Origin of the sequence: Chitinophaga filiformis (genome assembly GCF_900102545.1) — a bacterium.
In the GTDB taxonomy this organism is placed as follows: Bacteria; Bacteroidota; Bacteroidia; order Chitinophagales; family Chitinophagaceae; genus Chitinophaga; species Chitinophaga filiformis.
In genome coordinates, this window is the sequence record NZ_FNBN01000004.1 from 230,686 (window position 1) to 288,356 (window position 57,671).

General features: G+C 46.8%; 52 protein-coding genes (2 of these 52 only partly in view). 23 read left to right on the forward strand and 29 right to left on the reverse strand.

Features of this window, described 5'->3' with window-relative positions; translation table 11 throughout:
- A protein-coding gene (locus BLR32_RS18735; RefSeq protein WP_089834379.1) for an NADP-dependent malic enzyme crosses the window boundary here: on the reverse strand, positions 1 to 1,269 show its 5' portion. Its footprint begins 1,014 nt before the window's first position; the window shows 1,269 of its 2,283 coding nt (coding positions 1-1,269); the start codon lies at positions 1,267 to 1,269; the stop codon falls past the left edge of the window.
- A gap of 121 nt (positions 1,270 to 1,390) precedes the next feature.
- On the opposite strand from BLR32_RS18735, the gene BLR32_RS18740 reads away from it, so the two are divergent.
- Positions 1,391 to 1,831 carry a DUF4293 domain-containing protein gene (locus BLR32_RS18740; protein ID WP_089834380.1) on the forward strand — a complete coding sequence of 147 codons (441 nt, stop codon included), beginning with the start codon at positions 1,391 to 1,393 and terminating at the stop codon, positions 1,829 to 1,831.
- 220 nt (positions 1,832 to 2,051) lie between these two features.
- Here BLR32_RS18740 and uvrA read toward each other — a convergent pair whose 3' ends face one another.
- A complete protein-coding gene (uvrA, locus tag BLR32_RS18745; protein WP_245705462.1) occupies positions 2,052 to 4,868 on the reverse strand; it encodes an excinuclease ABC subunit UvrA in 2,817 nt (938 codons plus the stop codon).
- Between the two features lie 330 nt (positions 4,869 to 5,198).
- Here uvrA and BLR32_RS18750 point away from each other — a divergent pair, with 330 nt between their 5' ends.
- Positions 5,199 to 5,771 carry a sigma-70 family RNA polymerase sigma factor gene (locus BLR32_RS18750; RefSeq protein WP_089834381.1) on the forward strand — a complete coding sequence of 191 codons (573 nt, stop codon included), beginning with the start codon at positions 5,199 to 5,201 and terminating at the stop codon, positions 5,769 to 5,771.
- Between the two features lie 311 nt (positions 5,772 to 6,082).
- On the opposite strand, the gene BLR32_RS18755 is transcribed toward BLR32_RS18750, so the two are convergent.
- Positions 6,083 to 7,285 (reverse strand): thiolase family protein, encoded by a 1,203-nt coding sequence (locus BLR32_RS18755; RefSeq protein WP_089834382.1) that lies wholly within the window; start codon positions 7,283 to 7,285, stop codon positions 6,083 to 6,085.
- 726 nt (positions 7,286 to 8,011) lie between these two features.
- Here BLR32_RS18755 and rlmN point away from each other — a divergent pair.
- From rlmN to BLR32_RS18770, 3 genes are read left to right on the forward strand one after another with little or no spacing between them, the layout of a single operon-like run.
- On the forward strand, positions 8,012 to 9,055 hold the full coding sequence (rlmN, locus tag BLR32_RS18760; protein ID WP_089834383.1) for a dual-specificity RNA methyltransferase RlmN: 1,044 nt from the start codon (positions 8,012 to 8,014) through the stop codon (positions 9,053 to 9,055).
- A 34-nt stretch (positions 9,056 to 9,089) separates the two neighbouring features.
- Positions 9,090 to 10,637 carry a pseudouridine synthase gene (locus tag BLR32_RS34380; protein ID WP_245705463.1) on the forward strand — a complete coding sequence of 516 codons (1,548 nt, stop codon included), beginning with the start codon at positions 9,090 to 9,092 and terminating at the stop codon, positions 10,635 to 10,637.
- 3 nt (positions 10,638 to 10,640) lie between these two features.
- On the forward strand, positions 10,641 to 11,384 hold the full coding sequence (locus tag BLR32_RS18770; protein ID WP_089834384.1) for an RluA family pseudouridine synthase: 744 nt from the start codon (positions 10,641 to 10,643) through the stop codon (positions 11,382 to 11,384).
- A 419-nt stretch (positions 11,385 to 11,803) separates the two neighbouring features.
- Here the strand turns inward: BLR32_RS18770 and BLR32_RS18775 are convergent, their stop codons facing one another.
- Together BLR32_RS18775 and BLR32_RS18780 are read right to left on the reverse strand one after the other, a co-directional pair.
- A complete protein-coding gene (locus BLR32_RS18775) occupies positions 11,804 to 12,439 on the reverse strand; it encodes a peroxiredoxin (RefSeq protein ID WP_089834385.1) in 636 nt (211 codons plus the stop codon).
- A 254-nt stretch (positions 12,440 to 12,693) separates the two neighbouring features.
- A complete protein-coding gene (locus BLR32_RS18780; protein ID WP_089834386.1) occupies positions 12,694 to 13,278 on the reverse strand; it encodes a hypothetical protein in 585 nt (194 codons plus the stop codon).
- A 101-nt stretch (positions 13,279 to 13,379) separates the two neighbouring features.
- Here BLR32_RS18780 and BLR32_RS18785 point away from each other — a divergent pair, with 101 nt between their 5' ends.
- The gene (locus tag BLR32_RS18785) at positions 13,380 to 14,387 is read left to right on the forward strand and encodes a helix-turn-helix transcriptional regulator (RefSeq protein WP_089834387.1); all 1,008 of its coding nucleotides are present in this window, start codon (positions 13,380 to 13,382) and stop codon (positions 14,385 to 14,387) included.
- Positions 14,388 to 14,399: 12 nt separating this feature from the next.
- Positions 14,400 to 16,037, forward strand: a complete 1,638-nt coding sequence (gene ade, locus BLR32_RS18790) for an adenine deaminase (protein ID WP_089834388.1) — start codon at positions 14,400 to 14,402, stop codon at positions 16,035 to 16,037.
- Between the two features lie 188 nt (positions 16,038 to 16,225).
- On the opposite strand, the gene BLR32_RS18795 is transcribed toward ade, so the two are convergent.
- On the reverse strand, positions 16,226 to 17,305 hold the full coding sequence (locus BLR32_RS18795) for an anhydro-N-acetylmuramic acid kinase (RefSeq protein WP_089834389.1): 1,080 nt from the start codon (positions 17,303 to 17,305) through the stop codon (positions 16,226 to 16,228).
- A gap of 112 nt (positions 17,306 to 17,417) precedes the next feature.
- Here BLR32_RS18795 and BLR32_RS18800 point away from each other — a divergent pair, with 112 nt between their 5' ends.
- From BLR32_RS18800 to BLR32_RS18820, 5 genes are all read left to right on the forward strand, one after another.
- Complete coding sequence (locus tag BLR32_RS18800) at positions 17,418 to 19,385, forward strand: YfbK domain-containing protein (RefSeq protein ID WP_089834661.1); 1,968 nt, start codon at positions 17,418 to 17,420, stop codon at positions 19,383 to 19,385.
- 129 nt (positions 19,386 to 19,514) lie between these two features.
- Positions 19,515 to 20,168: a uracil phosphoribosyltransferase gene (gene upp, locus BLR32_RS18805; protein ID WP_089834390.1), complete on the forward strand. Its 654-nt coding sequence runs from the start codon at positions 19,515 to 19,517 to the stop codon at positions 20,166 to 20,168.
- A gap of 204 nt (positions 20,169 to 20,372) precedes the next feature.
- A complete protein-coding gene (locus BLR32_RS18810; RefSeq protein ID WP_089834391.1) occupies positions 20,373 to 21,389 on the forward strand; it encodes a PorP/SprF family type IX secretion system membrane protein in 1,017 nt (338 codons plus the stop codon).
- A gap of 154 nt (positions 21,390 to 21,543) precedes the next feature.
- Positions 21,544 to 22,323: an EI24 domain-containing protein gene (locus BLR32_RS18815; protein ID WP_089834392.1), complete on the forward strand. Its 780-nt coding sequence runs from the start codon at positions 21,544 to 21,546 to the stop codon at positions 22,321 to 22,323.
- Positions 22,307 to 23,014 carry an SAM-dependent methyltransferase gene (locus BLR32_RS18820; RefSeq protein WP_089834393.1) on the forward strand — a complete coding sequence of 236 codons (708 nt, stop codon included), beginning with the start codon at positions 22,307 to 22,309 and terminating at the stop codon, positions 23,012 to 23,014. Before BLR32_RS18815 ends, BLR32_RS18820 begins: the two co-directional genes overlap by 17 nt.
- 40 nt (positions 23,015 to 23,054) lie before the next feature.
- On the opposite strand, the gene BLR32_RS18825 is transcribed toward BLR32_RS18820, so the two are convergent.
- Both BLR32_RS18825 and BLR32_RS18830 read right to left on the reverse strand, forming a co-directional pair.
- The gene (locus tag BLR32_RS18825; RefSeq protein WP_089834394.1) at positions 23,055 to 23,432 is read right to left on the reverse strand and encodes a hypothetical protein; all 378 of its coding nucleotides are present in this window, start codon (positions 23,430 to 23,432) and stop codon (positions 23,055 to 23,057) included.
- Between the two features lie 25 nt (positions 23,433 to 23,457).
- Positions 23,458 to 24,834: a M20/M25/M40 family metallo-hydrolase gene (locus tag BLR32_RS18830; protein WP_089834395.1), complete on the reverse strand. Its 1,377-nt coding sequence runs from the start codon at positions 24,832 to 24,834 to the stop codon at positions 23,458 to 23,460.
- A gap of 248 nt (positions 24,835 to 25,082) precedes the next feature.
- On the opposite strand from BLR32_RS18830, the gene bshA reads away from it, so the two are divergent.
- On the forward strand, positions 25,083 to 26,234 hold the full coding sequence (bshA, locus tag BLR32_RS18835) for an N-acetyl-alpha-D-glucosaminyl L-malate synthase BshA (RefSeq protein WP_089834396.1): 1,152 nt from the start codon (positions 25,083 to 25,085) through the stop codon (positions 26,232 to 26,234).
- Positions 26,235 to 26,314: 80 nt separating this feature from the next.
- Here bshA and BLR32_RS18840 read toward each other — a convergent pair whose 3' ends face one another.
- From BLR32_RS18840 to porU, 7 genes are all read right to left on the reverse strand, one after another.
- Positions 26,315 to 27,751 carry a murein hydrolase activator EnvC family protein gene (locus BLR32_RS18840; RefSeq protein ID WP_143011521.1) on the reverse strand — a complete coding sequence of 479 codons (1,437 nt, stop codon included), beginning with the start codon at positions 27,749 to 27,751 and terminating at the stop codon, positions 26,315 to 26,317.
- A 62-nt stretch (positions 27,752 to 27,813) separates the two neighbouring features.
- Positions 27,814 to 28,650, reverse strand: a complete 837-nt coding sequence (locus BLR32_RS18845) for a lipoprotein insertase outer membrane protein LolB1 (RefSeq protein WP_089834398.1) — start codon at positions 28,648 to 28,650, stop codon at positions 27,814 to 27,816.
- Between the two features lie 43 nt (positions 28,651 to 28,693).
- A complete protein-coding gene (locus BLR32_RS18850; RefSeq protein WP_089834399.1) occupies positions 28,694 to 30,538 on the reverse strand; it encodes a tetratricopeptide repeat protein in 1,845 nt (614 codons plus the stop codon).
- A 3-nt stretch (positions 30,539 to 30,541) separates the two neighbouring features.
- Positions 30,542 to 30,985, reverse strand: a complete 444-nt coding sequence (gene dut / locus BLR32_RS18855) for a dUTP diphosphatase (RefSeq protein WP_089834400.1) — start codon at positions 30,983 to 30,985, stop codon at positions 30,542 to 30,544.
- A gap of 108 nt (positions 30,986 to 31,093) precedes the next feature.
- Positions 31,094 to 31,585, reverse strand: coding sequence for a 2-C-methyl-D-erythritol 2,4-cyclodiphosphate synthase (gene ispF, locus BLR32_RS18860; protein ID WP_089834401.1), 492 nt, complete (start codon positions 31,583 to 31,585; stop codon positions 31,094 to 31,096).
- Between the two features lie 126 nt (positions 31,586 to 31,711).
- Complete coding sequence (porV, locus tag BLR32_RS18865) at positions 31,712 to 32,896, reverse strand: type IX secretion system outer membrane channel protein PorV (protein WP_089834402.1); 1,185 nt, start codon at positions 32,894 to 32,896, stop codon at positions 31,712 to 31,714.
- A gap of 108 nt (positions 32,897 to 33,004) precedes the next feature.
- Positions 33,005 to 36,358, reverse strand: coding sequence for a type IX secretion system sortase PorU (gene porU / locus BLR32_RS18870; RefSeq protein ID WP_176842340.1), 3,354 nt, complete (start codon positions 36,356 to 36,358; stop codon positions 33,005 to 33,007).
- Positions 36,359 to 36,918: 560 nt separating this feature from the next.
- On the opposite strand from porU, the gene BLR32_RS18875 reads away from it, so the two are divergent.
- Positions 36,919 to 38,463, forward strand: a complete 1,545-nt coding sequence (locus BLR32_RS18875) for an SUMF1/EgtB/PvdO family nonheme iron enzyme (protein ID WP_089834404.1) — start codon at positions 36,919 to 36,921, stop codon at positions 38,461 to 38,463.
- A gap of 76 nt (positions 38,464 to 38,539) precedes the next feature.
- Here the strand turns inward: BLR32_RS18875 and bcp are convergent, their stop codons facing one another.
- Together bcp and BLR32_RS18885 are read right to left on the reverse strand one after the other, a co-directional pair.
- Positions 38,540 to 39,001, reverse strand: coding sequence for a thioredoxin-dependent thiol peroxidase (gene bcp / locus BLR32_RS18880; RefSeq protein WP_089834405.1), 462 nt, complete (start codon positions 38,999 to 39,001; stop codon positions 38,540 to 38,542).
- 12 nt (positions 39,002 to 39,013) lie between these two features.
- Positions 39,014 to 40,708, reverse strand: a complete 1,695-nt coding sequence (locus BLR32_RS18885; RefSeq protein ID WP_089834406.1) for a peptidoglycan DD-metalloendopeptidase family protein — start codon at positions 40,706 to 40,708, stop codon at positions 39,014 to 39,016.
- Positions 40,709 to 40,772: 64 nt separating this feature from the next.
- On the opposite strand from BLR32_RS18885, the gene BLR32_RS18890 reads away from it, so the two are divergent.
- The 3 genes from BLR32_RS18890 (at position 40,773) to BLR32_RS18900 (ending at position 43,501) form a co-directional block, all read left to right on the forward strand.
- The gene (locus BLR32_RS18890) at positions 40,773 to 41,960 is read left to right on the forward strand and encodes a sensor histidine kinase (protein WP_089834407.1); all 1,188 of its coding nucleotides are present in this window, start codon (positions 40,773 to 40,775) and stop codon (positions 41,958 to 41,960) included.
- Complete coding sequence (locus tag BLR32_RS18895) at positions 41,957 to 42,652, forward strand: LytR/AlgR family response regulator transcription factor (RefSeq protein ID WP_089834408.1); 696 nt, start codon at positions 41,957 to 41,959, stop codon at positions 42,650 to 42,652. Before BLR32_RS18890 ends, BLR32_RS18895 begins: the two co-directional genes overlap by 4 nt.
- Positions 42,653 to 42,763: 111 nt before the next feature.
- The gene (locus BLR32_RS18900) at positions 42,764 to 43,501 is read left to right on the forward strand and encodes a peptidase associated/transthyretin-like domain-containing protein (protein ID WP_089834409.1); all 738 of its coding nucleotides are present in this window, start codon (positions 42,764 to 42,766) and stop codon (positions 43,499 to 43,501) included.
- Between the two features lie 89 nt (positions 43,502 to 43,590).
- On the opposite strand, the gene BLR32_RS18905 is transcribed toward BLR32_RS18900, so the two are convergent.
- The 12 genes from BLR32_RS18905 to BLR32_RS18960 are packed head-to-tail and all read right to left on the reverse strand — an operon-like array spanning position 43,591 to position 53,409.
- A complete protein-coding gene (locus BLR32_RS18905; protein ID WP_089834410.1) occupies positions 43,591 to 44,424 on the reverse strand; it encodes a DUF475 domain-containing protein in 834 nt (277 codons plus the stop codon).
- A 36-nt stretch (positions 44,425 to 44,460) separates the two neighbouring features.
- The gene (locus BLR32_RS18910; protein WP_089834411.1) at positions 44,461 to 45,978 is read right to left on the reverse strand and encodes a helix-hairpin-helix domain-containing protein; all 1,518 of its coding nucleotides are present in this window, start codon (positions 45,976 to 45,978) and stop codon (positions 44,461 to 44,463) included.
- Positions 45,979 to 45,988: 10 nt separating this feature from the next.
- A complete protein-coding gene (locus BLR32_RS18915; protein ID WP_089834412.1) occupies positions 45,989 to 47,395 on the reverse strand; it encodes a protein phosphatase 2C domain-containing protein in 1,407 nt (468 codons plus the stop codon).
- Positions 47,395 to 48,453, reverse strand: coding sequence for a TerY-C metal binding domain-containing protein (locus tag BLR32_RS18920; protein ID WP_089834413.1), 1,059 nt, complete (start codon positions 48,451 to 48,453; stop codon positions 47,395 to 47,397). Before BLR32_RS18920 ends, BLR32_RS18915 begins: the two co-directional genes overlap by 1 nt.
- A complete protein-coding gene (locus BLR32_RS18925; protein ID WP_089834414.1) occupies positions 48,453 to 48,704 on the reverse strand; it encodes a hypothetical protein in 252 nt (83 codons plus the stop codon). Before BLR32_RS18925 ends, BLR32_RS18920 begins: the two co-directional genes overlap by 1 nt.
- A 40-nt stretch (positions 48,705 to 48,744) precedes the next feature.
- Positions 48,745 to 49,380: a vWA domain-containing protein gene (locus BLR32_RS18930; protein ID WP_089834415.1), complete on the reverse strand. Its 636-nt coding sequence runs from the start codon at positions 49,378 to 49,380 to the stop codon at positions 48,745 to 48,747.
- Between the two features lie 22 nt (positions 49,381 to 49,402).
- Entirely contained in the window at positions 49,403 to 49,957 is a 555-nt protein-coding gene (locus BLR32_RS18935) for a TerD family protein (RefSeq protein WP_089834416.1), read from the reverse strand.
- Complete coding sequence (locus tag BLR32_RS18940) at positions 49,891 to 50,781, reverse strand: phosphoribosyltransferase family protein (RefSeq protein WP_089834417.1); 891 nt, start codon at positions 50,779 to 50,781, stop codon at positions 49,891 to 49,893. Before BLR32_RS18940 ends, BLR32_RS18935 begins: the two co-directional genes overlap by 67 nt.
- Positions 50,756 to 51,466: an HAD family hydrolase gene (locus tag BLR32_RS18945; RefSeq protein ID WP_089834418.1), complete on the reverse strand. Its 711-nt coding sequence runs from the start codon at positions 51,464 to 51,466 to the stop codon at positions 50,756 to 50,758. Before BLR32_RS18945 ends, BLR32_RS18940 begins: the two co-directional genes overlap by 26 nt.
- Before the next feature lies 1 nt (position 51,467).
- Positions 51,468 to 52,106 (reverse strand): vWA domain-containing protein, encoded by a 639-nt coding sequence (locus BLR32_RS18950; protein WP_089834419.1) that lies wholly within the window; start codon positions 52,104 to 52,106, stop codon positions 51,468 to 51,470.
- A gap of 25 nt (positions 52,107 to 52,131) precedes the next feature.
- Complete coding sequence (locus BLR32_RS18955; protein WP_089834420.1) at positions 52,132 to 52,800, reverse strand: TerD family protein; 669 nt, start codon at positions 52,798 to 52,800, stop codon at positions 52,132 to 52,134.
- Positions 52,801 to 52,833: 33 nt separating this feature from the next.
- Positions 52,834 to 53,409 carry a TerD family protein gene (locus tag BLR32_RS18960; RefSeq protein ID WP_089834421.1) on the reverse strand — a complete coding sequence of 192 codons (576 nt, stop codon included), beginning with the start codon at positions 53,407 to 53,409 and terminating at the stop codon, positions 52,834 to 52,836.
- A gap of 319 nt (positions 53,410 to 53,728) precedes the next feature.
- Between BLR32_RS18960 and gldA the strand changes: the two genes are divergently transcribed.
- The 6 genes from gldA to BLR32_RS18990 all read left to right on the forward strand — a co-directional run.
- On the forward strand, positions 53,729 to 54,640 hold the full coding sequence (gene gldA / locus BLR32_RS18965) for a gliding motility-associated ABC transporter ATP-binding subunit GldA (protein ID WP_089834422.1): 912 nt from the start codon (positions 53,729 to 53,731) through the stop codon (positions 54,638 to 54,640).
- Between the two features lie 74 nt (positions 54,641 to 54,714).
- Positions 54,715 to 56,007, forward strand: a complete 1,293-nt coding sequence (eno, locus tag BLR32_RS18970; protein ID WP_089834423.1) for a phosphopyruvate hydratase — start codon at positions 54,715 to 54,717, stop codon at positions 56,005 to 56,007.
- Positions 56,008 to 56,167: 160 nt separating this feature from the next.
- Positions 56,168 to 56,473, forward strand: coding sequence for an FtsB family cell division protein (locus BLR32_RS18975; RefSeq protein ID WP_089834424.1), 306 nt, complete (start codon positions 56,168 to 56,170; stop codon positions 56,471 to 56,473).
- Between the two features lie 235 nt (positions 56,474 to 56,708).
- A complete protein-coding gene (locus BLR32_RS34095; protein ID WP_170117374.1) occupies positions 56,709 to 56,858 on the forward strand; it encodes a hypothetical protein in 150 nt (49 codons plus the stop codon).
- Between the two features lie 119 nt (positions 56,859 to 56,977).
- Complete coding sequence (gene nth / locus BLR32_RS18985) at positions 56,978 to 57,622, forward strand: endonuclease III (protein ID WP_089834426.1); 645 nt, start codon at positions 56,978 to 56,980, stop codon at positions 57,620 to 57,622.
- Positions 57,623 to 57,651: 29 nt separating this feature from the next.
- Positions 57,652 to 57,671, forward strand: partial view of a YqjF family protein gene (locus tag BLR32_RS18990; RefSeq protein ID WP_089834427.1) — the 5' portion only. Its footprint extends 697 nt past the window's final position; the window shows 20 of its 717 coding nt (coding positions 1-20); its start codon is at positions 57,652 to 57,654; its stop codon lies off the right edge, out of view.

Below are 57,671 nucleotides of genomic sequence, written 5' to 3' on the forward strand. Positions count from 1 at the left end.
GAGGCGTTTATTCAGTACTTCTATATATGCCTCCCAGTCGGTAATAGGCAGCTGAGCCACTCCGCTGTCCATAGCAGCACGGGCTACCGCCGGCGCCACATGACTGAGCAGGCGTGGATCCAATGGTTTTGGAATGATATATCTTGGTCCGAAGAAGAGGTTCTTTTCATTATAGGCCAGGTTCACAATATCCGGTACGGATTCCTTGGCCAGTTCCGCCAGGGCATGTACAGCCGCCAGCTTCATCTCTTCATTGATCTGGGTAGCACGTACGTCGAGCGCTCCACGGAAGATGTAAGGGAAACCCAATACATTGTTTACCTGGTTAGGATGATCGGAGCGGCCGGTAGCCATAATCACATCCGGACGGGAAGCAATGGCCAGATCATAGGCAATCTCCGGATCAGGGTTCGCCATCGCGAATACGATCGGGTTCTTTGCCATGCTCTTGATCATGTTGGGCGTTACAACGTTCCCTACTGATAATCCCACAAACACATCCGCATCTTTCAGTGCCTCTGCCAGCTCTGTCACCTTTGAAGTGGTGGCAAACTGCTTGTGCATCTCTGACAGGTTGGGACGGGTAGTATTGATCACGCCATCCTTGTCAAACATGATGATATTCTCCCGTTTTACTCCCAGGGCCACATACAGCTTTACACAGGCCATAGCTGCTGCGCCGGCGCCGTTCACGACGATATTAACCTTGTCAATCTTCTTTTTTACCAGTTCCAGGGCATTCAGCAGGGCTGCACTGGAGATGATCGCCGTACCATGCTGGTCATCGTGCATGATAGGGATCTTCAGTTCCTTCTTCAGACGCTCTTCAATCTCGAAGCACTCAGGACTTTTGATATCTTCCAGGTTGATACCGCCAAAGGTCGGTTCCATCGCTTTCACAACCTGTACAAACTCGTCTACATTCTTTGTATTCAACTCAATATCAAACACATCGATATCTGCGAATATCTTGAACAATACTGCTTTTCCCTCCATTACAGGTTTACCGGCTTCAGGGCCGATATCTCCCAGTCCCAACACGGCAGTACCGTTACTGATCACCGCTACCAGGTTACCCTTGGCGGTATATTTGTACACATTCTCTACGTCTCTGTTGATTTCCTTACAAGGTTCGGCTACTCCGGGAGAGTAAGCCAGTGAAAGGTCCCATTGTGTCTTGGTGTTCTTTGTAGGTATTACTTCGATTTTTCCAGGCCGCCCCAATGCATGGTAATCCAATGCATCCTGCTTGTTCTGTTTTCTTGCCATTTCAATAAAAGATTGTTCTTGGGCGTGCAATATACGAAGTATTAAAAGAACAGGAGCTAGCACGAAAGAGTAGGTTCACAATATTTACTTATTTTTACTGCGATTAATCTCCCTGACAAACATGATACAACGCATTCAAAGTCTTTATCTTCTATTAGCCGCAGCGGCCGGTGTAGGTACCTGGTTTATGAACATATGGAAAGCTGTATTAAGCGACGGAACCCTCACTTATTTTAAAGCGCAGTCCAGCTTCCTGGTATTTGTAGTCTATATGCTGATCGTAGCACTGGCGCTCTTCTGCATATTCCTGTTCAAGAACCGCAAGCTGCAGTTCCGCCTGACCGTATTAAACATCTTCCTGGCGATTGCATCTATTGCCCTTCAATATTTTGAAGTGCTGAGTACAGCCAACAAACTGCAGGAAGGCGGTAAACATATCTCTGATTCTTCCTATTTACCCGGCGCCTTTCTGCCAATATTGATCCTGATCTTCCTCTTTATGGCTGCAAGAGGCATTTATAAAGATGAGAAGCTGATCAAATCACTGGACAGACTGAGATAACCGACCCCATAAACAGATTAAATAAAAATGCTGCGAAGATATTCTCCGCAGCATTTTTTATGTTCTTAATGAAGTAAGGCGATGTCCATAAAGATGATAGGACGACCATTCAGTAGGAATGGGTGATACAGACGTTCCAGCATTTCCTTTGCCTTGCCGGTATTCACATCTACCATGATACAGTCAGGGCGTCATGAAGTCCTGTACAGCAGCGCACCGTTTAAAGATATTGGCCGGTATAACTTTCTTTCACCTTCTTCAGTCCCTCCGGCAATCCTGCATACAGCAGCTGTCCGCCTCCGGCGCCGCCTTCAGGCCCCAGATCGATCACCCAATCAGCACTACGGATCACGTCAATATTATGCTCAATCACCAGTACGGTATGCCCCTGTTCAATAAGGGCATTGAATGACGCCAGCAGCTTTTTGATATCATGGAAATGCAGACCCGTGGTCGGTTCGTCAAAGATGAACAGGATATGTCCCTGCGCCTTTCCTTTCCCCAGGAAGGAGGCCAGTTTCACACGCTGTGCCTCTCCACCACTCAGGGTGTCGCTGCTCTGCCCCAGTTTCACGTAACCCAGTCCCACATCGCTCAGCGGACGGATCTTATTGCACACATCTTTTTCATCCTTGAAGAAGTCCAGGGATTCCTCCACACTCATTTCCAGCACATCGTAGATGTTCTTGTTCTTATAGGTAACTTCCAGTACTTCGTCCTTGAAACGTTTACCACCGCAGCTTTCACACTGGAGATGCACATCTGCGAGGAACTGCATTTCAACGATCACTTCTCCTTCTCCTTTACAAGCGTCACAACGACCGCCGTCTACGTTGAAGGAGAAATGTTTAGGCTGGAAACCACGCATCTTGCTCAGCGGCTGCTTAGCAAACAGGTCGCGGATCTCGTCATATGCCTTGATATAGGTTACCGGGTTGGAACGGGACGATTTACCGATCGGGTTCTGGTCTACCATCTCGATCTGGGTAATATCATCCACCGCGCCTTTCAGGGCACGGTGTTGTCCTACACGCTCTGCGAACTCTCCCTTCAGCTTCATAAGGGCCGGATACAGTATCTGTTTTACCAGTGTAGTCTTCCCGGATCCACTCACTCCGCTCACTACAGTCAGTACCTGTAAAGGGAAGTCTACATCAATATTCTTGAGATTATGCTGACGGCAACCTTCCAGTGTAATCGCCTTTTTCCATTTACGTGTATGAGCCGGTGGTTCTATGCGGAGCTGTCCGCTCAGGTATTTTCCTGTCAGGCTTTTGGAATCTTTTAGTATCTGCTGATAATTCCCGGCAAAGATCACTTCACCTCCCAGGTGACTGGCCAGCGGCCCCATATCGATGATATAGTCCGCTTCTTCCATCATCATTTCATCGTGCTCCACTACTACCACGGTGTTGCCCAGATCACGCAGTTCTTTCAGCACACCGATCAAACGGTGGGTATCGCGTGCATGCAGACCAATACTCGGTTCATCGAGGATGTACATGGAATTGGTCAAGTTACTACCCAGCGAGCGGGTCAGCTGTATACGCTGGCTTTCGCCACCACTCAGTGTATTGGCTACACGGTTGAGGGTCAGGTATCCCAGACCTACGTCCAGTAAGGTCTTCAGACGATGATCTATTTCTACCAGGATCCTTTTGGCCACCTGCTGATCGTATTCACTCAGCTCCAGACCTTTGAACCATTCGTAGAGATTACTTACCGGCATATCTACCAGGTTGGCGATGTTCACCCCTCCTACTTTGATATACAGCGCTTCTTTCCTCAGGCGGCCACCTCCGCATTCATAGCAGGTAGTACGACCCCGGTAGCGGGATTGAAGTACACGGTACTGCACTTTGTAGAGGTTCTGCTCTACCATTTTGAAGAACTCATTCAGCCCGTAGAAATGCTCGTTGCCCGTCCACAGCAGCTGGTACTGCTCCTCTGTAAGATCAACTATCGGCTTGTGGATGGGGAAATTGAACTTCCTGGCGGCTTTGATCAGCGCTTCCTTGTATTCGCCCATCTTCTCCCCTCTCCAGGGTGCAATGGCGTTTTCATATACACTGAGGCGTTTATCGGGTATCACCAGGTCGGCATCAATACCCAGCACCTGTCCAAAGCCTTCGCAAACCGGGCAGGCCCCGTAAGGGTTGTTGAAGGAGAACAGGTTGGGAACCGGCTCTTCGAACTGCATACCATCCAGCTCAAAACGGTTGGAAAAGTGCTTCATTTCTCCGCCATTCACTTCCACCAGGCAGTCGCCCTCACTCTCGTAGAACGCAGTCTGCACGCTATCTGCAATACGGTGCAGGTCATCTTCCTCAAAGTCTTTCGCCACCAGACGGTCTACCAGCAGGTATGCCTCTTTAGGCAGGGAAGGCTTCTTTTCATCCAGCAGCTCCTCAATACGCAACAAGGCGCCGGCCTCCTTCTCTTTCGTATACAGGCGGGAAAAGCCTTTCTGCATCAGGATCTGTAATTCCTCCTTCACGTCGCGTTTAGCGTGACGGCGGAAGGTGACCAGCAGTTGTATTTTGGAGCCGGAAGGCAGTTTTTTGATAAAGTCCACCACGTCGCTCACCTCGTGCTTTTTCACCAGCTGACCGGAAATGGGGGAATATGTTTTGCCGACGCGGGCAAAGAGCAGGCGGAGATAATCGTATATTTCCGTCATGGAGCCCACCGTAGAACGGGGCGTACGGGTGATCACCTTCTGTTCGATGGCAATAGCCGGGCAGATGCCCTTGATATAATCGACATCAGGTTTGTTCATTCTCATGAGGAACTGGCGGGCGTAGGAGCTGAGGCTTTCCGCATAACGGCGTTGTCCTTCAGCGTACAATGTGTCCATGGTCAGTGAAGACTTTCCCGAACCGGATACTCCCGTCACGACTACCAGCTTACTCCGGGGAATGCCTACGCTCACATTTTTGAGGTTGTGAACGCGAGCGCCTTTAATGAAAATCTGATCTTGTGTACTAACTGACTGATCGTCAATTATTGTTTCCGTTTTCTTCACTTTAGTAGCCATAATGGATGCAAAAATACCGAAAGTAAACCATTCCGGGGTAATTCCGTTATACCTGAATGTGTTATATGCTCTACGGGAAACCTACCACCATCCGCCAATACAACGGATTGCAGACTATATAAAATCACAGGAAAATTGCACGAAGGAGGGATTGTTTTATTGAACTATTACATTATATTTGCATTAGATGAGAACTGAAGGCCACTTCGGAGTCTATTTTTACTAAACTAAAAACTACCTATTATAGCATAAACTCTACACATTTTTCCTACGACTGTCACAAGTCCTATTTTTATTATAAACCCGCTATTGTAGAAGTTTATGCAAATAATGTACAAACTAAGTGATGAGCAACTGATTACTCTTTTCAAAAAGGGTCATGCTTCCGCATTGGAAGAATTAGTGCACAGGCACAAAGATAAGCTCTATACCTCTATCGTATTACTTGTGAAAGACGCATTCCTGGCTGAAGATATTTTCCAGGACACCTTTATTAAGATCATAGATACCATTAGAGCTGAACGCTATACTGAGAAAGGAAAGTTCCTCCCCTGGGCCATGCGTATTGCGCATAACCTTTGTGTGGATCACTTCCGTAAGATCAAGCGTACGCCTATCATCAAAACCAGTGACGACAAAGACATTTTCAACGTACTGAATTTCAGTGAAAGCAGTGCGGAAGACAAGATGATCACAGCACAAAGCCACGACCGTGTAAGAAGGATGCTGGATATGCTGCCGGAAGAACAACGGGAAGTGATCATTCTCCGCCACTATGCTGATCTGAGCTTTAAAGAGATAGCAGACCTCACCCAGGTGAGTATCAATACCGCATTAGGCCGTATGAGATACGGTCTGATCAATCTCCGGAAGATGATGACGGAGAAGCAGATTTGTTTGTAATCCTTTTTTTGCTTGCCATCGACGGGCGGCCGGGAGACTCCGACCGCCCGTTCTTAGTTTTATTACCATAGAATCCATAAATTAATCTGATTAGATTATTCAGTAGCTAAGCCATGGTCCCCTGACTCATCCATAAATAAAAAATACCGCATCAAATACGCTTTACATATTAATGCTGGCATAGGTTAGAAATATCACTTGTTACCAGCTTAGCCCGGTCGTATTTGTTCCTGCGAGAGTACTCTAAGTGATGTTAAAAAGATCATTATACGTATTACAGACACACATCCCCCATATAAAGGATGAAACCATTACCTCAGATTCTCATAGATCATCGCCGCGCCCTGACCTACTCCCACACACATCGTCGTCAGCCCGTATTTTGCCTCCGGCCTGCGTTGCAGCTCATGCATCAGTGTTGCCGCAATTCTCGCGCCGGTACATCCCAGCGGATGCCCTATGGCAATAGAACCACCGTTCACATTGACTTTCTCCATATCCAGCCCCAGGTCACGGATACAGGCCAGCGCCTGCACAGCAAACGCTTCATTCAGTTCTACCAGGTCCAGCTGCCCTACCGTCAAACCTGCACGACGCAGCGCTTTCTGAGTAGCCGGTACAGGGCCGATACCCATGATAGACGGATCAACACCAGCTACCGCCATGGCTTTGATCTGCATTAGAGGTTTGAGGTTATATTGTTTCAGCGCCTGTTCTGACACCACCAGCACTACGGAAGCCCCGTCATTGATGCCGGCAGAGTTACCGGCAGTTACACTACCGTCCTTAGCGAAGGCTGGTCTCAGTCCGGCCAGTTTCTCCAGTGAGGTTTCCCGTGGCGGCTCATCATCAGAGATGATCACCTGCCCCTGTTTATTGGGAGTGATAGGTACGGGGATGATCTCCGCAGCCCATTTCCCTGCGTCATATGCCTGTTTATATCTCAACTGGCTCTGTAAGGCAAACTGGTCCTGCTGCTCCCTGCTGATATTCCATTGGCGGGCTACGTTTTCCGCAGTTTCTCCCATGGAATAGGGATGATACATGTCTGCCAGCTTGCTATTGGTGAAACGCCAGCCAATCGTAGAATCATACATTTCCGTTTTCCGGCTGAAAGCACCGTCTGCCTTCGGCATCACCAATGGCGCACGGGTCATACTCTCTACCCCTCCTGCCAGGTACACATCTCCGTCACCGCACATAATCGCCCTCGCTGCATCCATGATAGCCTGCATACCGGAGGCACAAAGGCGGTTTACGGTGTTACCCGGTACGGTCACCGGCAAGCCAGCCAGTAAGGCAGCCATCCTGGCCACATCCCGGTTGTCTTCCCCGGCCTGGTTGGTAGCACCAGCTATGACGTCCTCAATACCAGCAGGATCGAGGGTCGGATTACGTTGAAGAATTGATTTTATGAGAAGGGCCAGCATATCGTCAGGCCTTACGGAACTGAGAACCCCGCCATAACGGCCTATCGGGGTGCGCACCGCATCTACTATATAGGCAGCTTGCATTGCTTTGATGGATTGCTTTGGTTAATAAAGGGTGTAAATGTAGGGTAAAGCGGGGTAATACCAATGCAGGCCCTCCCGTTCCCCAGGCAATAAAGCTTTTATTCGCCTGAGATGGCCTGGAGATTCGGTGGAGGTTTAGTGCAGGTCCCTATCTCAACCACAGCACAAACGTTATTAAACAAACCATAATAGGCCAGCCGTGGCGGCCCAAATGTTTGTAGCGCGGGGTGCAACCCCGGGACGGGGGTAATTCCCCGGAACGGAAATGTGAATTATCCATCACAGAATCATCCGCGACAATAGGACTCCGCCAGGAGTCCAAGTGTTTGTAGCGCAGGGTGCAACCCCGGGCGAGGTGCGGCCCCTGGGGGAAACGCGGGGAAATCACAACATCGGATATTATTAAAAACTATTCCCTATTCGAACAGCATTCGAACAAGCGTCGAATTAGCGTCGAATTAGCGTCGAACAAGCACCGAAGATAATCTGGCATAAAACAGTACCTGGACATGACAAAACCGATGTTATTTTAACCCAAAAGCGAGAGAGAACAAGCAGAGAATACGCAGAGAAGAAGCAGAGGGTATCCGGAGAATAAGCACGGGGAGAAAATCCCGGAAAATGGGTCGCTGGCACCTTATTATGGTCAATGCGTTAAAATACCGTACCTTTGCAGCTTACTACCGACTGCCGTAAGGCAGACATTATCTCATTTAAAGGTCAGGAATGAAATCGGGCAAAACAAATATCCGGCACCTCAGCTTACCGGAATTACAGGAATACTTTGGGTCAATAGAGGAAAAGCCCTTCCGCGCCAAACAGGTGTATGAGTGGTTGTGGCTGAAACACGCCAACAGCTTTGACGCTATGACCAACATTTCCAAAGACTTACGCAACAAATTAGAACAGCATTTTACACTTCCCGCCATTAAGGTGGATACTACCCAGCACAGCAATGACGGCACTATCAAGAGCCGCTTCCGCCTGCATGACGGTCATCTTGTGGAAGGCGTGCTGATCCCTACAGATACCAGGCAGACAGCCTGTGTTTCCTCCCAGGTGGGCTGCAGCCTGAGCTGCAAGTTCTGCGCTACCGGATATATGGACCGTAAGCGTAACCTGGACTATGACGAAATATATGACGAAGTGGCCCTGCTGAACCAGCAGGCAATGGACGCCTATGGCAAGAAACTCAGTAATATTGTGTACATGGGAATGGGCGAACCGCTCCTGAATTACAAGAACGTATTACAATCCATTGAACGCATTACCTCTCCTGACGGCCTGGGCATGTCCCCAAGACGTATCACGGTATCTACCGCAGGGGTGGCCAAAATGATCCGCCAACTGGGAGATGACAAGGTGAAATTCAACCTGGCGCTGTCCCTGCACGCTGCCAACGACGAGAAACGCAGCCAGATCATGCCTATCAATGATACCAACAACCTGAAGGTATTGATTGAGGCCCTCAACTACTTCTATAAAGCTACACAGAACCAGATATCATTTGAATATATCCTCTTTAAGGACTTTAATGACTCCTTCAGGGATGCCGATGAACTGATCCGTATATACCGCCAGGTACCGGCAGATCTGGTCAACATTATTGAGTACAATCCAATCTCCAACGCCCGCTTCATGAAACCGGATGAGGACGTTGCCGAAGCATTCATGGAATACCTGACAAAACACAAGGTAAATGCACGCCTGAGGCGCAGCCGCGGTAAAGACATTGACGCCGCCTGCGGACAATTGGCCAATAAAGGTTGATCAGCTACCTGCTAACAATTACAAAATTTAACAGATGAGAAAAAATACACCTGCTAAGAAAGGATTTTCCCCTTTCAAGGAAAATAAGAACAGCAGTTCCAATAAACCAACACGCGCTAACGCTGCTGACCGTAAACGGGGCAATGACGAAGACACCCGCCCAGGTCGCGGCGATGCAAAGAAATCAACACGTCCTTTCGGGACAGACCGCAAACGTGATAACAACGACAATGGTCGTCCGGCAGGCAAACCTGAACGCACCTTCCCTTCCGATCATAAGCGGGACAATAATGATGATACCCGCCCTGGCCGCGGCGATGCCAGGAAATCAACACGTTCGTTCGGGACAGACCGTAAACGTGATAATGACGAAAACAGCCGTCCGGCAAAAAGAACCGAAGGTAAACCTGAACGTTCCTTCCCTTCTGACCGTAAGCCTAAGGACGATAGACCCTTCCGTCCCGGCAAAACAACAGAAGGCAAGCCAGAGCGCACCCGCAGTGCCAATGCATCTGAAATTCCGGGCACCAAACGCTCAGAAAGAGACAAAACAGAACGCAGGCCTCGTATTGAGCCTGTCCGCAAGACTGCCAACGGCAGAACGCCTTTCAAACCACGCCCTCAAAGCGATGACAGCGCCTTTCATGGTCCGTCAGAACGTAAGGCTGGTAAACGTGGCAGCAGTCGTGAGGAACGTGCTACCCCCAGCGGCTTTAACCGTAAAAAATATTTTGACTCTGCCAATGAGCGCTTCGCTGACAAACAGGACCGCAAATCCGCAGTAAGAAAAGCGCGTCACAGTGAAGACAGCGCACCGTTCGGCAAAAAGTCGTCTAAAAAAGAAGAAAGCAGCAATAATCCCGGCGAAATGCCGCTGAATAAATACATCGCTCACTCCGGACTTTGCTCCCGCAGGAAAGCAGTGGACTTTGTAAAAGAAGGTAAAGTGACGGTGAACGGCAAGCTGGTAACCGAACCCGCCTTCAAAGTAACCGCTAAAGATGATGTGGCGATCAGCAATAAACGCATCACCATCCAGAAAAACCTGGTATATATCCTGCTCAATAAACCCAAAGGATACATTACTACCACCGATGATCCGGAAGGCCGCAAGACAGTAATGGAACTGATCGAAGATGCGGTGACTGACGATCAGCGCGTATATCCGGTAGGTCGCCTGGACCGTAACACTTCCGGCTTGCTACTGCTGACCAACGACGGTGAACTGGCCCAGAAACTGGCGCATCCGAAGCATAACATCAAGAAAATATACCATGTAGGCCTGAACAAACCCTTAACCAAAGCGGACTTCGAAAAGATCCTGCAGGGGGTGACACTGGAAGATGGCATCGCCAATGTCGATGCCCTCGGCTATGTGGAAGCAGGCGATAAAACCCAGGTCGGTATTGAGATCCACAGTGGTAAGAACCGTATTGTTCGCCGTATTTTCGAACATCTTGAGTATGACGTGGAAAAGCTTGACCGTGTTACTTACGCCGGTCTTACCAAAAAGAATATCAATCGTGGTAAATGGCGTTTTCTGACTGAAAAAGAAATCATTTTGCTGAAGCACTTTAAGTAATCTATGCGCATTAACGACATCATCATAAAAGAGACGCCTGATTTTGTTATCCTGAACAAGCCGGCAGGCCTGCTCACCATTCCTGACAGGCACGACAACCAGCTGCAATCCCTTCAGGGACTGCTGAGGAAGCATTACGGCCAGATTTTTACCGTTCACCGCCTGGATAAGGATACCAGTGGTCTCATCCTGTTTGCAAAGAATGAGGAGGCCCATAAGTACTATTCCCAATTGTTTGAAGGCCGTAATGTGAAGAAATTTTACCAGGGACTGGTAAACGGACAGCTGATTCCCGCTACCGGCAGCGTGGATGAGCCCATTATGGAACATCCTGTTGTAAAGGGCAAAATGGTGACGAACAGGAAGGGCAAAAACGCCCTGACTGACTATGAGGTAGTAGAGAGCTTCGGGCTATATAGCCTTGTGAAACTGCAGATCCATACCGGCCGTACCCACCAGATCCGTGTACATATGAAGCACCTCGGTCATCCAATTGCCGTAGATGAGCTGTATGGCACAAATGCACCGGTATTTCTGTCTGCCATTAAGAAGAATTATAAGCTGGGTAAAAGAACTGAAGAAGAGCGTCCATTGCTGAGCAGGCTGGCATTACATGCCTGGCAGCTGCATTTTAAGGATCAGCAGGGAGAAGAGCATATCGTTGAGGCGCCATTGCCGAAAGATATCCAGGCAGTGGTGACACAGTTGCGGAAGAATAGCGGTCAGAGCTCGGAGCTTGTGTTGTAGAACATTACAAATCAATATATTGAGGGGCGATTCCGGAAGGGGATCGCCTTTTTCTTTTTGTTCCATCTCCGAAATTGAAAGCCACGGATAACAATACAGGGTCATTCGCGGCATTGGACCCCGCTAGGGGTCTAAGTGTTTGTAGCGCGGGGTGACAACCCCGGGAAACGAAATGGTAACACCTCCGAAAAACCGAATGGTTTCAATACGGGACCATTCGCAGCATTAGCCCGCCGTGGCGTGGCCCGTGTTTGTAGCGCGGGGTGATAACCCCGGGCAAAAAAAAACGGGGAGAAATCCCCGTTTCGTAAAAATCAAAAACCAACCATTAAAAACTCTTATGAATAAAAACCTGACACACAACTGTGCAGGTTTTAAACGAAATCTTGTATTTGACTCACTTATAACAGTGCCCTGCCTTATTTGTTCGGCTGAGGCGTTGTTCTCAAGTAAGGCTTGATGATCTTGTGACCTTTCGGGAAGCGCGCCGGGATATCCTCGGTTGGCACTGCCATTGTCACAATTACATCTTCTCCGTCTTTCCAGTCAGCCGGTGTTGCAACGCTGTAGTTTGCTGTCAGCTGCAGGGAATCAATTACACGCAGTACTTCTACGAAGTTCCTGCCTGTAGAAGCCGGATAAGTGATCATCAGTTTCACTTTCTTATCTGGTCCGATGATGAACAGGGACCTTACAGTAGCGGTCTCTGACGCATTCGGATGGATCATATCGTAAAGATCGGAAACTTTCCTGTCCTGGTCAGCAATAATAGGGAAATCCACATTTGTGTTCTGGGTTTCGTTTATATCGCTGATCCAGCCGGTGTGTTTATCCAGAGGATCCACACTCAAAGCCAATACTTTTACGTTACGTTTTGCAAATTCTTCTTTTAACTGTGCTGTTCTACCTAATTCAGTAGTACAAACCGGAGTAAAGTCTGCCGGATGTGAAAAAAGAACTCCCCAGCCACTGCCCAGGTACTCATAAAAATCAATATCTCCCTGTGACGTTTTTGCCTGGAAGTTTGGTGCGATGTCTCCTAATCTTAAGCTCATAAGGTCGCTGTTTTTTTAGAGTATTCAAAAATAGGATTTTCCTACAAATACTATAGACTTTTCATTTATTTTTTGAAAAAATTAATTCCCCGCCTGTAGATCAGGCGGGGCGGAGCTAAAACAAACAATTGGACGCAAAAGGTATCAGGGATAACGCTTACGAAGCGCAACACAACACCGTAGGGGTTACCGGGTCGTTTTCGGGGTCATCAGGGGCTTTTCAAGGGGTCATGAGGATAGTAATGGGAATAACATTACAATGTCCGTTCTTTCCATGCGTAATATGCCAGGGTATACTTAAGGTCGTCTGTCAGATCAGCTTTTTTACGTGCTGCATCTTCATCAAAGTCAAGTTCTATGTACCCCAGGTACAGCTCATAACTTTTGTGAAGCATGTCCATACAGTGGTCTATTTTCCTGACGAATTGGGGCACTTTTGCTGATGGCAATGGGGTTACCTGTTCTATATAGTAACATTCTCCGTCTGTATATTCTATCCAGTTCCCGTCTTCCCTGTGTCCGGGACGGGTAAGACGAAAATACATGTTATCAAATACGACAGCCTTTCCCAGCTCCAGTTCCAGGTCTATCATGTCCGGGATCTGTTCCATGTTTTCCAGCTTCTGCACAATGGTCATCTGTACTGCATCACTTCTGTCCTGTACATAACGTAACATTGTGTTAAGTACTTCGTAGGTAGTGATAAAGTCACAACGTTGCCAGGTATCATCCTTCCGGATATGTCCCCAGAAGGTTAGATAATTGGTATCATCCAGGATGATCTGGCCAACTGAGATGGCCTGCGAGCTGGTTACTGTAGCGGTATTTGTCTGTTTCATAACCGATTCGTTATTGATAACAATACAAAGATACCAGCCCAAAACGCAGAGAATTTGCGTAGCGAATTTTAACTACTTTTATCCTCTAAATATTTTTATGCATGCCTAAGAACAAGGATGCTGTTTCGCGTTACCGCTGGATAGACGAGCGTTTGCGCAACAAGCGTTTGAGAAAACCCACCCTGGAAGATCTTATTGAATTTGTATCCGCGAAAATGGGTGCTACCATTTCCGTACGTACTATTCAGAAAGATATCCAGGATATGCGTCATGACCCCGAATTGAATTACCAGGCCCCCATCCTGTACGATCGCAGTACAGGTACTTACCGTTATGAAGATGAAACCTATTCTATCAATAGTCTGCCGATAGATGAAGCTGATCTCCAGGGACTTGAGATCGCTATCGGTATTCTGGAACAATTCCGCAGTCTGCCGGTAATTGTACAGTTTGAGGACGCCATTCTAAAAATAGCTGCCAGCCTGAAAAAGAACAGGGAAGTACTGGAACACAAAGGATTGATCAAATTTGCCCGCGCCACGCAATACAAAGGCGCAGCTCATATCCCTTTCATAGTAGATGCCATTAAAGGAAGAGAGGTCATACGTATTGCGTACCAGAGCTTTGACAGGAATGAGCCTAAGGAACACTGGGTAGAGCCTTATCACCTGCGTGAATATCAGTACCGCTTCTACCTGATCGGTAAAAGCCAGAAAGCCAAAGGCGGCACCCTGCTTACTTTCGCACTGGACAGGATAGTAGATATCTGGCCTACCAACAAAACATTCGATGAGAAAAACTTCGATGATGCCAGTTATTACCAGCACGCCATTGGCGTAACGGTGCCGGAAGGCGCTCCCGAAAAGGTGGTACTTTCCTTTACGCCATTACAGGGTAAGTATATCAAGTCGCAGCCCATGCATCTTTCCCAGCAGATTGAAAAGGACAACGATAAAGAATGCCGGATCTCACTCAATGTAGTGATCAATCATGAATTACAGATGTTACTGCTTAGTTATGGGGCTAATGTAACAATATTACAGCCTGCACACCTGGCAGAAAAGATGGCAGCAGAAGCAAAAGCAATGCTGCAGAATTATTCATCCTAAACGCTCTTTTACATGACAAACTCATTCCGGATTTCCGGCAACCTGATAGACATCTTACAGCAAAAGATATATCCTGCCACCATTACTGTCGAAAACGGCATTATAGCCCGTATTACAGAAGATGCAACCACATATGAGCAATACCTGCTGCCGGGATTTATTGATGCACATGTGCACGTGGAGAGCTCTATGCTGACGCCTTCACAATTTGCCCGGCTGGCGGTAGTACATGGTACTGTGGCTACTGTTTCCGATCCGCATGAGATTGCAAATGTACTCGGTGTAAAGGGTGTGGAATATATGCTGGAAAACGGTAAGAGCGTGCCCTTTAAATTCTGCTTCGGCGCTCCTTCCTGTGTGCCTGCTACCATCTTTGAAACTGCTGGTGCAGAGGTTACCGTTGCCGATGTGGAAGCACTGTTGCAAAAACCGGAAGTACTATATCTCACTGAGATGATGAACTTTCCCGGTGTGTTGTATGAACAACCGGATGTAATGGCGAAGATAGCTGCAGCAAAACGTATCGGCAAGCCTGTAGACGGCCATGCACCGGGCCTGCGGGGCGAAGATGCAAAGAAGTATATTGCTGCCGGTATCAGTACCGATCATGAATGTTTTACGGCGGAAGAAGCATTGGATAAATTACAGTACGGTATGCATATCCTCATCCGTGAAGGAAGTGCCGCACGTAACTTTGATGCGCTGATCCACCTGCTCAATGACTATCCGGAGAAGATCATGTTCTGCAGCGATGATAAACATCCTGACAACCTGGTGGAAGGCCATATCAACGTACTGGTGAAAAGGGCGCTGGCGCTAAAGATTGATCTCTTCAAGGTGTTGCGCGCTGCCTGCGTGAACCCTGTGTTGCATTACAGGATACCTGCGGGACTATTGCGTGTAGGCGATCCTGCAGATTTTATTGTTGCAGATAATCTTGACAGATTTAATATTGTAGCTACTTATATCAATGGCATCGCCGTAGCGCAGCATGGTGAAACCCGTATCCCTTCTGTCATTGCGCCTGTCATCAATAACTTTGATTGTGCACCTGTATCCGGCAGTGATTTTCGTATTACTGCCAGTGGGGTTACTGCAAATGTAAAAGTGATTGAAGCACTGGGTGGTCAGCTGATCACTAACAGCTTTACAGATATATTACCTGTTGTAGATGGTCAGTTATTTTCTTCAACAGAAAAGGATATACTGAAACTGGCTGTTGTAAACAGATATAATCCCGCTCCTGTGGCCCTGGGATTCATCAGGAACTTTGGTTTTAAACAGGGCGCTATTGCATCCTCAGTGGCGCATGATAGTCACAATATTATTGCGGTGGGTGTGGATGATGAAAGTATCGCACAGGCAGTAAATGCCGTGATTGCGCATAAAGGCGGGGTAAGTGTAGTGAATAACAATGAAGAGTCAGTGCTGCCTTTGCCTGTAGCCGGCTTGATGAGTAATCTTGATGGTTATGAAGTAGCTGCCCGGTATAGTGAACTGGATAAAGCTGCGAAAGCGTTGGGGAGTAAACTGGATGCGCCTTTCATGACATTATCATTCATGGCATTGTTGGTAATTCCTCATCTGAAACTGAGTGATAAAGGATTGTTTGACGGAGATACTTTCAGCTTTACAGCGGCCGTGCTATAACCTCCTTTTATTACGCTAAGTAGCTTCGGTTTCAGTATGGGATGTCGGTCGGCGCCTCTCGTCATTCCCATCTGAAACCGCCTGCTACTTCCGCTGTCGCTCTTAATGGTTAGGTGACTAGCTTTTCAGATGACAAGAGGTTGCATCAAATTACCCTTGATACAACCTCTTCTTTGTTTTATAAACTTCTATACAGCCCAAAGCGCTCCACCTACACTATCTTTCTCCGCACCAGTTATAGACGCTAAAGCATTAGGTTCCTGCCTCCAACGTAAGGCACCGAGTAATGCAATCATTAATGCGTTGCGGAAAGGTTCCTGTTGTACTGTTACAGTAATATTCAATGGTTGTAACAATTCTTCAATTACTTTCACCAGGTATTTATTTGCCGTGCCTCCACCTGTGAGCAGCAGACTGTTTGATGCACCTTCTTCCTGTGGCTGGAAGTCTTTTACTACTTTCTCAATCTGCGCAGCAATATGATGGGTGTAAGTGTTCAGCTTTCCCTGCGTTGATAACTGATGTTGCTGAATCATTGGCATTACTACACCAGTGCCAAACTTTGATGCCAAAGTTCCTGGATATTTCTCACTATAAAATGCGAGTCCATTCAATGCATTCAGCAATGGTTGATCTGTTACGCCACCTGCTGCCAGTTTTCCTTCATCGTCATAACCGCGACCCAGCGTTCCTGCCAGAGCATCCAGTACATAGTTGCAGGGACAGATATCAAATGCCAGGAACTGCGCATCCTGCTGTACAGCTATTGTGGCATTCTCTCCCAGGTTAATGCGGTAGCGGTGATCCGGGAATAGTAGTTGTTCGGCTATCGGAAGAATGGGAGCTCCTTTTCCACCCAGCGCAATATCCATAGCACGTAGGTCGCTGATAACAGACAAACCGGTTACGGCTGCAATGGCGGCACCGTCTCCCAGCTGGGCGGTCATTTTCTGCGCCGGTACGTGAAATACCGTATGACCATGCGCTACTATAAAATGCACCTGGTGATCCAGCTGGTGCTGTGAAATGAACTGATTTACAGCATGTCCTATGTAATGACCGTATTCACTGTTCAGCAGGAGATAATCCCTGGCCGGCAGGCTAGCCGCTCCACCCAGTTTCTCTTCCCATTCAGGGGTATATGCCAGGCGTTCCGCCGCCTTTATCTCATATGTCCATTTTCCTCTTACTTCCGTCAGCGCAACAAAAACAACATCCAATCCAGCCAGTGAAGTACCTGAGGTTACACCTATTACATTATAAACCATGCACTAAAATTTGTGCAAAAGTAAATAATGTGCTGTTTACATGCTTTTTTTTCAGGATTTATGGAATCGGGTGGATGCGCTGCATCTTATTAGCAGACTAAAAACTTGTGCTATGCGAAAATATCTCTTTCTGCTGCTGACTGGACTTATCATCCTCGGTATATCTACTCCCGATTGGGCGCAATCCCAACATAAAATAGAAGGGACTGTTACCGCTTACAATACTAAAACGCCACTGGCAGGCGCCATTGTCCAACTGGCTGTCCCTGCTACCAAACAGGTAAAGATTACTACCGATAAAAAAGGTCAGTTCAGTCTTTCCTTTGACGGAAGGCAGGCTACTCTCTATATCTCGCTGACTGGTTACAAAACAGATACGCTGCTTGTTTCGGCTGATCAAAAAGCTAAACTCAATATCCGGTTAAAGCCAGTTCCCGCCACCGCGGATGATATTAAGCTTAAAAACATTAAACAGCGGCTGGTCATGGAAGAACGGGAAAAAGCAGATGCACCGGCGCCCGCAATCAATGAAGTAGTGGTAACAGGCTATGCGTCGAAAAAGGACGTGAGAAGAATCAGTGGTGTCAATTCTCCCGCTATTTATGGCTCAAGAGTAATGAATTATACTCCCTCTGCGGGCACCAATGATTATCAGACGGAAGATTACAGCCCAATCAACGAGAATATCTTTCATGCAGTTACAGATCAACCGCTTAGCACTTTCTCTATAGATGTGGATCGCGCGTCCTATTCCAATATCAGGCGTTTCCTGAACAACGGCGATATGCCTCCTGCTGATGCAGTGAGAGTGGAAGAGATGATCAATTATTTCGATTATAAATACGCTAATCCAACCACCGATGCACCTGTGGCCATCCATACCGATATGGCTGTTTGTCCCTGGAATACAACACACCAGCTGGTGCGTATCGCCCTGAAAGGTAAGGATGTAGCTAAAGAGAACCTCCCTCCTTCCAACCTGGTATTCCTGATCGATGTTTCCGGCTCTATGTCTGGCCCACAGCGCTTACCGTTGGTAAAACAGGCATTCAGGGCACTGACAGCGCAGTTAAGGTCTGTCGATAAAGTAGCAATTGTGGTATATGCCGGCGCTGCGGGACTGGTACTGCCTTCCACTTCCGGCGAAAATAAAACGGCTATTCTGGATGCGCTCGATAAACTGGAAGCCGGTGGTTCTACTGCCGGCGGCGAAGGTATCCGTCTGGCCTATAAAACAGCTGCAGAAAACCTGTTACAGAATGGGAATAACCGCGTGATCATCGCTACCGATGGAGACTTCAACGTAGGCCCTTCCAGTGATGGAGAACTGCAACGCATTATCGAGCAGGAACGTGAGAAAGGCATCTTTCTTTCTGTATTAGGTTTTGGAATGGGTAACTATAAAGACAATAAACTGGAAATACTGGCGGATAAGGGAAATGGCAACTATGCTTACATCGATAACTTCGAAGAGGCACGTCGTACATTCGTTACCGAATTTGGCGGTACACTGTTTACCATTGCAAAAGATGTGAAGCTGCAGATAGAATTCAATCCTAAGTATGTACAGTCGTACAGGCTGGTGGGTTATGAAAACAGGATGCTGCAGAATGAGGATTTTAACAACGATAAGAAAGACGCCGGAGATATGGGAGCAGGACATACTGTGACTGCCCTTTACGAGATTGTTCCTACAGGTAAAGGAACCGGGCAGCCGCTGGCGGTAGATCCACTGAAATACCAGCTGGCTAAACAACCTGCCGGAAACAGCTCAGAAGTACTCACTGTCAAACTGCGCTACAAAGAGCCGAAGGCCAACACCAGTCAGCTGATCACACAGGTATTACACTGGAAACAGCAGGATATAACTGCGGCGCCTGAGGATTTCCGTATGGCCACTGCTGTTGCAGACTTCGGACTGCTGTTGCGCAATTCCGAACATAAGGGAAATGCTTCCTGGGATCAGGTGCTGAAACTGGCTGGAAATGCCCGTGGTACGGACGAAGAAGGGTATCGCGCAGAATTCATTCAATTGGTAAAAAAAGCTCAGTTAATCAGTAACAATCATGGTACAAAATAGTTCTCTATAACCGGTCTTAATTCATTGTTTGTGTCAGACCGGTCATGGGCATAGGCCCGTGACCGGTCTTTTCGTTACTTTATTGTTATTTACATTTCCAGGCTCTGAAAATTTTGGTATTTTGCATACATGATAGTGAATCTAAGTAGCACCAATTCGTTAGTGGGTAACTGGTTAAGTGAGATCAGAAGCGTAGAAGTGCAGACAGACAGGATGCGCTTCCGGCGCAATATGGAAAGACTCGGAGAAATAGCCGCTTACGAGATCAGTAAAACGTTAGAATACGAAGAGAAGGAGGTCCAGACGCCTCTGGGTATCGCCAATTGCCGGGTGTTGAAAGATCAACCCGTTCTGGCTACCATCCTGAGAGCTGGCTTAGCCCTCCATCAGGGCCTGCTTCACTACTTTGATAAAGCTGATCATGCCTTTATTTCTGCTTACCGGAAGCATAAACACGACGGAACCTTCGATATCAGCCTGGAATACGTGTCCAGTCCCTCCATTGACGGCCAGGTAGTTATACTATCAGACCCCATGCTGGCAACGGGCGCGTCCCTGGTGAAAACCATCGAACACCTGCAAAGTTTGGGTAAACCCAAACACATTCACCTCGTAGTAGCTATCGCCTGTACCGTAGGAATAGAGTATGTTCAGAGACATGCCGACAGTAACCTGAGCATTTGGGCCGGAGATATTGACGATGAACTGACAGCCAAAGGATACATTGTACCAGGGCTTGGAGATGCCGGAGATCTCGCATTTGGAAACAAACTACAGCAGTAAGAGCCAGGGATATTAACAGATAGGATCGTCTTTAGAGAATTTGAGTAGTCAACCAAAGAAAAACCATTTCGTTTAGTCATTCATTCATAACACTTTAGGGAGTTCTCATCAGCAATGTTATATATTTTTAATTTGAAATATGAGCAGCATTGTGTACCTTCACATGGAACCATGAGAAAACCCTATACTATTAAGTATTGTTTTATGAAAAAAGTGTTGCTGTTTTTCACGATTGCCCTTTATCTGATGAACCCGGCCAGGGCGCAAGACCCGCATTTTTCGCAGTTCTTCGCCTCCCCACTCACACTTAATCCGGCATTTACAGGCCTGTTTTCAGGCGACTTTCGTGTTTCAGGGAACTATCGTTCACAGTGGAGAAGTATCTCGACTCCCTTTACCACCGGTACTGCAGCAGTAGACTTCGGCATTCTGAAGAATGTACTGTCTTACACTGATATCTGGGGTGTAGGGGTAATGGCTATGTACGACAGGACCGGCGGTGGTGCACTGACGTCTACCTATCTCAGCTTTAGTACAGCTTACCATAAAGGTCTGGATCCGGAAGGTAACCACACCCTGGCAGTGGGCTTGCAGGCTACTTACGTACAAAAAAGACTCGATCAGACGAAACTGGTATTTGAGAACCAGATAGATAATAACGGTTACAACCCTGCCATCCCAAGTGGTGAGACCTTTGTAAACCCGACTATCACCTATCTCGATCCTAATATCGGTATCCTCTATAACGGTCTGGTGGGTGAATCATCCAATATCTACATGGGTGTTTCGTACTACCACATCACGCAGCCTACAGAAACATTCATGGCGCAGAACAATAATCGCCTGACTGCCCGCTGGACAGCTCACGGTGGTGGTTCCGTACCGGTAAATGGTAGTAACCGCATCCACTTCAGCGCCCTCTATATGAAACAAAGTACTGCTACCGAATTCTCTTTCGGCGGTGCTTACGGTTTCAACCTCAACGGCGACGACGAAAACCCGACTACCTTCTATCTGGGTAGCTGGTACCGTCTGAAAGATGCGATCAACCCATATATAGGTCTGGAGATCAACGGTTTCACCATCGGCGCATCTTACGATACAAACGTATCTACGCTGAAACCGGCATCTAACTATCGTGGTGGTATGGAGCTCTCTATCATCTACATACACCGACGCAATGAAGGAAGCAAGTACAGAACTTTGTGTCCAAGGTTCTGATCTGATAAATCATTTCAAAAGAGCCTGCCAGTTGCATAAGCTGGCAGGTTTTTTATTGCCGCCCTATATTTTTTACCATTGTTCCACTGATTTTTAGTTACTTACAACCGGATCAATGCTTATAGCGATAACTAAACACTAAAATTCCAGGATTTTGTTTTCATTCAGAGAAGTGCTCGCCGCTATTCAGGCCTACGGGAAGGCACATCAGTTTATTATGCAGCACAAGTTATGGAAGTGGATACTCGTACCCGGTATCCTGTACTGCATATTGTTCATGACGGGTAGTTATTTCGTTTGGGGATATTCGGGGGATTTTGTCGAATACCTTTTCAACCTGTTGCCATTAAAGATATGGATCCAGGATCTGGAAAGCAGCTGGGTCAGCTTCTTCTTTATCCTGCTGGCATTTTCCATCAGGATTATGATCCTCTTGCTATATTTTTCCTACTATAAATACCTTTTCCTCATCCTGGGATCTCCCCTGTTTGCCTATCTCTCAGAGAAAACAGAGGCCATCCTGGAGCGACGGGAATTCCCTTTCAGTATGCAACAGTTCCTCAAGGACATGGTCAGAGGCGTGTCAATTTCACTGCGTAATATGCTGTATCAGACCATTGCTGTCATATTGCTGATCGTATTGTCGTTTATACCCGTAGTTGGCTGGATCACACCACTGTTTGCCTTCTTTATAGAATGCTATTTCTATGGTTTCTCCATGGTCGATTACAGTTGCGAGCGACATCAGATGAGTACCAGGCAGAGTATCAGGTTTATCAAGGAACACCGGGGCATCGCGCTGGGTAATGGCATTGTATTTTATATCCTGATGTTCATTCCGGTGCTGGGATGGGTAATGGCGCCTTCCTATGCAGTAATAGCGGCTACTATTCATTTATCAGACAAAAGATTATTGCATGGTGCAACCTGGTAAAGTATACCTGATCCCTACTGTACTCAGCCCGGATACCCTCCATACTATTCCGGCTTACGTTACACCTGTGGTACAACAGATCAGTGTATTCTTTGTGGAGAATGAACGTACCGCCAGACGGTACCTGAAAGCGCTGGATAAAAGTATCAACATAGATGCCCTGCAGTTACTGCTGATGCATGAAAATCATCCACCAGATACTGCATTGGCCAAACAGATATTACTCTCAGGAAAGGATATTGGGGTGATCAGTGAAGCAGGCTGTCCGGCTATCGCCGATCCGGGGCACCTGGTAGTGCAGGTGGCTCACGCTATTAATGCACAGGTCATTCCTATGGTTGGCCCAAATTCTATGCTGCTGGCTCTGATGGCCTCAGGCATGAACGGACAGAACTTCCAGTTCGTTGGCTACCTGCCGGTAAAACCATCGGAAAGAATAAAGGCTATACGCGACCTGGAAATGCAATCACAGAAAAAACAACAAACCCAGCTTTTCATTGAAACCCCTTACCGTAATAATCAGCTGTTGAAAGATATACTGGATAACTGTAAAGATACTACGCAGATATGTGTAGCTGCAGACATTACCGGACCTGAGGAGTTTATCCATACAAAGTCTGTGAAGGCATGGAAGCAACAACTGCCGGAGCTGCATAAGAAACCGGCTATATTTTTACTGCTGGCGCAATAAAAGAGAACAGGGATAACATTATGCTATCCCTGTTTTTTTATTAATACGCTACGTCTTTCACTGTAATCACGCTATCCACAATGAAGTTGCTCATCCCGCGCCAGGGAAGTGCCCCCAGATACTCCTTATAGTGCAGTTCCACGAACTTTCCACTGCAGGTCATAAGGCGATCCGCAATCCGTTTATCTGTCACAGAGAACTGAAATTCATTTGACTGCAACGCTCCTGGCTGTTTAGAGCGGTAACCGCTCTGAATAAGACGGCCTTCAAATGTCTTGAAGGCATATCCCTTCTCCACGAAAAGATTCAGCTCTCCGGCTTTCACCCCGCGACCAAACACGAAATAGAATCTATACATGAAAATAAGGATCAACACCACCAGTACGCCACCCACCACCATAAAAAGGAATCTGCGCATATTGTTTATTTGATACAGGTAAGGATTAAAGTCCGTATTTATCGATCAGGTAGATCAACCCTGCCATACTGAAAGCGCCCAGTTCCAGCTCTCTCTTGTTCACCGCTTCGAAGGTATCATTGGCAGCATGATGCAGATCAAAATAACGCTGTGAGTCGGGCATTAGTTCACCCATCGGAGTGCCCAGGGCCTCGTAGAGTTCACCTACGTCCACGCCTCCGCCTGCGGATGTAAAGTCATATACATCATAAGGGCGGAATAGAGGGGCCCAGGAGATGATTTTAGCCTGTTTCTCTGCCGGCATTGTGAATGAAAAACCACGTGGCGTAAAACCGCCTGCGTCGCTTTCCAATGCGAAGATATGATGCTCTCCCTTTGCTTTTGCCTCTGCTGCATATTTCTGACCACCACGGGTACCATTCTCTTCATTGGCAAACAGTACGATGCGGATAGTGCGTTTAGGTTTAATTCCCAGGGCCTTGAAAGCTCTCAACAGCTCTACTGACTGTACACAACCGGTACCATCATCATGCGCACCCTGGTTTACATCCCAGGAATCCAGGTGGCCACCTACAGTGATGATCTGGTCAGGGAATTCGCTACCACGGATCTCGCCGATTACGTTATGTCCTGTGGTATCAGGCAGCATTTTACAATTAGTTTTCAGGTAGAGTTTCATATCAGACTCTCCTTTCAACCTGTTGCTTAGCAGCTCAGCATCTTCGAGGCCAATAGCCACGGCAGGAATCTTAGGGAAGGAGTCATTATAATGCATGGCGCCTGTATGCGGTAAATTGTTGGCTCCATGGGTCATAGAGCGCACCACTACAGCCAGTGCACCATATTTTGCCGCACGACTGGCGCCCTGTCCGCGGTATCTTACTGCGTCTCCGTAAGACTCAAAAGTACGGATGAACTCAGGCTTGAAAGCATAGTTGTAAAATACGATCTTTCCTTTCACCTGGTCTTTTTTTGCTTCCAGGTCGTCGAAAGAGGACACTTCCAGCACAGGTGCGGTGATCCCTGCCGGGCCGCTGCCTACTGAGTTACCCAGTGCCAGTACATTCAGCGGGGGAATAAAGTCGCGGCGGCGGGAGATGATACGCACCTCTTCCTTAGCACCTCGTACCCAATGGGGTACCTGGCAGGCCTGCATATAAACAGTGTCTGCGCCGGCTTCTTTCAGTACCTTTTCGCCCCATTTTTCAGCTTTCACCATTTGCGGAGAACCCGCAAGGCGGCCTCCTACCTGCTGGGTAAGATCCCTCAGATTAGAATATGCCTTACTATGTGTCAGGACTTCGGTAGCCAGTTGTCTTAAAGCCAGGGAATCGCTCTCCTGGTGCTGCGCACATACCGGAATGGTCACTGCCAGCAGCGCAGGTAGCAGGTAATTTCTCATAAACACGTCGATTTTGGGATTAAAACTAATTAAATAACATTGTTATTCAAATGGGTTCATCATACATAAATATTACATAGCAGGCTTAACATGCCGCTAATACCATTTACCCGGAATGTCAGGCTAAAATGTTATAATTTTGTACCCTACATTAACGTAAAAAACTGTGTTCTGCGTGAGGCGTTCTGCATTCTGTGCTAAACGTTCGGCACTAAGCGCGTTGGCTATAAAGTTTTAAACAACAATACATGCGAATTGGAATAGTATGTTACCCAACTTACGGGGGTAGTGGCGTACTGGCAACAGAACTGGGTAAGGCGCTGGCAGATAAAGGCCACATGGTTCATTTCATAACCTATCAGCAACCCGTGCGACTGAATGCCTTTCATGCCAACATATATTATCATGAGGTACAGGTCCCTACCTATCCTCTTTTCGACTTCCCTCCTTACGAGTCTGCTCTGAGCAGTACCATGGTGGATGTAATACTGAATCAGCAGCTGGATCTGCTGCACGTACATTATGCTATTCCGCATGCCTCTACGGCTTATCTGGCAAAACAGATCGTGAGCAAACAAGGCAGGACGGTCCCTTTCATCACTACTCTCCACGGTACAGATATTACCCTGGTCGGTAAGGATAAGACCTATGCACCGGTGGTGACCTTCTCGATCAACGAGTCGGACGCTATTACCGCAGTATCCAATAATCTCCGGGAAGAAACATATAAATCCTTTCAGATCGAGAAAGACATTGAAGTGATCTACAACTTCGTGGATACTGAGCGGTTTAAACGCCGGGATACGGAATTGCTGCATTTCAGGAACGCTATTGCTCCCAACGGAGAAAGGATCCTGCTGCACGTGTCCAACTTCCGTAAGGTAAAACGTGTTCCTGACGTAGTGAAGGTTTTCCAGAAGGTAAGGGAAAAAGTTCCTGTCAAGCTGCTGCTGGTCGGCGACGGTCCAGACAGACCTGCTATCGAAGCGATGTGCCGGGACATGCATCTTTGCGGCGACATCCGCTTTGTAGGTAAACAGGAACAGTTGGAAGACGTCATGTCTATTGCTGACCTGTTCATACTGCCTTCCGATTATGAAAGTTTTGGTCTGGCAGCCCTGGAAGCCATGGCGGCAGAAGTACCGGTAATATCCTCCAATGCGGGTGGTTTACCGGAGGTGAACATACACGGGAAGACCGGTTACCTGAGTCCTGTTGGTGATGTAGACAGCATGGCGGATCATGCACTCAGGCTGCTGCAGGATGAAGCGCTGCTGGCAAGCATGCGGAAGGGAGCCCTGGAACAGGCGCAACGTTTCCACATCAATAATATCATCCCGCAATATGAAGCGCTGTATGAAGAAGTAATGAACAGAGCGCTGGAGTCGGTAGATAAATGATGCGCTTAGCAAGTACCTGATTTGAATAAAAAAGGCTGTCCGCTTATAATGGACAGCCTTTTCTTTTATTGCTTCACAAGTTATTTCTTCCTGATCCAGAATTCCGGATTCTGCTTTTGTATTCCTCTGTAGATCTGCAGTTCCACCTCACCCAGGTTTTCCAGCTCATTTGTACCGGCGGTACCGATCAACTGACCTGTACTTACCCTGTCTCCTGTTCTTACACTAACTGACTGCAATCGTGCATAGTTGGTAAAATATTGACCATGCCTGATGATCACCAGGGAACCTCCTCCCGGTATAACGGCAACTGTCCTTACTTCTCCCTGGAAGATGGCCCTTACGGCGGCTCCACGGCTGGTACCGATGATCACACCATCATTCTCCACAGTGATACGGTCGATCACGGCATGCTGCTGACGGCCAAAGTGCCCGATAATATGACCGGAGGCTACCGGCCATGGCAGTTTACCACGGTTATTTTCAAAGCTTTCAGACAATGCCAGGGCTTCAGGTGTTGCTTCCAGTACGTTCTCTGTACGTACAGGTTTCTCCGGTTCCGGTGCAGGTGCTGGTGGCTTTGGAGCCGGTTCTGCCGGTTTGGTTTCCGGTTTATTTTCAGCTACAGCATTGTTATTATTCTTAGCAGCGTTCGCAGCAGCATTGGCAGCTGCAAGAGCGGCCGCTTTCTTCGCTGCCTCATCCCTCCTTCGTTTTTCTTCAGCGGCGGCCTTACGTTTGGCAGCGGCTTCCTCTTCCGCCTGGCGGCGGGCTATTTCAATCTCCCGACGGATTGCCGCCTGAATAGCTGCCTGTACTTTCTGCGCGTCTTTTTTGTTCTTGTTGATATCTGCCAGCAGTTCCTTCTCACGCCCTTTCAGACCGGTCAGCACCTTGTCTTTCTCTTTCTTGTCTACCTCCAGTATCGTGCGCTGTTCCTGTTCTACCTTCAGTGTACTTGAACGCTTCACTTTCTGGTCCTGCAGGCTTTCTATTTTCTTACTTAAGAGCTCCCGTGTTTCAAGAATGTTATCTGCCTGCCTGCGACGGTAATCCCGGTACTGTTTAAGGTACTGGTACCGTTTGATCGCATCATTGAAAGTCTCGGCAGAAAAAATGAAATTCAGCATGTCGTAGGTACTGCGGTTCTTGTACGCATATACGACCAGCTGAGCATATTGTGACTTCAACGTATCAAGGTCTTTCTCCAAGGTCTTAATATCCCTGTAAGCAGCATTGATATCACCGTTGATGAAATTGATCTCTTCGTTGATGTTGTTGATAAGGCGGGTACGCAGCGTAATTTTATCACGCAGCGCACGCAGCTGGCTCAGACTTTCTCTCGTGGATTTCTTGGTAGTTTTAAGTGCTTCGTTGGCCTCATCGATCTCACGCTGCAACTCTCTCTTTCTATGCTCCAATTCTTCCCGCGACATTTGGGGAGCCTGTGCATTCACCAAGGCCGGTAGTAAACCTAAGATTATTACAAATGGGAAAAACTTCTTCAGATTCAGCATGATGGTTTTAAAGATAGCTGCAAAATAGCAATTTACAAATTTCAGATACATTCGGCGTACTCCTACTCTCTTGAATACCCCGACGGAATAGTGAACGGAAAGCTCACCGGCTGATCAAAATCTATTTTGTTAAAATCCATGTTGATCTTCGTGTAACTCTTCTCTTCCACAAAAACCCTGCGGCGGGTGGCAAATTTAACCTTATCCAGCGACTTGTATTCACCATATGTCAGTTCAACCGAACGTCTGCGTGTACTGTCTTTATCCATCACCTTGCTTTGTTGCAGGATATAGTCATCAGCAAAAACGTTGAACAAGCTGGTAAATATTGTGCTGTCGCAGGTAAAAGAAATGACTGCCGGTGTTTTCACTACCTGGTATACTGAATCTGTCAGGTATACCGGGTTGCCGATGATCAGGTCCTGCAGGGTTTTAAAATCGAAGGGGATATTCAGCACATCCTGCGCATACCTGAGGTCACGGAGATAAGCTATTTTATGAAATTTGTCGATTGCCTTCAGACTGTCGGGCGTAATGATGGCCCTGGCTACTTCTCCAATAATAGGTGCCGATACAGAGATCCAGATGAAGCTGTCTTTCTGCATACGCATATTTGCGTTGATGCCTGACATTTGTTTGGATTCTGTTTCGAAGTCAATCTTCAATTTAGCGGAGAAGGTATTAAAGGATATATAATTGCTGCGCAGTTTTGAGATCAGTTCTTTGTTGTAAGCATTGGTAGCAGCAACTGATGCGCTGTCTGTTTTTGAAATAATGTTATGCTGGGTAGTATCTGTCACAGGAAACGAGGTCCCTGCTATCTGTCGGCTATGCCTGCATGAAAAGAGTCCCGTGCTTACAATACTTAATACTATCAGTGCTAATGTTTGCTTCATCATGATCTTTAATTCAATACATTCCCATTTCCCCCCGGGAGGTTCGCTACTCCCTTTCGGTTGCAAGTATATACCGTTTTTCTGCAATTTTGCGGGCCAGCCCTACTGAATTGGCACCCTTTTGTTTGGCTAACTGCCAATATTCGAGGGCTTTATCCACTTCATGGAGGTTAAACAATATGTCTCCGTAGTGTTCCAGCATATTAGGGTTCTCGCGCGCTTCTTTTGACTGCAGGGCTTTCTCCATCCATTCCCTGGCCTGCTCATAACGAGCCATCCGGAACAGGATCCAGGCGTATGTATCCATGAAATTGGTACTTTCCGGTTCCAGCTCCAGTGAACGTTTAGACATGCTCTCTGCCTTATTCAGCTGCTCTCCGCGAAGAGAGAGGTAATAACTGAAATTATTCAATACCAGTGCATCATCTGGTTTCAGCGCCAGTGCCCGGTCATAACTGCTGTCTGATAGTTGGTGCTGACCTGTTGCGTGATAGGCATCGCCCAGCAGGGAGTAAACATCTGCCCGCGTATTCTTGTCGCCGTTGCCATTCCCTGTCTGTAATGCAACATTCAAAGCTTCTATGGATGCAGGATAATTCTGTAGCAAAAAGTTCGCCACCCCCTTGAAGTAATGGCCCATAAATTCCCTGGGGAAGCGCTCTGTTACAACTGAGCTCACTTTCAACAGGCTATTGGAGTCTTCCTTACGGGAATAGATCCACATCAGCTGGTACCATACAGTAAAACGTGTGGAATCGAGGGTCACCGCTTTGTTGTAATCCACCAATGCGCTGTCCAGCATACCCGCCTGGGAGAACATATCTGCCTGAAGGGCATAAGCCTTGGCCTCCTGAGGGTGTGCCTCAATGACCAGCTGCGACAGCTGCAAACCTTCCCTCAGTTTGCTGCTGTCTACTCCCTGCATCTGCAGGTAAGGATAGACGTAAGCTACTTTTTCGTCAATACTATAGTCAGGATTGGCAAAAGCGCGGGTCAGGTAAGCCCAGTACTTGTCATGTTTACCCTCTTTTTTGGCATAACCTGACAGGGCTATCAATGCCCTCGGATTAGCGGAATCACGCTGAAGCACTTCATTGTAGATGGCAGCAGCTTCCTCAATCCGGTCGTTGGAGTTATAAATATCTCCCAGGATGATATAATATCTTACTTCATCCGGGTTCTGATTGATCAGTTTATGTACTTCTGTGGCTGCATCTTCCATCCTGTTCAGCTTTAGATAAATCCGCTGTTTCTGGAAGGCCAGTTCTTCGATCACTCCTACTTTCGCTTCCAGGGAATCAAACACTTCCAGTGCTTCTTCAGATTTATCAGCTTTGGAAAGGAATATTCCCTCATTGTACAGATACTCATCATTACCAGGGTAGGCGGCAGCCAGGCGGCCATATACGGCAGCAGCGCTGTCAAACTGGGCATTGACCCCAAAAGCATCTGCCAGTGTGATCTGGAACCATTTATTAGAGCCATCCAGGGTCACCGCCTTACGGGCAAAGCCCAGGGCATAATTAGGGTTACGCACCTCGATGAACAGGCGGGCCAGTTCATAATATGCGGTGGGGTTATTCCTTTTCAGGCGAAGGTAGTCTGAGAATTGTGTGATAGCGGTGCGGTAATCGCCCAGTATTTTAGACCTTTCGGCAGAAAAAAAGAGGCTGTCTGCGCGCTGTTCCAGCAGGGTGGAATCTTTAAGGGAATATACCTGACGGTAAGACTGACGGGCAGCAACCGGTTTGGAAGTAGTACAGGAAGTCTCTGCCAGACAACAAAAGCCTGCCGCTAAAAGAAAAAGAGGTAAGCGCCCCACCAGTCGGTTTAGCGCCGGCCGGCCACTCTTTCCAGGCAAGGTCCTATTGTTATTCCGGGTTCTGAACATTGATTAAGATTTACCGGTGTGGCCAAAACCGCCGGCACCACGTTCTGTTTCTGTCAACAGCTCCACTGCTTCAAGATGGGCCTGCACAAATGGGGCTATCACCATCTGGGCAATCCTTTCACCGGGCGCAATAGCCTGTGGCTCATTTGACAGATTGATCATTATGATCTTAATTTCTCCCCTGTAGTCGGCATCAATTGTACCGGGAGTATTCAGCAGGGTAAGTCCCTGTTTAATAGCCAGACCGCTGCGTGGTCTGATCTGGGCCTCATACCCCGTAGGCAGCTCTATGAACAGGCCGGTGGGTACAAGCATCCTCTCGAGAGGCTGCAGAGTGATAGCTGTTTCCAGGTTGGCCCGGAGGTCCATCCCGGCCGCTTCTGCTGTGGCGTAGGCCGGTAGCGGATTAGCGGATTTATTGATGATCTTTACGGTAATAGCTGCCATTGTTACAAAGGTATTTTAAATAGTCCATAGTCTGCAGATTATGAACATTTGATTCATTTTTGCCGGCCAATCCGGCATAATTACATGACGATCAAATGGATGTACGTATTAACGCTCTCCTCCCTTCTCCAGCAGAACAGTCGCATAAGCCACTACTCCTTCCTCACGGCCCACGAAACCCAGTTTTTCTGTTGTGGTAGCCTTTATAGACACTTCTTCCGTAGAGATATTCAGGATACCAGCAATGGTTTCCTGCATCTGTACTACGTACGGCTTGATCTTGGGTGCCTGCAGGCAAAGTGTACTGTCAATGTTCACTACCTGGTATCCTTTCCCTGTGATCAGCTCCAGTGTACGTTTCAGCAGTATCTTACTGTCAATATTTTTGTAAGTGTGATCTGTATCAGGAAAATGTAGTCCGATATCCCCCAGGCTGGCGGCGCCCAGCATAGCATCGCAAATGGCGTGCAGCAATACATCGGCGTCACTATGTCCCAGGGCTCCCTTATGGTGTGGTACCAATACTCCTCCCAGCCAGAAATCCCGTCCTTCCGTTAACTGATGAAAATCTACTCCAAGGCCAATGCGCAATTTAGTCATGACAGATGTATAAACTTTAAAATGTAAGCTTTAAACTGGTAAAATTAGCGCAAATTAAAAATCCTCCGGGTATTTCCGGAGGATTCTTATATTTTAAAAAAAGATTAACTATTTCACTACCAGCTATTACCAGTTGTTGCCTTGATCTTCTTCCCTGTGACCGAGGTCAAAGATCAGGGAGAAACGCAGGGTATTGGATAGCGGGTTACGCTGAATACCATTGCCAGAAGGGACCAGGTAAGAGAAGTTCAGACCAAACATGTTGTATTTAACACCCAGACCGGCAGTTACGTACTTACGGTTACCCTTGTTCTTGTTTTCATAGAAATAACCGGCACGTACAAAGAACTGGTCATTGTAGCCATATTCACCACCCAGGGAAACAGTTACTTCCTGCAGTTCTTCTTTAAAACCGCCCGGAGCATCCCCAAAGGAAGAGAACATACCAGATATAGTTGACTTCTCACGATAAGCCCCGGTACTGTCTGGAGTAGGTACCAGCAGTTTATTCAGGTCCAATGTGAACATTACTTTGCTGGTCTGGTCCAGTCCTATCGTATATGCAGTACCCAACCCTAAGTTAGTAGGCAGGAAGTCTTTATTGGTAGCAGATTCTGTATAGGAAATCTTGGTACCAATGTTAGTAAGGGCCACACCAACGTTCCAGGTATTTACAGCACTATTGTCTTTCTCAAAGTCTTTTGTGTAGAAAAGGGACAGGTCAGTCGCAAAGGCTTTACCTGGTCTTACCACACGGCCGTTGATATCACCGCTGGCCAGGTTGGAGTAAATAAACCGTCCTGCCAGGGCTACAGAGAAGTTATCTGATAATTTACGGGCGTAACCTGCATCAAATGCAAATTCACGTGGATGGTAGTCGTATGTAGGCATACCGGTAACATCCGTAAAGTTGATAGTACCTAAAGAGAAGTAACGCAATGAGGCAGAAACTGTCTGGAACTCGTCCATCTGATAATACCCTGCCAGGTTAGCCAGGAACACGTCATTCACGAGTTCTTTTAACCAGGGGGTATAAGTAACTGATATTGCGGAGCGGGTTGTTGCAAACGGGATCTTCGCAAGGTTCCAGTAGATGGAATTCGCGTCGGGAGAAGTGGCGACGCCGGCGTCTCCCATGGCTCCTGCCCTTGCATCAGGAGAAATACGAAGAAAAGGTACCGCTGTGTTAATGGTATTTGTTCGTCCGTCCAGATTATCTGTTGAAATCTGGGCATTGACAGACAGAGAGAATAGGATGCAACAAATTAAGACAAGGTTTACAGTTGCCTTTCTGATCATGCAATTATACATGCAATAGTGTTTAGAACGAGTTGTAAAAATAGTTCGAAAATCTATATTATCAATAACAGGGGTCTGGTAAGGGACTCGCGAATTAAGTATGTGCTTTTGATGCATAGGTTATAATACAGTTACTTTTCCGCCTAAAACCTTTGTTTTACCATTCGCTGTTACCAAAATACTATATATGTAAATTCCAGGCGACACCCGGGCGCCGGAATCGGCCGTTCCGTTCCAGGATGCCCCTACATAACGGCTACCACCATCATTTATTGCATGATGTATAGTTTTTATTTGTTGACCCGTTACCGTGAAAATCCTGACAGTCACATCCAACAGCTGGTCCTGCTGATTGTGTTCAAAGGTGAACTGCGTCTGGTCATGGAAAGGGTTCGGGAAACAGCCGGCCTTTCCGACCGTCATTGCTGATGACCGGACTACCCGGAACTGCAGTGTGGCAGTACCGGAATTATTGTGGGTATCCCATGCCTTTATTGTCATAGTATGCGTGCCTTCTGACAGGCCATACAGTGGGAACCGGACCGTTCCTTCCTTGTAATTGTCAGTAGTGGCCTCAAAGAAGCTGTTCAGGATATAGTATTGACTTTCCTTATTATCCAGTGTAGCTATCAGGTCATGTCCTATGCCATAGCCTGAAGTATTAATCCCCTGTTCATCCTTCAGTTGCAGCAATAGTACCGGATTTTCTCCCGTAATCCCCCCGTTGCGGAAATATTCATTGTCCAGGTATGCTTTTATAACAGGCCCCAGCTCATCTTGTTCAATATTATCCGCCGTTCCACCCACCTGTACACCTGAAAACACACCACCCGCTGCTGTCACTCCATTTGATGCATAAAAACTAAGGGCTCCGGCACCTGCCTGATAATCAATATCTGCCGGCACCACGAAAGTGCTGGAAAATTGTCCGTTCTCAACAGTCTGCTGACCACGATACAGTATGTGCTGTTGCTGATAGAAGCCCGCAGGAGTACTACCGGCATCATTCCCACGGGTATATTCCGGCGTGGGTTTATCATAGACGGTCGTGTATAAGGTTCCCTTATAGGCGTCCTGCCGGATGCCATGTTCATCTTCCAGGTGACCTTTTACCGTGTATTTTCCCATTGCTTTCAATGTATCTGGTATATCATTTACCGCCTTTCCGTTGATGGAATCCGTTACGACATGATACCGGGGAAAAGCCAGTGTCAGTGCCGGATCGCCCAATAACTGGAATTTACGGTTATTAGGAATATCGATATAAGTAGCGTACGTCTGGTTTTTACCCTCCATGGCCGCCTGTCCGAGCGTCGGCATACGTCCGTCTGCCCGGGGTGTCAACAGCTTTTGCAGGTAGTTGGCATTCATTACTTTGTTGGAAGCGGAGAATACTGCCCTGGTAGTCGTCATCAGTGCAATACCACCTCCATTCTCCTGTAACAACAGCTTCTCCCCCAGAGAGACATACGCCGGATTATCAAAAGGCGCAAAATCGCAGGTAGCTGTGATAAAAAGTGGCAGTTTACCTGCGTTCTTCCAGGTGGCCAGGGAGCTTTCCTCCATGATCACCTCTTCTGCCAGCCGGGAGTAACTTCCGTGACCGGTATAATTCCAGATCAGGGTGCCATCGAAGATATCTTCTGCGATGGCAGCATTTACTGCCGGATAACGGCTGCCACCCGCATCAGCTATCTTCGGGTAAGCATCCAGGTAGATCTTGTCAATATGCCCTGCCGGCCATTGTGCTGCAATAATCTCACTCATGCTCTCCGCATCCTGCAAATGAAGGTTGTCATCTCCGTCATCTGCCACGACCGTAACATGTTGTTGCCAACGGCCAAAGTTCGCTGGCGCGTTATAACCAATAATCTTATTCACCAGTGCTGCCGCCTGAGCGGGTTGCTGCACAGGCAGGCGGCCTATCGCTATATCCAGCAGGTTTTGCCTGCTATTATCGTTGATATCGTCTGCATCATCCAGGAAGCCGAAAAAGTCGTCTGACGGATAGGCATTTATCGGATCTATGGAAATCGTGCTTTGCCAGGTGGGCACCATATTCGTGTTTCCTGCCACTCTGTTCTTATAATCGTAAGAGGCATCTCCGAACAGTAACAGGTATTGCAGTCCTCCCCTGTCATAACACATCTTCACAAAATCTCTTACTGCTACGGGATCAGCAGTACCTGAACCAAACTCATTATAGATCTCGTTTACTGTTACCACTTTCACGGTCAGGCCATCATGGCTGCTATGCCAGGAAGCCAAATTGGTAGCAGCAGACTGTAAAGTGGGTGTAGTCACAATCAGCATATCTACGGTACCTATGCCGTGAAGGTCCTGATTAGCTACAGGGCCTGCTGATGTTGGCTGCAAATACCCTTGTCCGGAGAAAGCTGCATATTCATGCAGGGTGCTACAATCTCTGGTAAAGGTAAGCGTGGAGCCGGCCAGCTGGGTTTTAATCTTTACGGGTTGCAGCGGGTCTGTCACGTCCAGGATAACTGTCTGGTTAACGGCCTGTTCCAGCCTGAACTGTGCGTTCTGACCGGGAGTTACAGAAGCTATGTCCCTGAAAAAGAGCGGTTCCCGGGCCGGTAGCTGTAGCGGGCATCGGGCCTGTAAGGTCAGATAATCAAGCCATCCCTGTGCCCCACTGCCGCCGGGCGTAAAACTAAGTGTGACCGGTACAGTTGTGGCCGCAGGCGTTGCCGTAAAATAGCCCGTTGCTACTGAAGCAAAAGCCTCAAATATATTACCGCTGACGGGCGATAAAGACAGGGAACCCAGCATATTATTTCCCGCCTGTATGGAAAAACGGCTGGTGCCAATTCCCCTGGCAGCCACCCTCACTCCTACTTTTAGGGAGAGGGGAGTCAATGGCAGTGAAAAATTAATATAGCGTAATGGCTGTACACTGCTAAATACCGATCCCCACCATTGTTTACCACTGGCCAGAAAGTTGATGCTATCATTCTCATAAAAAGTGTAATAGTCAAAACTGTTGACAATGGGACCAGCAGCCGGTGTTACGTCATCCTGGGCGATCCTTTTGCCGGGAGTACTGCCCGTGGTCAGGAAATACCAGGCCGTGTCCGAATAAAGGTTGGCGGTATGGACAAAATTACTGCCCTGGTATTGCCAGCTATGCGGACCTGGCGCATAGAACAGAAGGTAATCTCCTTCTTCCATCAGCGCTACTTCCGGCAGGTCGTCGTGCCTGGGTGCCGCATTACTTTCAGGCAGCATACGCCCCCCGGTGCCATACAGCCTGACGCCTTTCAGGTCAGCACTCAATCCCATGCCGGTCAGCAGGGTTTTATCTATTTTATAAATGCCCTCCCGGGTAATTGCCAGTTTTTGCCAGCTACCGGAAGAAAGCACGGAATGTGCGGTGTAGGGTCCTCCTCTTCCATTCCCCCCTGATACCCATTGACAAAGGAGTAAGAGAAAAGAGAAGGACATAAACTTCATAGCGGGTATTTGCGCAAACATAGCAATAATAAAGTATATTTATGGGGCGAAATCGACCATTGCGGCTGTTGTCACGAAATGTCTGCATCCGCCCCCGGATTGCATTTCAGTTTTTTATAACATGTGAATATACGGCAGCGGGACATTTTATGACATACTATTTCAAACACTATAATAAGTAGCTATTGTCTGGCGTTTTAATGAACGGGGAGATGTATTTTTGCCCTGTTGCAGGCAATTGAGCGCTTTATGTTATAGTTAAGAGGAACAATCGAAGAATCAAGAGCGTATATTTACAATTTAACCATAACCATATATCTGTGAGTCATCAACCATGAGTCAGCTACTGCCAACAGGGCCACCATAAAGATCTTCCGGCCTTTACAGTTAAGATTAACTTAATACGTAGTCCGGAGAAGCCTCTGAATCATAAAACACTGATTTTAAATAAGATAAACTCTATTAACAGGTGAATGCTTACAGATTAATTATTTTTACTATAAAATAAATTATACTACATTTGCGTTTACCATAAACATCAAATAAAAAAGCTGAATCGCATGCATAGATTAACCTCTGTCTCAATGCTCTTAGGCGCCAGTATAATTATGTCGATGTCTGCCTGTAAAAACGGCGGAGCTTTCGGCAAAAAGAAGGAGAAATCCACCGCTACTGGCTGGAATTACAATGATCCTAAGATGGGTGGTTTCAGTGTGGCCAAAAGTAAAGACCAGCAAACTGGTCCGGGTCTTGTTTTCGTGCAGGGCGGTACCTTCGCCATGGGAGCGACAGAACAGGACGTTATGGCTGACTGGAATAACATTCCAAGACGTATTACTGTTTCCTCATTCTACATTGATGAAACAGAAGTAGCCAACGTTCACTACCGTGAATACCTGTACTGGCTGCGTCGTATGTACGACGAGTCCTTCCCGGACGTATATCGTAAAGCTTTACCAGATACCCTGGTATGGCGTAGCGAACTGGCTTATAACGAGCCTCTTGTAGAATATTATTTCCGTCACCCTGCTTACAACGATTATCCGGTAGTAGGTGTGAACTGGAAACAGGCTGTTGACTATTGTAAATGGCGCTCCAACCGTGTGAACGAAAAGATGCTGATCGATAAAGGGTTGCTGTCCAAAAACGATATGAAGAACCAGGCTGATGATAACACCTTCGATACCAAGGCATATACTGCGGGCCTCTATGAGGGTATCCCGGGTAACATGTCCAAGAGTACCAAGGCGCAGTTCAGAAACGCTGACGGTTCTCCACGTACTGCTCAATTCGAAGATGGTGTAATGTTGCCTAACTACCGCCTCCCGACAGAAGCTGAATGGGAATATGCGGCACTGGGTTACATCGGTCAGAACCCTGGCCCTTCCAAGAAAGAAGGTAAACGTGGTGAGGAGTTGATCATGAACAAACAGGTATATTCCTGGGGAACTAACACAAGTGGTCTGAGGGATATCCGCCGTGGTGCATGGCAGGGTCAGTTCCTGGCGAACTTCAAACGTGGTTCCGGTGATAACATGGGTATGGCCGGTGGTCTGAACGACCGTGCGTCTATCCCTGGTCCTGTAATTGCTTTCTTCCCGAACACTTTCGGTATCTATAACATGTCAGGTAACGTAAGCGAGTGGGTACTGGACGTTTACCGTCCGCTGAACCCGATCGATGGTGATGACTTCAACTACTTCCGTGGTAACAAGTTCCAGACTACTTATATGAATGCTGATGGCGAAGCTGAAAAGGATAGCCTGGGTCACCTGAAAATGCGTGATGTAACTGACGAAGAAAGTGCTAACCGTCTGAACTACCAGAAAGGTGATGTTATTAACTACCTCGATGGTGACTCCCTGTCACAGGTTGAGTATGGTTACGGTGTTACCTCCCTGATCAACGATAAATCTCACGTTGTAAAAGGTGGTAGCTGGAACGACCGCGCTTACTGGCTCTCTCCAGGTGCACGCCGTTACATGCAGGAAGATATGGCCACCAACACTGTAGGTTTCCGTTGTGCAATGGACCGCGTGGGTAGCCCTGAAGGTAACAAATTCAAAACTGGTCAGCTGTTCAAGAAACAACGCCAGAAGAGATAATGCCAATTTTATAGAGCATAAAAAAAGCCCTCCTGATAATCAGGAGGGCTTTTTTTTATGCTAATATTCTCTGTAATTATTTCCAGATCTCCAGGATCTCTTCTGTGTGATTTTTGGTATCCGGCCTTACAATGATCTTATCTATCACACCCGACTCATTAATCAGGAAAGTAGTACGGTGCGTCCCGTCGTAGATGCGGCCCATGAACTTCTTCTCTCCCCATACGCCATACTGTGTATGAATGGTACGGTCCTCATCTGCCAGTAACGGGAAAGGCAGGTCATATTTCTCTACAAATTTTTTGTGACGCTTTTCACTGTCTGTACTCACGCCCACCACTGCAAATCCTTTTTTCAACAGTATATGATAGTTGTCCCTCAGGTTACACGCCTGGTTCGTACAGGCAGGTGTCATATCCTTAGGGTAAAAATACAGTATCACTTTCTTCCCCTTTAGATCTGCCAGCGAAACCTCCTTTCCTTCCTGATCCGTTCCTTTAAAGATGGGCGCTTTATCTCCTTCTTTCAAATGTGTCATATATTCTTCTTCCTATCTCGTAAATGTAAACGTCTGTTCTTTGGTATTACCGGCAATATCTGTCACCAGCATGCGCAGGCTGTGTTTACCCGGCTTACAATGCTCATCGAATGTGTAGGAAATAACATTACCCCTCCGGCCAAACATCAGCCATTTGCCATCAAGTTCTGCCCGGTAAGCTTTTATGCCGCTGTTATCGCTGATGGCGAAAGACAATTTCGCAGCCTTTGACAGATTGGCTCCGTTCTTTACCCCGAGCAAAGCGATTTTAGGCAGAACAGTATCCACTTCCAGGTGGAAATCGCCAAACTCGCGGAACTGGCCCACATACCAGCCCTTCTCCAGCGTAGTACCTGCAATGGTCTCTCCCAGGCCCTCACGTACCATCACTACCTTATGCTGCTGTGCAGCCGGTATAGGCCTGTCGGGCTTTATATGCAGGGTAAAATTGCTGTGTAAAGGGACCAGTGCTGTATGAAGGCGGAAAATTGAGGAGGAAGACTTTGACTTCTCCCCTGCGGGGATCTCCGCATAGTTAAAGCAGATCCTGTCGTAAAGGGAATTCTCCTCCAGGAAAAATTCTACCTGGTTATTCTCGAAGATATTGCGGGATTCCGCATACATTGTATTGGCGCATTTGGTAGGCTCTGGCGCATCTCCACTCTGCTGCAGGGAGAATTTCACGGTGGTGGAATTGCCATAGGCGTCCTTCACCAGCAGTTTTACCGGATGAGGTGTACCGTCTGACAGGTCAATGGTACCATCTCCCTGTACATCCTTATAGATCTCCAGCTTATTACCCGGTACGGAAAATAGCAGCTGCAGCCAGGGTCCTCCGCCTTTTCTTATTTTATAGTCCGTGTGGGCATTGATATATCGGGACTCCTCAAACCCGATATTATCTATCTGGAACCCGCTGTTGGGTACATCCTTATCAAACATCACTACTTCATAGATACCATAACTGTTAGGCACATTGCTCATACGGTCCACTGCATTCAGCCCAATTCCTGCCAGTCCGGTTCTTACTTTGATCAATGGCGTGGCAGTCACATATTCACCGTTCACCTTCTTTACAGGCAGTATGGTAGGCGTCTGGTCATAGATGCTCCTGTCCATATCATATATCGCAATCCGGAATACTTCAGGTGCTTTGGTATCGGGGATATCGAAACCGAACAGCAACGGGTTCAACGGATGTTCGGTATGGGTATCCCTGATTTCAAAATGCACGTGCGGCCCGCCGGAAGCGCCGGTATTACCGCTCCATGCCACGAAGTCGCCTTTCTTTACAGGAAATTTGTCTGCCGGGATCTTCAGGTCGGTTGCCCAGCTTTCCGCGGCGTATTGCTGCTGCTTCACATATTGCTCCAGAGCAGGGAAAAAGCGGTTCAGGTGGCCGTAAGCGGTAGTATACCCATTAGGGTGCGTAATGTACAACACGTTCCCGTAACCGGTATGAGATACGCCAATCCGGCTTACATATCCATCTGCGGCAGCATATACGGGCAGATTCTCCTTCTGTTGGGTTTTAATGTCTATCCCTGCGTGAAAGTGGTTGGGACGAAGCTCTCCATAATTACCTGCCAGTTGAATAGGCACAGCCAGTGGATTGCGGAAATATCCCTGTGGATAGTTCTTTTCCGGTAACTGAGCGTGTAACAGCTGAGGTAATAAGATGCATAACCCGAATATCCGTTTTATCATGACGCAAAAATAAGGGGAAATCAATATCCTCTAAATCCTAATTTTGTGCCTTAACAGCCCCGTTATGAAAGGTAGACTTAGTCAGGTGCTTATACATATTGCCGGTTGCGTTACTTTTCTGGCGTTGCCGATCGTCTTTTCCCCGGATGCCAGCAGCCTGTCTGATCTGTGGAGGCACCCTCCTGCCATGAAAGATTTCCTCGTCTACCTGGCATTGCTGCTATTCTTTTATTTCAATTATTTCTGGCTGATCCCTAATTACTACTTCAAACGTAAATACGGCGGCCTCTCTATCATTACCATTCTATGCTTTGTGGCAATAGTACTAGTACCTAATCTCCTGATCGGCTTTCGGGGTGGCCCTAACCGTGCAGGATATGAGTGGCCCGCTAACAATCCCATCCCGCTACCGTCAGACCGCCCACCGAGACAGTTTAATCCCTCGCCTACTCCACCGCCGGCAGACAGTATCCCGTCTTTCGGGCAGGAATCCCCGCCACCAACTGGTCGACCATTCCCTCCACCGGACCGTTTTCATGGCCCCGGACAACATGAGGAGGTATCCCGGTCATTGTTGCTGGACGTAAGTCATCAGCTGTTCCTTTTCCTGGCCGTATTCTTCTTCTCCCTTATCCTGAAAATAAGTTACCGCTGGCGGCTGACAGAAAAGGAGAAACTGAATGCAGAGCTGTCGTACCTGAAAGCGCAGATCAATCCGCACTTTCTTTTTAATATCCTGAATACTATCTATTCTCTTGCGATTGAAAAGTCGGATCAGACAGGTACCGCTGTCGTCAAGCTATCGCAGATGATGCGTTACGTGATCAGTGATGCCGGTAATCACCTGGTGCCATTATCGAGGGAGATTGATTATCTCAGTAATTATATCGAACTACAAAAATTGCGTTTCGGAGATTCGATACCTTTGTCATTCACGGTAACAGGCAAAGCTACCGGGCAACTGATTGCACCATTGATCCTGATCTCTTTTGTAGAAAATGCGTTTAAACATGGTGTGAATGCGGCAGAAAATACAGACATCCGCATTACAGTGAACATTGATGAAAAACAACTGTATTTTAAAGCATTCAATAACAAGGTAACTGTGCTGGAAGTACAGGAAACAACAGGCGGACTTGGTATAGAAAATACCCAGAAACGCCTGCAGTTACTATATCCTGGCAGTCATACACTACTGATCCGGGATGAGGAACATTATTTTGAAGTATCCCTTTTATTGCAATTAACATGACCTTACAAGCTATTGCCATAGATGATGAATTACCGGCTTTAAAGCTGATACAGCACTTCTGTGCGAAAGTGGATTTCATACAGTTGCAGAAGACATTCAATGTACCTGAAGAGGCATTGAAGTATATCACGAAATACCCGGTAGACCTGCTTTTCCTGGATATCAACATGCCTTCTGTAAGTGGTATTGATCTATACCGTTCCATACAGCAACAGGCACTGGTGATCTTCACTACAGCTCATAGTGAATATGCGGTAGAAGGGTTTAACCTCAACGCAGTGGATTACCTGCTGAAGCCTTTCACTTTCGAGCGTTTCCTGCAGGCCGTACAGAAAGCGCAACATGTAAAGCAATTCAACCAGTCGCATCCCACCACACCGCCTCCGCTCATATTCAGAGTGGATTATGGCCTGACAAGAGTCCAGATCACGGATATCCTCTTTGTAGAAGGCCTGGACGATTACCTGAAAATACATCTCTATCAGCAGCCCCCGCTGATAGTCAGGATGACAATGAAAGTACTGCTGGAAAAACTGCCTCCGCAGTCCTTCATCAGGGTACACCGTTCTTACATCGTAGCCATGGACCGTATAGAGCAGGTACGCAATAAAACCATCCTGATAGCCGGCAACGAAATACCTATAAGCAACAGTTATGAGGACGCTTTCTTCAGTCAGTTCCGGCGCCTGTAGTCCATTCACCGCAACATATAATGGCTTTACCTCAATCACATGGCCATGTCCCGTATTAAAGAAATATTTGTGTTGGTAAAACAGTTATATCAGTGAACAAACCAACTCAATATGGAAAGAAAAGATTTTCTAAGGAACGGGATGGGCATACTGGGCCTGGCTTCCATCGTACCTATGCTGAATGCGTGCGGTAAAGACGACAATACGACCAGTACAGATACCGACACCACCACGGGAACTGATACAGAAACAGGCGGCACCTGTACCGTGTCTGATACCGAAACTGATGGTCCGTATCCGCTGTATAGCAGCAGGGGATCTTCCATACAGCGCGTGGATATTACAGATGGTAAAACCGGCCTGCCACTGAGCATCGTTATCACTGTGCGCAATGTGAAAAACAATTGTGCTGTGGTGAGCAATGCGCGTGTGGATATCTGGCATTGCGATAAAGATGGTTACTATTCAGGATACAGTAATTCCGGTTACCTGGGCACACAGGACAATACAGCCCTGGTCTTCTGCCGTGGCCTTCAATATACAGACAGTGCCGGATTAGCGAAGTTCACTTCTATTTATCCGGGCTGGTACACCGGCCGCGTTACTCATATCCATGCACAGATCTATGTGGACAGCTCATTGAAACTAACCACACAGATTGCTTTTCCGGATGCGATCAACACTGCAGTTTATAAAACATCCCTTTACAGTGCACATGGCCAGAATTCAATCACCAATGCACAGGATAATATCATTATGGATTCATTGGACAATGAACTTGCAACTGTCACAGCGAATAGCACCACGGGCGGATATGATCTGACCCATACTATTTACATTTCTGCTTAGGTAATGAGTGAGCACTTGTTATGAAAGCAAAAGGACCGGCTATAAACCGGTCCTTTTTATAAGTAGTTGTGTACAATCTGTGTGTTGATCTACTTCGCTTCCGCCTCTGCTTCAGCCTCTGCCTCCACCTTATGTTTTTTAGGGTAGTTGAACAGTAAGCTGGTGATGATCGGGATCAGGAAAATAGATACAGTGATAATGGATGTAGCCCAGTCTGCCTGATGACTTTCCAGGAATTGAGCCGCTGCAGTTTCGGGATAGAAATGCTCATAGATAGCCAGCATCAGTTTGATACCCAATACACCAATCACCAGGAAAGCTGCAGTTTCCAGGAAAGGATATTTCTCCATCAGTCTTACGAACCCCTGTGCTACGAAACGCATGGCCAGGATACCGATAAATACGCCGGTCCAGATCAACACGATATTATCGCTGAATGCAACTGCTGCAAACACATTATCAATAGAGAATGCAAGGTCCATCAGCTCCACCAGCGCTACGGTAGCCCAGAACTGGCCCATCCAGCCAATCGTTGCCTTATATAACCAGTTGCTGCTCTTATCAATCTCTTCAGCTTCCTGCTCTACAATGCCAGCTTTCTCTGCCTTTGATTTTTCAGCTCTCTTCTTGAAATAATCGTAGGTCAGATAGAGGAGATAAAGTCCGCCAACCGGTTTCAGCCACCATACTTTAATGAGCAGAGATGCGAACAGTAAACAAATACCTCTGAAGACATAGGCACCAATAATACCGTACTTCAGCGCTTTGTTACGTTGTTCCTTTGGCAGGTCCATTACCATTGTAGCCAATACGGCCGCATTATCCACCGACAACAGACTTTCAATAATAATCAGGTTTCCGACGATCAGCAAGGCAGGTATCGGGTTGTCCAAGATCTGCTGGAACATTTCAGCGATTTGCATAGTTGTTTGTTATTTTCTTGTTTTTGTTGATAGACATTAATTGTTTACGAGTTGCACCACTATAAGCCGTCCTCCTTCTTCCTGGGACAGCAGCAACTGCTTGTTATCTGTCAGCTCCACCATAGAGTTTATTGGAATATCCTTCCCCTCCGTGACATCTTTTAAAGATGTAAGCGTCTGATTGACAAGTTGCCACTTATTATTATGAAATACAAAATATCCCACCGGTTTTTTCTGCTGGTCTGTTAGTCTTTCGTTCGGATAAATGTTCCTATTCACATGCCATGGATACAAATACTGGTTGTGATATACCATTAACCGGTGATTTTCGGGCGTAAAACTACCCGGTTTTCTTGACCAATACAAATTGAGTACCGGTAATTGTCCGCGGTAAGGCGTATTACAGAACGGACAGCAGGGACTGGTTGTATTGTCAAACACAAACCATTTCTGGTCACAGCTTTTGTTCTGGCAGGGTTGCAGCAGGTCAACCGTTTTGATCAGTGCCTGTTCCCATTCATCTGCAGTAGGGCGTAATGAAGGGTTATGCAATCCGTCAATAAATGCTTTCTCAAACATTTCCTTCAGGTAGGGCCCGCAGACTGTATACGGTATTTTATTCACATCAGCCCAGGGCAGGTGGGTAGGTTTTACCTGATCCAGTCTTGGCCTGTTGGAAGTATCTGTAGGGTGTTCTATAAACAATGCATTCGCACCCATAGACAATTCTTCGTCTTTCTGAGCGTCTGTGTCATGGATCTTTCCTCCACGCAGTGGATGACGATACAGCAGGTACATGTAGATCATGACGGCCAGCGCATGCCTGTCTGTCGCAATACTGGGCAGTTTACGGGCAGGATCTTCTTTCGGGAGATGCTTGGTCGCCATTACCTCCGGCGCAATAAAATCGGGTGTCCCGATCACATCAGGCGGGAACTTGCCTGGCACCACCAGCCCATCAATGTCAATAATCGTGGCACTGCCCGTAATAGGATCTATCAGTACATTTTTGTAGGAAAGATCGGAGTGGGCCAGGCCAGCAGCATGCATACGCCTTACGGCCCGGGCTATCTTGATACAGATGAGACAAAACTTAAACCAGTCGCCCAGTTCAGTTTCATCCAGGTGCAGCTTAAACTGCCGGCTCCTGAATTGCGGAGAAGCAAACCATCTGCCTTCTTTCTCCTTTCCTGCGATGGAAACGATCTGGGCCGCGCCAGGGTTATATCCTTTGGTAAAAAAGAATTTCTTCTGATATACCGGTACGATGATACCGGTCTTCCCGTCCCGCTCCACAATATTACTGGGCCAGCAGAAGAGATCTTTCCAGTATTCTCCTCCCGGCTGATTGAAGATTCTTTCCCGGAACGTATTCACAATGTTGTTGAGCCGCTCTTTGGAATTGAAGTCCTGTTTATCCCTGTAGAAAGCCACTACATATGACTTGTCCGGAGAGAAATAAACGTCCTTCATACCTCCCTGCATCGGGTCGCCATTATCAACATATTGATAAGATTTCCCGTCCTGCGCTGTAACTGTAATAATGTTGCTCATGTATTCCTTATCAGTATAAAATAGCTATGGTACGATCGTCATGGTTACCAGGCGACCAGAAATCCAGCCAGTTAAGCAGGCTTTCCTTTGCTTCTTCCGGTGTACCGGTGAAGTTTACTTTGGCGCTGTCATCGTTGGCCCCGCCGAGATCCTGCCACAGCTGACGCCAGTACTCGTTCTTCTGCAGATTGCCATCTGTCTGGAACTTAGGATCTGTCAGCCCATCTGTCATCAGGAGCAGCGCCGTAAAATCGGGTACCACTTTAAAGCGGATGCGGTTCACGTAAGCGCCGTTGGCAAAGATGTCAGACATTGTCAGGAAGCGGGTCTGGCCTGCAAACTCACCACTGTCAGGTGTGCCCATAACAAAAGCTTCACCTGTGGTATCCTGGTAGATGCCGATTCCTCCGTCTCCAACCCAGAAAGAACTGATCACATAACCGGCTGCATATTTCTTTACCAGCGCAAAAATAAGCGTAGTCGAATAATCTTTTATGTCAGCCCCATTCTCCTGGGCCTCCTGTTTGATCTTTCCCTGGGATGTAAAAGCCAGCTTCCCCAACTGTTCGATGAACTGAGCGCTCACTTTTTTCTGGCTGTCCTCACTGGGATCATTCAGATAAGCAGTGATCGCTTCTTCCAGACCGGCTATCTTATCTCCGGATAAGAGTTCCCGGAAGCTGTTTACAGCCGCTTTACAGGCAATATCAGCCCCTTTACGGCTATATTTCGCTGATCCGGCTCCATCGGCCACGGCAATGATACCCCAGCCCTTTTCGGCGTTAAAATCACATCCAAAACTATCATCCCTGAATTTCCCCTCATGTGCATGGCTGCGCCCTCTTTTGGAAGCAATGACCAGCTTTCGTTCGCCAAAAGGCAGGCTTATTGCTGCCTGGTCAGGCTGCCAGTATTTATCCTGTTCATCTGAAGGCAGGTTCTGCCACAGGGATTTCGGGTCAGGGTTGATAACGAGTAATATCTTTTTTTCGGTGAATGGTTTATCTGCCGGATGGTGTTTCAACCGGAACAACAAGGTGAGTACAAATTCACCCGGTTGTAATGGAGTGCCGGCAATTGTATTTGCTGTTTCATCAAATGTAATGCCCAGCCCTTCCGGAATGCTCCATTCAAAATCGCCCATCTCCTGCAAGCCTATGCCGGCGGGATCGAAAGTGAAACTGTATTGTTTATTCACCTTTGCATTAGGTAGAATAATCTGTTTCTGAAGAATATCGTCAATCAGTGATCTTTCTTTCCAGGATTCCACTATTTCATTTTGTGTGTTTATAATCGTTTCCACTGCCTGTTTAATATGTTCTTCCATCATGAATTTGTCAAACAGTGCCAGCTGATTTTCAGATACCGGTATCCCTTTGTGCCGCAATAACGCTTCTACAAAGCCTTGTTTTGTCATTATCCCTGTGTTCTGTTTATATCCATGTTACCACTGCCAAAGCCATATTTGCCTTGTATTCCACACCACGAACAGGAACTTACCTCTTCCTGTCCTACGCAATGCACTTTACCACATGAACATACCGCGAAACCATACTGGTTGCCACAGCAGGGACAGGTAGGAAAACCTTCCAGCTCGTCTGTATTCACTTTGCTGTTGATAATACCACCTTCAGCAGACAATTCAAAATAAGCATTATCCACCGGGAATGCACCGTTGAGCCTATATCCCATAGACTGCATATTCATACCGCTGATATTCACAGGACGCAATCCTTTCTTATACTTGATGAGATAAGGCTTCTTCGTGTTCTGGCATTTCGCAGCAAAGATGGCATAGTTGGTATCTACAAATCCTGGTTGTACAGGAGACAGTTTATCAATATCCACCTTTTCTATCACCCCGTCACTCAGCTTCGCCAGTTCCATACCCGAGCCGTTATTGCTCACACTCACACTGCTGGATTTGATCGATGCGGTGATCCACCTGAAGAATTCTTTATACGACTGAGGCGTTGTATTCTTAAACATCAGCACTGTCTCTGTCAGCTCCTTCAGTATGCCCAGGTTATTTTCATCACCAAATGAAACTGCGACCAGGTTTGTTTTACTCTGCCAGTTCTGCTTCCACTCACGGATCGCAGCACTGCTATCATCTGTTGGTGTACCATCTGTGAAGAGGAATACGATCGGCTTCCAGTCGCCCTTCTGTGTGGCGGTAGTCTGCACTGTATTCTTACGCAACTCGTACATCAGATGACCAAGACCGTTGCTCAGAGATGTACCTGCACCTATCGGGAACTTTGGTGGATAGAAACTGATCACTTCCTGCAACGGTACTATCGTTTTCGCCTGACCGGCAAATACGATAATAGACACCCAGGCAGTTTCCAGTGCATAGGGATCAGATTTCAACTCTTTAATAATCGTCGCCAATCCCTCCTCCACAAACTGTATCTGTTCTCCCACCATAGATTCAGATACATCTATGAGGAAATAAATAGGTAGTCTTCTCATCAGTAGAAATAATTAAGTACCAGCAAAATGATCAGCAACAATATCTGGGTCATATCAACAGACAAACCTGTTCCCACCTGGAATGGTTTAATACCGCTGAACAAACTCAGTACGGGTTTGAAAATGCTCTTGAAGAAGCTGAAGGTCTGCTTATATTGACCCGTTAAACGATCTTCATAAGGCAACAGTTTTGAGTATAGAAAGAGTCCTACAATAAGGATGTTAATAATAAGATGGATAATGAAAAACATTGGTATAGTTCTTTGGTAAAGGGTATCTGTTCATACCCTGTTAGATAATTACATGTACTTCTGCCGGTGGTGGTGGCAATTGTATTTCGTCTGTAGAGCCCACACTCTTGTTGCCTGTTCCGATAGATGCAGACACCCATTTGAAGAAAGACATCAGTGTAGAACTATCGGCAGTATCCAGGTGTACTACTGTATCTGTCAGTTCTTTCAGGAAGCTGTCCTGTGCTTCCGCACCAGCGGCGCAGGCTACTAAAGCGGCCAGGTTTTTACTTTTGATCTTAGGCACCACCTCACGGAAAGCTGCCAGATCGGAAGGCTTGCCGTCTGTCATAAGGAACAGCAGTGGGCGCCAGTCTCCTTTCTGGGTATCATTTCCTTTGATCACTTCGTTATCCAGCTTAGTGCATAGCAGTTCCAGTGCAGCGCCCATATTGGTAGGACCGGATTCCGGCGTAGTGATCTCAGGTAGTTGCAATGACTCTAAAGCGGTCAATGGCAGGAGCTGTTTCACTTCCCTGTCGAAAGTGATAATGCTGATCCACACAGATTCCAGTGCAAAAGGATCCTGCCTTAATTTCGAAACCAATACCTGCAGTCCGTTTTTCACTGCCTCTATACGTTCGCCCCTCATGGAGCCGGAGGTGTCAAGCAACAGGTAAACCGGAAGTCGTCTCATGATTGTGTTATATTAAATTCGATTACGCATATTTTCCCAGGAAGTCTTCCAGGCCACCTTTCTGGCCAAGGCCTACCGCCTCAAAACGCCACTGGTTGTCACGTTTATAGATACGGCCAAATTCAACGGCTGTCTCGATGGAGAAGTCTTCACCCAGTTCATATTTCACCAGTTCCACATTTTTAGCTGCATCATAAATGCGGATAAATGAATTGCGGATCTGACCGAAGTTCTGTTTACGCTGCGCAGCTTCATGAATGGTTACCACCACGCAGATTTCTTTTACTGCAGGATTGATAACAGACAGGTCCACCTGGATTGTCTCGTCATCACCATCACCTGCACCAGTGCGGTTATCACCGGAATGTTTCACAGCACCATCCGGAGACTGAAGATTATTATAAAACACGAAATACTCGTCTGCCAGGATCTTTCTGTTTTCTCCCAGGAGGAATACAGAAGCATCCAGGTCACATTCGCCACCTGTGTGTGATTCATTGATATCCCATCCTAAGCCAATTGTGAATTTTGGTAGTTCAATATTGGCTCGTTCTCCTTTTTGCAAATTGATTGCCATGATGGTATGATTTTTTGAAGATGATCAAATAAAAAAAATGCATTCTTTCTGTACTCTTCCATCTGGTAGTAATTATTGCTGATGCAGCAGTCGGCCAGTTCCTGCAGGAAGGCCGGCGTCTGTTTCATCAGCAGTTGTTCATACTCCGCAAAAGGTGCATGGAGTAAGTATTTTACCACCCTTGTATTGAACCTGAATGCAGGTGAACATATCACCGATTCAAGGCTCTGGAGGGAATGTACACTATAGTAATTCAGTTTGTTTTCTATGTTGGGATGAATATTACTATTCAGCAGTTGTGCATAGTAGAGGAAATAAGCAGTATTGTCCAGCTCATACCGTTGCAGCAGGTTGCGGATGATCAGTTCATGACTTCCTGTAATACGGATATCATCCATAAAGATCAGCGTCTTTCCATACAGGAACTCTTTATCCATATGGTATTTATCATTGATGATAAGCGCCTTCCTGCTTTCCATATCCAGCGCTCCGTAATCAATGCTGTATGTCTTAAAGCGATGGATCTTGGTGGTTTCTGCAGGATTATATCCATTCATGCACAGAAACCTGTTCAGCACTTTTATAAACGCAACAGTCATGTAATAGGACGCCGTGGGGATACTGGTGTAAGGGCTTGGCACCACTACCAGCTGATCATTCTCTGACAACCTGTTTCCGTAAGTAGCAATGAAACCTGCAGCCAATGCAGCGCCGAATGCCTCCGCAGCTGCTCCGTCCCCGAATTTGAAGCGGCTGTAAGCAGCAGGATCAAAAGGGAAATGAACATCATCTACAATGTTATGTAAGGCATAAACATCTTTCATTTAACAACTTATTTAAGGGGTTATTAACAATGTCTGTCAGCGTTGCATATATACCCATACGTTGAGCCCCCTGTACATCGGCTACCTGGTTATCGCCCAGGTGCCAGATCTGCGCGGGAGTAATATCTGCATGCAGCAAAACGGTATTTTCCAGTAAGCGGCTGAACATCTGTACATCCGGTTTAGAGTATCCTGTTTCATCTGAATACAGCTGGAATGCAAAGTGGGCGTCCCATCCCCATCCTGCCATTAGTTTACGCAAAGTCCGTCCCTGAATAAATCCTGTATTGCTCAGCAGATTTGTGGTAATACCCTGTGCCTGCAAAGCGGCTAACAACTGTTTTGTGTCCTCGTATAAAGGCAGCGGAGGATATTCAAATAAGAGTGCCTCGGACAAACTGTAGAATTCCTCCAGTTTGTCCGGTGGCACACTTTTAATATCAATACCCAACAGGTGCAGACATAACAGATACATTTCGAATGTATGCACATTACGCCCTGTTATTTCGTTCATGTTATTGATCAGTACATCTGTCTCTCTGAACGCAGCTTCCACCTTTTCCGGCGTGTAGAACTCCAGCGAAAAGAAGGAACGGAACAGGGCTGCACGCTTCGTTTTAAAGGAAGGATGCGAACGGATTAACGTCATCCACAGATCGAAAGATACATGCCTGGTTTTCTCCATGTTACACAACGATATTCACTTCCGGTGGAGGTGGCGGCAGTTCATTCAGGCCGGCTACTTCTTTATCACCGCTTTCCACTTTCTGGCTGCCGGTGCTCACGGAAGCAGACACCCATTTGAAAAAGGCTTTGATAGTAGCTGCATCTGCCGTATCGAGTGATACCACGGTATTGGTGATCTGTTTCAGGAGGTTTACATCTGCGCCGTTTCCTGCAGCACAGGCCACTGTAATACCTATTTTACTATTCTGAAAAGCATTCAATCCACTCTGCCACTGATCGGTTGGGATACCGTCCGTCATCAGGAACACCAGCGGTTTCCAGTCACCTTTCACATCGATGGTGGATTTTGCCACTTCCCTGTTAATACTGTCTGCCACAGTCTGCAGCGCAGCTCCCAGTGATGTACCACCTGCTGCCTTCAGTTCCGGCATCTGGAAAGAAGACAGATCTGTCAGCGGTACCAGTTGGCGTGCATCACTATCAAAGGTGATCAGGCTAATGAATGCTGTTTCCAGTGCATAAGGATCCTGCCTCAGTGTTGAGATCAGTACCTGTACACCATTCTTTACGGCTTCTATAGGCTCACCGCTCATAGAGCCTGAAGTATCCAACACTAAATAAACCGGTAATCTTCTCATGAATGACTCTAATAGAAAGGGTTAATTAATAAACGTAGTTCCTGAGGATCTCAACAAAGCTGTCTGCAGGTTGAGGATCACCCAGTGCTCTGAATTTCCAGGTACCGTCCTTACGATATACTTCTGCAAATACAAGGGAGCACATGTTATTGTATGATGCGTCTCCGGAGAGATTGAATTTAACGATTTCTTTTCCTTTATTATCTACTGCGCGGATGAATGCGTTTTCGATACCACCGAAGTGTTGATTACGCTGGCGGCCCTGGTAGATAGATACTACAAACAGGATCTTCTCATATCTTGCATCCAGGCTATCCAGTTTCACGATGATCTGCTCATCATCTCCATCACCGGCGCCTGTGCGGTTATCGCCTGTCAGCCAGATATTGCCTGAAGGGTGACGCTGGCTGTTGAAGAAGATCACATCTCCCTGGTAGAGACTCAGGTTGCGGCCGTCATTGGTTTGTACGGTCTTACCCAGGTCAGCTACCTTACCATTTTTATCCAGCAGGAAGGCGATTGCATCGAGGTCAAATTCTTCTTCCTTGCTGCCCAGCAGCTTACCCAAAAAGCCACCGCTTTTTTTACGGACATCCCAGCCCAGACCAATTGTTACTGTGGAAAGATCGTAGGTTTCCCCCTTGTCATTTTTACGGAGGTCAATGGTTTGTCCCTTAACTAAGTTAATTGCCATAAAGTGTATTTCAATAGTGTGTGATAGAATAGACTATTTAATGATCTGTCCTTTGTAGTATTTACCCAGGAAGTAAGCCAGGTCTTCTTTATAACCGATACCTGAAGCTTCGAAACGCCATTTGCCATCTTTCAGGTACAAGCGTCCGAACTCTACTCCGGTTTCTACTGAGAAGTCTTCTCCGAGTTCATATTTTGCTATTTCCTCTCCGTTGGCATCATTAACAATACGGATATATGAATTCCTTACCTGTCCGAAGTTCTGCTTACGTGCTATTGCATCGTGGATGGTTACAACAAACAGTATTTCCTTGATGTCCTGCTGTACTTTGGACAGATCTACCTTGATTGTTTCATCATCTCCGTCGGCGCTGTTACCGCCGGTAGGATCATCACCGGTATGCTGTAATGCGCTGTCAGGAGAGTTGGTGTTGCCATAGAAAACAAAAAATCCTTCTGTTGGGATCAACCTGTTGCCATCTATCATAAATGCCGACGCATCCAGATCAAAATCATTCCCTGTCCCTTCGTTTGGATTCCATCCCAGCCCTACGCTGATCTGGGAAAGTCCGATATCAATTTTTTGTCCCTTCTGTAAATTAATTGCCATGAAATGTTAAATGTTTGCAGGGTTTAAAATGTATTGTGATTATTGATTAACAACTGTTGCTATCGAGCATTTTGACAATATGCAGGCTTAAAGTTATAACCAGATTCTCGGAACCTACTGCCCTACATCAGGTTACAATTTGTGAATATATTTAAAATTATATATTCCCGGCTAAATTTCGTTATAAAAGTTTAGTTAAATAATGGTCGCACCACATAAGACCTCGATGGAACCCAGCCATTTATCTTATAGACGATTATAAGTGATTTTTATTCTAACCCGATTTTCATACTTTAGCCGCGCCAAAGTGGAAAACCTAATGTCAATCACAGTAACACAGCTAAGTAAGGTATACGGGGAGCAAAGGGCGGTCAATGATATTTCCTTTTCGCTCAGCAAGGGGGAAATAGTAGGCTTCCTGGGGCCTAACGGCGCCGGAAAAAGTACTACCATGAAGATGATCACCGGCTACCTGCCACCCAGTGGCGGTACTGCCAGTGTATGCGGATATGACGTTGCCACCCAGCCAATGGAGGTAAGACGGCGTGTTGGCTACCTGCCTGAAGCCAATCCCCTGTATTTCGATATGTATATCCGGGAGTTTCTGGGATTTGTGGCACAGGTACATAAACTGGGTAAAGACACTGACAAACGCATATCTGAGATCATTGCCATGACGGGTCTGCAGCCGGAAAGCAAGAAAAAGATCGGTGCCCTGTCCAAGGGATATAAACAGCGTGTGGGACTGGCCCAGGCCCTGATCCATGACCCGGAAGTACTGATCCTGGACGAGCCTACCTCCGGCCTCGACCCTAATCAGCTGGCCGACATCCGTCAGCTTATCTCCGAACTTGGAAAGAACAAGACCGTTGTATTGAGTACGCACATCATGCAGGAGGTAGAAGCTATGTGCAGCAGGGTCATAATTATCAATAAGGGCAACATTATTGCAGACGATACCCTGCAAAACCTGCAACAAGGAGGTACTGAAAATGGTTATATCCTCGTATCCTTCGGAGAACCGGTACCATCAGACACAGATTTGCAACAAATAGCAGGCGTAACAAGAATAAAACAACAGGATGCCAATACCTGGCAATTATTTGCTGGTAATCTGGAAGAAGTACGTAAAAACCTGCTACAATTTGCTTTGATAAATAACAGGAACATCCTTTCTTTGCAAAGCAATTCACAAAGCCTGGAATCTATCTTCAGGGAATTGACAAAGTAGGAGGGTTCCGGCATGCATAACCGGTCGGTAACTAATTAGCTTACAAATTATTATATTAAAACAATTGAACAACAATGAGTACCATTTCAGCAATCCATGCAAGGCAGATTCTTGATAGCCGCGGAAATCCTACTGTAGAGGTAGATGTAACCACAGAAGACGGTCACTTTGGCCGTGCAGCCGTTCCATCAGGTGCTTCTACCGGTAAGCATGAAGCAGTTGAGCTGCGTGATAACGACAAAGCCGTATACATGGGTAAAGGTGTTATCCAGGCTGTGAACAATGTGAACGATATTATCGCTGAAGAACTGATTGGCTGGGACGTGAAAGACCAGGCCGGTATCGATAAATTCCTGATAGAACTGGATGGTACTGAAAACAAAGGTAAGCTGGGTGCTAACGCTACCCTGGCTGTGAGCATGGCTGTTGCCAAAGCTGCTGCTGACGAAGCTAACCTGCCGCTGTACCGCTACCTGGGTGGCGTAAATGCTACTACCCTGCCTATTCCACTAATGAACATCATCAATGGTGGTGTACACGCTGATAACAAAATTGACTTCCAGGAATTTATGATCGTTCCTGTAGGTGCTACTTCCTTCTCTGAAGGTCTGCGCTGGGGTGTTGAGGTGTTCCATCACCTGAAATCCGTTCTGAAAAAGAAAGGTTACAGCACTAACGTAGGTGACGAAGGCGGTTTCGCTCCTGAAATCCAGAGCAACGAAGAAGCGATCGAAACTGTGATCGCAGCTATCGAGGCAGCTGGTTACAAACCAGGTGAGCAGATCGCTATTGCACTGGACGCTGCCAGCAGCGAAATGTTCAATGACGCTGACAAAACTTACAAATTCTATAAGAGCTCCGGCAAAGTGATCAGCAGCGATGAAATGGTTGCTTTCTGGGCTGAGTGGTGCAAAAAATATCCAATCGTTTCTATCGAAGACGGTATGGCAGAAGACGACTGGGCTGGCTGGAAAAAACTGACCGAAGCTGTTGGTGCTAACGTACAGCTGGTAGGTGATGACCTGTTCGTTACCAACGTTAAACGTCTGAAAACCGGTATCGACCAGAGCACTGCTAACAGCATCCTGATCAAGGTTAACCAGATCGGTACTGTTACTGAAACGATCGATGCAGTGAACATGGCGCACAAAGCAGGTTATACCTCTATCATGAGCCACCGTTCCGGCGAAACTGAAGATACTACCATCGCTGACCTGGCAGTTGCCCTGAACTGCGGCCAGATCAAGACCGGTTCTGCTTCCCGTACTGACCGTATGGCCAAATACAACCAGTTACTCCGTATCGAGGAAGAATTGGACAACGTGGCTTATTATCCGGGAAAATCCGTTAAATTTGGTAAGAAGTAAGTAACGAGCCCGATTGAATCTCGTACGTCGAATTTCGGGATCTGATCTTTGATGACGATAATTTAATTAGTGGTCCATCCATATTGCCGGGTTTTGAGTTACTTCGAAACCCGGCTTTTTAAACAGCCATTTTACGGCTATATATCAATCACATATGCCAATGCCAGGTTTAAAATCTATCAAGGTGCCAGCTTACATGCGAAATAAATATTTCGTATCTGCCGCCGCATTCCTGATATGGCTGGCGTTTATTGACAGTAAAAATTTCATCTCACAGTACGAATTACAATCCGAGGTTAACAAACTGGAAGCACAAAAATCTTTCTTCCAGGATGAGATCAGTAAAACCAGGAAAGAACAACAGGAGCTGTTGTCTAGTCCGGAAAAGCTGGAAAAGTTCGCCCGGGAAAAATACCTGATGAAAAAAGATGATGAGGACCTGTTCATTATCACAGAGAAAGAATAAAACGCGCTTTTTCGCCTCTCCACGTTAAGCCTTCCCTTTCCTGGCCGGATTTTAAGATAGACCGGCTATCTTTACTTTCGAAATATTTCATTTAGGCCGACAATACATTTTGCACAATCTCCGTTATATAGTTAGGAACGAATCATTTGTATTAAAAAAATATTGCATGGGGAATTCTACACACTCTTTTTTTGCCTTACATTCTGTGACCAGTAGCGCTAATAAACCTAAAAAGATGACAAACCAGGACCCGGAATTATCTCGTGAAGAAGAAATTTGTCTGAATCAAACAAGAAAAGCGCTGGATACTATCCGTTTTTCTCCAAGGCCAGAAACTCTGCAGGCTATCGCTGATTATGCAAGGAAGGTTACGCCTTCAAAATAGTATAACAGCCCAAGGCTATAGCTGTCACGTCCGTAAGCACCTTATGGACGAAAAGAATAGCTATCGGTAGTACATCCGGCATATTTGCAGCATATTATCTTTGCCCTATCTTTACAGATATGACAAAGAAAGAACGCTTTGCCTTTGTTCTCAGCTATTTCGAAGAACATGCTCCCAATGCAGAGACTGAACTGATTTACGACAATCCTTATCAATTGCTGGTAGCGGTCATCCTGTCTGCACAATGCACGGACAAACGCGTTAACATGACCACACCTGCTATCTTCGAAAAATACCCGGATGCGGAAGTACTGAGCCACGCCACATTCGACGAATTATTTCCACTGATACGCAGCATCAGCTACCCGAATAATAAGACCAAACACCTCATTGGCATGGCGCAGATGCTGATGGAAGACTTCAACGGGGAGATTCCTTCCACCGTAGAAGAACTGGTCAAACTGCCAGGCGTTGGCCGTAAAACAGCCAATGTCATCACTTCCGTTATCCACCAGCAACCTAATATGGCCGTGGATACCCATGTGTTCCGCGTTTCTGCCCGTATAGGACTTACCACCAATGCAACCACTCCCCTTCAGACAGAAAAGCAGTTATTGAAATATATTCCTACCGAAAAAGTGCATATTGCCCATCACTGGCTAATATTGCATGGCCGGTATATTTGTGTGGCCCGGACACCCAAATGTGAACAATGCGGACTAAGACCGGCATGCAAATATTATCATAGCTTGCTACGGGGCTAATAACTGACCAGACAACGTAACTGCATTTTATGGGAAAGCCTTTTTTAAC

What these genes read in the sequence shown, in the direction of transcription:
- BLR32_RS18780 (WP_089834386.1), bottom strand. Translation starts at nt 13,278, where the DNA reads ATGAAACAGACAAATACCGCTACAGTAACCAGCTCGCAGGCCATCTCA.
- BLR32_RS18795 (WP_089834389.1), bottom strand. Translation starts at nt 17,305, where the DNA reads ATGGTTTATAATGTAATAGGTGTAACCTCAGGTACTTCACTGGCTGGA.
- BLR32_RS18930 (WP_089834415.1), bottom strand. Translation starts at nt 49,380, where the DNA reads ATGAGACGACTTCCGGTTTACCTGTTGCTTGACACCTCCGGCTCCATG.
- BLR32_RS18810 (WP_089834391.1), top strand. Translation starts at nt 20,373, where the DNA reads ATGAAAAAAGTGTTGCTGTTTTTCACGATTGCCCTTTATCTGATGAAC.
- BLR32_RS18830 (WP_089834395.1), bottom strand. Translation starts at nt 24,834, where the DNA reads ATGAGAAATTACCTGCTACCTGCGCTGCTGGCAGTGACCATTCCGGTA.
- BLR32_RS18955 (WP_089834420.1), bottom strand. Translation starts at nt 52,800, where the DNA reads ATGGCAATTAACTTAGTTAAGGGACAAACCATTGACCTCCGTAAAAAT.
- porV (WP_089834402.1), bottom strand. Translation starts at nt 32,896, where the DNA reads ATGTATAATTGCATGATCAGAAAGGCAACTGTAAACCTTGTCTTAATT.
- dut (WP_089834400.1), bottom strand. Translation starts at nt 30,985, where the DNA reads ATGGCAGCTATTACCGTAAAGATCATCAATAAATCCGCTAATCCGCTA.
- upp (WP_089834390.1), top strand. Translation starts at nt 19,515, where the DNA reads ATGATAGTGAATCTAAGTAGCACCAATTCGTTAGTGGGTAACTGGTTA.
- bshA (WP_089834396.1), top strand. Translation starts at nt 25,083, where the DNA reads ATGCGAATTGGAATAGTATGTTACCCAACTTACGGGGGTAGTGGCGTA.
- BLR32_RS18755 (WP_089834382.1), bottom strand. Translation starts at nt 7,285, where the DNA reads ATGCAAGCTGCCTATATAGTAGATGCGGTGCGCACCCCGATAGGCCGT.
- BLR32_RS18975 (WP_089834424.1), top strand. Translation starts at nt 56,168, where the DNA reads ATGCCAGGTTTAAAATCTATCAAGGTGCCAGCTTACATGCGAAATAAA.
- BLR32_RS18775 (WP_089834385.1), bottom strand. Translation starts at nt 12,439, where the DNA reads ATGAGCTTAAGATTAGGAGACATCGCACCAAACTTCCAGGCAAAAACG.
- BLR32_RS18940 (WP_089834417.1), bottom strand. Translation starts at nt 50,781, where the DNA reads ATGAAAGATGTTTATGCCTTACATAACATTGTAGATGATGTTCATTTC.
- BLR32_RS18740 (WP_089834380.1), top strand. Translation starts at nt 1,391, where the DNA reads ATGATACAACGCATTCAAAGTCTTTATCTTCTATTAGCCGCAGCGGCC.
- BLR32_RS18945 (WP_089834418.1), bottom strand. Translation starts at nt 51,466, where the DNA reads ATGGAGAAAACCAGGCATGTATCTTTCGATCTGTGGATGACGTTAATC.
- BLR32_RS18845 (WP_089834398.1), bottom strand. Translation starts at nt 28,650, where the DNA reads ATGATGAAGCAAACATTAGCACTGATAGTATTAAGTATTGTAAGCACG.
- BLR32_RS18885 (WP_089834406.1), bottom strand. Translation starts at nt 40,708, where the DNA reads ATGATAAAACGGATATTCGGGTTATGCATCTTATTACCTCAGCTGTTA.
- BLR32_RS34380 (WP_245705463.1), top strand. Translation starts at nt 9,090, where the DNA reads ATGAGAAAAAATACACCTGCTAAGAAAGGATTTTCCCCTTTCAAGGAA.
- BLR32_RS18850 (WP_089834399.1), bottom strand. Translation starts at nt 30,538, where the DNA reads ATGTTCAGAACCCGGAATAACAATAGGACCTTGCCTGGAAAGAGTGGC.
- BLR32_RS18915 (WP_089834412.1), bottom strand. Translation starts at nt 47,395, where the DNA reads ATGACAAAACAAGGCTTTGTAGAAGCGTTATTGCGGCACAAAGGGATA.
- BLR32_RS18875 (WP_089834404.1), top strand. Translation starts at nt 36,919, where the DNA reads ATGCATAGATTAACCTCTGTCTCAATGCTCTTAGGCGCCAGTATAATT.
- BLR32_RS18800 (WP_089834661.1), top strand. Translation starts at nt 17,418, where the DNA reads ATGCGAAAATATCTCTTTCTGCTGCTGACTGGACTTATCATCCTCGGT.
- gldA (WP_089834422.1), top strand. Translation starts at nt 53,729, where the DNA reads ATGTCAATCACAGTAACACAGCTAAGTAAGGTATACGGGGAGCAAAGG.
- ispF (WP_089834401.1), bottom strand. Translation starts at nt 31,585, where the DNA reads ATGACTAAATTGCGCATTGGCCTTGGAGTAGATTTTCATCAGTTAACG.
- BLR32_RS18770 (WP_089834384.1), top strand. Translation starts at nt 10,641, where the DNA reads ATGCGCATTAACGACATCATCATAAAAGAGACGCCTGATTTTGTTATC.
- BLR32_RS18925 (WP_089834414.1), bottom strand. Translation starts at nt 48,704, where the DNA reads ATGTTTTTCATTATCCATCTTATTATTAACATCCTTATTGTAGGACTC.
- BLR32_RS18785 (WP_089834387.1), top strand. Translation starts at nt 13,380, where the DNA reads ATGCCTAAGAACAAGGATGCTGTTTCGCGTTACCGCTGGATAGACGAG.
- bcp (WP_089834405.1), bottom strand. Translation starts at nt 39,001, where the DNA reads ATGACACATTTGAAAGAAGGAGATAAAGCGCCCATCTTTAAAGGAACG.
- BLR32_RS18935 (WP_089834416.1), bottom strand. Translation starts at nt 49,957, where the DNA reads ATGGCAATCAATTTGCAAAAAGGAGAACGAGCCAATATTGAACTACCA.
- BLR32_RS18895 (WP_089834408.1), top strand. Translation starts at nt 41,957, where the DNA reads ATGACCTTACAAGCTATTGCCATAGATGATGAATTACCGGCTTTAAAG.
- porU (WP_176842340.1), bottom strand. Translation starts at nt 36,358, where the DNA reads ATGAAGTTTATGTCCTTCTCTTTTCTCTTACTCCTTTGTCAATGGGTA.
- BLR32_RS18950 (WP_089834419.1), bottom strand. Translation starts at nt 52,106, where the DNA reads ATGAGAAGATTACCGGTTTATTTAGTGTTGGATACTTCAGGCTCTATG.
- BLR32_RS18960 (WP_089834421.1), bottom strand. Translation starts at nt 53,409, where the DNA reads ATGGCAATTAATTTACAGAAGGGACAAAAAATTGATATCGGACTTTCC.
- BLR32_RS18890 (WP_089834407.1), top strand. Translation starts at nt 40,773, where the DNA reads ATGAAAGGTAGACTTAGTCAGGTGCTTATACATATTGCCGGTTGCGTT.
- BLR32_RS18820 (WP_089834393.1), top strand. Translation starts at nt 22,307, where the DNA reads ATGGTGCAACCTGGTAAAGTATACCTGATCCCTACTGTACTCAGCCCG.
- nth (WP_089834426.1), top strand. Translation starts at nt 56,978, where the DNA reads ATGACAAAGAAAGAACGCTTTGCCTTTGTTCTCAGCTATTTCGAAGAA.
- eno (WP_089834423.1), top strand. Translation starts at nt 54,715, where the DNA reads ATGAGTACCATTTCAGCAATCCATGCAAGGCAGATTCTTGATAGCCGC.
- BLR32_RS34095 (WP_170117374.1), top strand. Translation starts at nt 56,709, where the DNA reads ATGACAAACCAGGACCCGGAATTATCTCGTGAAGAAGAAATTTGTCTG.
- ade (WP_089834388.1), top strand. Translation starts at nt 14,400, where the DNA reads ATGACAAACTCATTCCGGATTTCCGGCAACCTGATAGACATCTTACAG.
- BLR32_RS18825 (WP_089834394.1), bottom strand. Translation starts at nt 23,432, where the DNA reads ATGCGCAGATTCCTTTTTATGGTGGTGGGTGGCGTACTGGTGGTGTTG.
- BLR32_RS18910 (WP_089834411.1), bottom strand. Translation starts at nt 45,978, where the DNA reads ATGAGCAACATTATTACAGTTACAGCGCAGGACGGGAAATCTTATCAA.
- BLR32_RS18840 (WP_143011521.1), bottom strand. Translation starts at nt 27,751, where the DNA reads ATGCTGAATCTGAAGAAGTTTTTCCCATTTGTAATAATCTTAGGTTTA.
- BLR32_RS18920 (WP_089834413.1), bottom strand. Translation starts at nt 48,453, where the DNA reads ATGAGAAGACTACCTATTTATTTCCTCATAGATGTATCTGAATCTATG.
- BLR32_RS18750 (WP_089834381.1), top strand. Translation starts at nt 5,199, where the DNA reads ATGTACAAACTAAGTGATGAGCAACTGATTACTCTTTTCAAAAAGGGT.
- rlmN (WP_089834383.1), top strand. Translation starts at nt 8,012, where the DNA reads ATGAAATCGGGCAAAACAAATATCCGGCACCTCAGCTTACCGGAATTA.
- BLR32_RS18905 (WP_089834410.1), bottom strand. Translation starts at nt 44,424, where the DNA reads ATGCAAATCGCTGAAATGTTCCAGCAGATCTTGGACAACCCGATACCT.
- uvrA (WP_245705462.1), bottom strand. Translation starts at nt 4,868, where the DNA reads ATGGCTACTAAAGTGAAGAAAACGGAAACAATAATTGACGATCAGTCA.
- BLR32_RS18900 (WP_089834409.1), top strand. Translation starts at nt 42,764, where the DNA reads ATGGAAAGAAAAGATTTTCTAAGGAACGGGATGGGCATACTGGGCCTG.